We start from the raw sequence: 57671 nt of genomic DNA on the forward strand, positions 1-57671 counted from the left end.
CGTGGAGCAATTCAACGATTTGCTTGGCTCTCCCGCCGACTGGCAAGTGGAATGGAAGTGGGATGGCATCCGCGCGCAACTGGTGAAGCGTGACGGCCGCCTGTGGATCTGGTCCCGTGGCGAAGAATTGGTGACTGAGCGCTTCCCCGAACTGCATAGCCTGGTAAGCGGCTTGCCCGACGGCACGGTGATCGACGGCGAAATCGTGGTGTGGAAAGACGCGGTGCAACCGTTCGCGCTGCTCCAACAACGGATTGGGCGCAAGACCCTGAGCAAAAAAGTGCTGGAGGACGCCCCGGTTGCGGTGCTGGCCTACGACCTGCTGGAACATCAGGGCGACGATTGGCGCAACCACACCCAGGCTGAGCGTCGCACGCAACTTGAGCAGGTAATTGCCCAGTGCAACCGGCCGGTATTACTGGCATCTCCCCTGTTGACCGGTGCAACCTGGGAAGAACTGGCCGAACAACGCGAAGCCTCGCGCAGTCTCGGTGTGGAAGGCATGATGCTTAAAGCACGCGATGGCCTGTACGGCGTCGGCCGCACCAAGGACATGGGCGTGTGGTGGAAGTGGAAGGTCGACCCGTTCAGCGTCGATGCGGTGTTGATCTATGCCCAACGCGGTCACGGTCGACGCGCCAGCCTCTACAGCGACTACACGTTTGCCGTGTGGGACGGCCCGCCCGGCAGCGAACGCACGCTAGTGCCATTCGCCAAGGCCTACTCCGGCCTGACCGACGAAGAGATGCGCAAGGTCGATGCGATTGTGCGCAAGACCACGGTGGAAAAGTTCGGCCCGGTGAGCAGCGTCACGCCGAGCATGGTGTTCGAACTGGGGTTCGAAGGCATTGCCCTGTCCAAGCGGCACAAGAGTGGGATTGCGGTGCGGTTTCCACGGATGTTGCGGTGGCGGCAGGATAAAACCGTGGAAGACGCTGACAACCTTGCCGCCCTGCAAGACCTCCTGACCTGATTCCTGCTTAAAAATGGCACAAATCCTTGTGGGAGCTGGCTTGCCTGCGATGGCGGCGTGTCAGTGAAAAATGAATTCTCTGATCCACCGCCATCGCAGGCAAGCCAGCTCCCACATTATTGATCTGCGCCAGAACCAAATTGGTGCACTGTTTTTTGCGCGCCCATTTTCGGGCATCTCCTACACTCAGCTCTCCCTTGTCCCACCTTTTAAAACGACCATTCGGAACTACATTCGGAACTATGGTGCAGAAATTGCTACTTGTGATCCGTCTGACACCGTTCAGTAACAGTCCTAAATGCGCCACAAGCGCTTATCTTGGTTTCCAGGGATTACATAATGAAAAAAGCATTGCTGACCCTTTCTGCACTGGCCCTGTGCATGGCCGCCGGTTCCGCGCTGGCCAAGGAATACAAGGAACTGCGTTTTGGTGTCGATCCGTCCTACGCGCCGTTCGAATCCAAGGCCGCCGACGGCAGCCTGGTGGGCTTCGATATCGACCTGGGCAATGCGATCTGCGCCGAGCTGAAAGTGAAGTGCAAGTGGGTTGAAAGTGACTTCGACGGCATGATTCCAGGCCTCAAGGCCAACAAGTTCGACGGCGTGATTTCGTCCATGACCGTGACCCCGGTGCGTGAAAAGGCCATCGACTTCTCCAGTGAACTGTTCTCCGGCCCTACCTCGCTGGTATTCAAGAAAGGCGCAGGCTACTCCACACCTGAGTCCCTCAAGGGCAAGTCCGTGGGCTACGAGCAAGGCACCATCCAGGAAGCCTATGCCAAGACCGTATTGGATAAAGCCGGTGTGACCACCAAGGCCTACGCCAACCAGGACCAGGTGTATGCCGACCTGACCTCCGGGCGTCTCGACGCATCCGTGCAGGACATGCTGCAAGCCGAACTGGGCTTCCTGAAGTCGCCGGCAGGCGCCGGTTACGAAGTCAGCGCGGCCATCGACGACCCGTTGCTGCCGTCGAAAACCGCCATCGGTATCAAAAAAGGTAACACTGAGCTGAAGGCGCTTTTGGATAAAGGTATCAAAGCGTTACACGATGATGGCACCTACGCCACCATCCAGAAGAAACACTTTGGCGATCTGAACCTGTACAGCGGCAAATAATGCCTGGAGCGCCCTTCCCCGGAGGGGCGCTTTTTTATCGCCATAGGTCCTGATTTATGTTCGAAGAATTGTTGCAAACCCTCGGGTTGAGCACGCTCAGCTTGAAGGGTTTCGGCCCGCTGTTGCTGCAAGGCACCTGGATGACTATCAAGTTGTCGGTGCTGTCCCTGGCCGTCAGCGTGTTGCTGGGCCTGCTCGGCGCCAGCGCCAAACTCTCCAGCCTGCCCTTCCTGCGTATTCCCGCCCAGCTCTACACCACGTTGATTCGCGGCGTGCCCGACCTGGTGCTGATGCTGTTGATTTTCTACAGCCTGCAAACCTGGCTGACCGGCTTGACCGACTTCATGGAGTGGGAATACATCGAGATCGACCCCTTCAGCGCCGGGGTGATCACCCTCGGTTTTATCTACGGTGCGTACTTCACCGAGACCTTTCGCGGCGCGATCCTCGCGGTGCCCCGTGGCCAACTGGAAGCCGCCACGGCCTATGGCCTCAAGCGCGGCCAGCGGTTTCGCTACGTGACCTTCCCGCAGATGATGCGCTTTGCCCTGCCGGGAATCGGCAATAACTGGATGGTGATGCTCAAGGCCACGGCCCTTGTGTCGATCATCGGCCTGGCCGACCTGGTCAAGGCTGCCCAGGATGCCGGCAAGAGCACCTATCAGTTGTTCTACTTTTTGGTCCTCGCGGCGTTGATCTACCTGTTGATCACCAGCGCGTCCAACTTCGTCCTGCGCCGCCTTGAACGTCGCTACTCCGCGGGTGCCCGGGAGGCCGTGCGATGATCGAACTCTTGCAGGAATACTGGCGCCCCTTCCTTTATAGCGACGGAAAGCACATCACCGGCCTGGCCATGACGATGTGGCTGCTCACTGCCGCGCTGGTCATCGGCTTTCTGGTGTCGATCCCGTTGTCCATCGCCCGTGTGTCGCGCAAGCGCCTGGTGCGTTGGCCGGTGCAGTTCTACACGTACCTGTTCCGGGGCACGCCGCTCTATATCCAGTTGCTGATCTGCTACACCGGCATCTACAGCCTCGCCGCCGTGCGCGAACAACCGTTGCTGGATGCGTTCTTTCGCGACGCGATGAACTGCACCATCCTGGCCTTCGCCCTCAACACCTGCGCGTACACCACGGAGATTTTCGCCGGGGCGATCCGCAGCATGGCCCATGGCGAAGTCGAAGCGGCCAAGGCCTACGGCTTGAGCGGCTGGAAGTTGTACGCCTATGTGATCATGCCGTCGGCGTTGCGTCGTTCGCTGCCCTACTACAGCAATGAAGTGATCCTGATGCTGCACTCGACCACGGTGGCCTTCACCGCGACGATCCCGGACATCCTCAAAGTGGCGCGGGATGCCAACTCGGCCACTTTCATGACCTTTCAATCATTCGGTATCGCTGCGCTGATCTACCTGACCGTGACCTTTGCCCTGGTCGGTCTGTTCCGCTTGGCGGAGCGTCGTTGGCTGGCCTTCCTCGGGCCGAGTCATTAAGGAGTTTTTATGCGTCATCAGGTCCATGAACTGATCGCGCCGGTGCCAGGGACGGCACGGCAGATTCACAGTTTTCACTTCGGCCCGGAACAGGCCGAAGGCAAGATCTATATCCAGTCGTCGCTGCATGCCGATGAACTGCCAGGCATGCTGGTGGCTTGGCACCTCAAAGTACGCCTGGCTGAACTGGCGGCGGCCGGTCGCCTGCGCAGCGAGATTGTGCTGGTGCCCATCGCCAACCCGGTGGGCCTGGAACAGGTGCTGATGGATATCCCGCTGGGCCGCTACGAGCTGGAAAGCGGGCAGAACTTCAATCGCCTGTTTGTCGACCTCAGTGAGGCGGTGGGTAATCAAGTCGAGGAGCTGCTTGGGGAAGATCCCCAGCACAACGTCGAGTTGATCCGCGCCGCGCTGTCTACCGCCCTCGCTGCGCAAAGCGCCGAGACCCAACTGCAATCCCAGCGCCTGGTGCTGCAACGCCTGGCGTGCGATGCCGACATGGTGCTGGATCTGCATTGCGACTTTGAAGCCGTGGCGCACCTGTACACCACACCCGAGGCCTGGCCGCAGGTGGAACCATTGGCGCGTTACATCGGCTCGGAGGCCAATCTGCTGGCGACCGACTCCGGCGGGCAATCCTTCGATGAGTGTTTCACCCTGGTGTGGTGGCAGTTGCAGCAACGCTTCGGCGAGCGCTTCCCGATCCCCATGGGCAGCTTTTCGGTGACCCTCGAACTGCGTGGCCAGGGCGACGTCAATCACGGCTTGGCCGCCCTCGACTGCCAGGCGATCATCGATTACCTGATCCACTTCGGCGCCATTGCCGGGGAAGCCGCACCACTGCCCGACCTGCCCTACCCGGCCACACCGCTGGCAGGCGTTGAGCCGGTGGCGACGCCCATGGGCGGCCTGCTGGTATTCCGCGCCTTGCCCGGTGAATACCTGGACGCCGGACAACTGATCGCTGAAGTCATCGACCCCATTTTTGACCGCGTGACGCCCGTGCATTGTCGCAATGCCGGCCTGCTTTACGCCCGTTCGCTGCGCCGCATGGCCACTGCCGGGATGGTCATCGCCCATGTCGCCGGCACCGAGGCCTACCGCAGCGGCTATCTACTTTCGCCTTGAGGATGCACGCCCCATGTACAAATTGACCGTTGAAGGCCTGCATAAAAGCTATGGCGACAATGAGGTGCTCAAAGGTGTTTCGCTCAAGGCCAAGACCGGTGACGTGATCAGCTTGATCGGCGCCAGCGGCTCGGGCAAGAGCACCTTTTTGCGCTGCATCAACTTCCTGGAAACGCCCAACGACGGCGCCATGACCCTCGACGGCCAGCCGATCCGCATGGTCAGTGACCGCCACGGCATGCGCGTGGCCGATGACGCCGAATTACAGCGCCTGCGCACGCGCCTGGCGATGGTGTTCCAGCACTTCAACCTGTGGAGCCACATGAGCGTGCTGGAAAACATCACCATGGCCCCGCGTCGGGTGCTGGGTTGCAGCAAGAAGGACGCCGAGGACCGTGCCCGTCGTTATCTGGATAAAGTCGGCCTCCCTGCACGCGTGGCCGATCAGTACCCGGCGTTCCTCTCCGGCGGCCAGCAACAGCGCGTCGCCATCGCCCGCGCCTTGGCCATGGAGCCGGAGGTGATGCTGTTCGACGAACCCACCTCGGCCCTCGACCCGGAGCTGGTGGGCGAAGTGTTGAAGGTGATCCAGGGTTTGGCCGAGGAAGGCCGCACCATGATCATGGTGACCCACGAAATGAGCTTTGCACGCAAGGTGTCGAGCCAGGTGTTGTTCCTGCATCAGGGCCTGGTGGAAGAGCAAGGCGCGCCGGAAGACGTGCTGGGCAATCCGAAGAGCGAGCGTTTGCAGCAGTTTTTGAGTGGCAATTTGAAGTAAACCTTTGGCCGCTCTGGAGGGTCTGTGGAATAGGCCTTCCAGAGTGTCAGCCGCCCCATGGCAAAACCCACCGATTTCGCCAAACACTGGTTTGCCGCCAAAGGCTGGAAGCCGTTTGCCTTCCAGAAAGGGGTATGGGCGGCGGTCAAGAGCGGCCAATCGGGGCTGCTGCATGCCAGCACCGGTGCGGGTAAAACCTATGCGCTGTGGTTCGCCGCCCTCAACCGCTTCGCCATCACTCGCCCACCTGTAACCGCTAAACGCAAACCACCCGCTGAGCCGCTGACGGTGCTGTGGATCACGCCCATGCGCGCGCTGGCCGCCGACACCGCCCGCGCCCTTGAAGCCCCGCTTGAGGCGTTGCAAATTCCCTGGAGCGTCGGCCTGCGCACCGGCGACACCAGCAGCGGCGAGCGCGCACGCCAGACCCGCCGCCAGCCCACCGCACTGGTCACCACCCCGGAAAGCCTGACGCTGATGCTGGCGCGTGCCGACAGCGAAGTGAGCCTGGCGCACCTGCGCATGGTGGTGGTGGATGAATGGCATGAGCTGATCGGCAACAAGCGCGGTGTGCAGTTGCAACTGGCCTTGGCGCGCCTGCGGCGCTGGCATCCCGAATTGATGGTGTGGGGGATTTCGGCCACCTTGGGTAACCAATCCCACGCACTGGAGGTGTTGGTTCCACAAGGCGACGGGATCAATGTGCAGGGGCAGACGGCTAAACAGTTGGTCATCGACACCTTATTGCCCCCCGTGACCGAACGCTTTCCGTGGGCCGGGCATATTGGTTTGAAGATGCTGCCCCAGGTGGTGGCGCAAGTGGACGCCAGCAGCAGTTGCCTGGTGTTTACCAATACGCGGGCGCAGTCGGAGATTTGGTTCCAGGCATTGCTGGACGCCCGCCCCGATTGGGCTGGGGTGATTGCGCTGCACCATGGTTCGCTGTCCCGAGAGACCCGTGACTGGGTGGAACGGGCCTTGAAAGACGGCCAGCTCAAAGCGGTGGTGTGCACCTCAAGCCTGGACCTGGGGGTGGACTTCCTGCCGGTGGAGCGGGTGTTGCAGATCGGTTCGGCCAAAGGCATAGCGCGGCTGATGCAGCGCGCCGGGCGCTCGGGGCATGCACCGGGACGGCCGTCGAGGGTGACATTGGTGCCCACCCATAGCCTTGAGCTGGTTGAAGCCGCCGCCGCCCAGGATGCGATCGCGCAACGGCGTATCGAAGCGCGGGAATCGCCGTACAAGCCGTTGGATGTACTCGTACAGCACTTGGTCAGCATGGCATTGGGGGGTGGCTTCACGCCTGAGGCCTTGCTGACGGAAGTGCGCGGCGCCTGGGCCTATCACGACCTGACGGATGAAGACTGGGCCTGGGCCCTGGGTTTTGTGCGGCATGGTGGGCTGTCGTTGACCGCCTATCCGGATTATCGCCGGGTGGAACCGGACGAAGACGGTATCTGGCGTGTCCCGGATGCCCGGCTGGCGCGGCGCCATCGAATGAGCGTGGGCACCATCGTCAGTGATGCGAGCATCCACTTGAAATTCTGGAGCAAGGGCGGTGGCGGCAAGAACCTGGGCAGTGTCGAGGAGGGGTTTATTGCGCGGCTAAAGCCGGGAGATGGCTTTCTGTTCGCCGGCCGCCTGCTGGAGTTGGTGCGCGTGGAAAACATGACCGCCTATGTACGTCGCAGCACTGCCAAGAAAGCCGCCGTGCCGCGCTGGAATGGCGGACGCATGCCGCTTTCCAATGAGCTGGCGCAAGCGGTGGTGGAACGCTTTGATGCAGCGGCCCATGGCCGCTTCGAGGGACCGGAGATGCAAGCGGTGCAACCTTTGTTGCAAACGCAGTTACGCTGGTCCGGCTTGCCGACGCGCGAACATCTGCTGGCAGAGGCGCTGAAGTCACGGGAAGGCTGGCACCTGTTCCTCTATCCCTTTGCCGGGCGCCAAGTGCACCTGGGTTTGGCGAGCCTGCTGGCGTGGCGTGTGAGTCAACAGCAGGCGGTGACATTTTCGATCGCAGTCAATGATTACGGGCTGGAGTTATTGAGTGCCACTGCAGTGGATTGGCCGGCATTGCTGAATGATGCGCTACTGAGCCCTGAACATTTGCGGGAAGACGTGGCGGCCAGCCTGAATGCCGGGGAGCTGGCCCTGCGCCGCTTCCGTGAGATCGCTCGCATTGCCGGGCTGGTGTTTGCCGGCTATCCAGGCGCACCAAAAAGTACGCGGCAAGTGCAGGCCTCCAGCGGTTTGTTCTTTGAGGTGTTCAAGCAGTACGACCCGCAGAATCTGTTGCTGGCTCAGGCAGGCGAAGAAGTCTTACGCGATGAGCTGGATATTCGTCGGCTGGAAGAGACGTTGCGCCATCTTTGCGCGCTGAAACTGGACTTGCATCCGATCGAACGACCTACACCCCTGGCCTTTCCATTGTTGGTTGAACGGATGCGCGAAAGCCTGAGTTCGGAAAAACTCTCGGAACGCATCGCACGCATGGTCAAGGACCTGGAAAAAGTCGCGGATAACGGAAAGCGCTGATGGTGTGCACGGTGAGGCTGGAGGGTGAAGAACTATGGTTACTGGCGGACAAGGCGGTCTACTGGCCTGCACGCCAATGCCTGATGATCGCCGATGCGCATTTCGGCAAAGCCTCGGCGTATCGCAGCCTGGGGCAACCGGTGCCGCAAGGCACCACCACCGAGAACTTGCAGCGCCTGGACCGGCTGCTCTCAGCGCTACCCTGTGCTCAGGTGATTTTTCTCGGCGATTTCCTGCACGGCCCGGGATCGCACGCCAGTGGCACGTTGGGCGCTTTAAGAAGCTGGCGAGCGCTTAATCCTGACCTACCCATGACCTTAATTCGTGGCAATCACGACAAACGCGCGGGGGACCCGCCCGAGGACTTGAGGATAGAGGTGGTCACGGAGCCGCTGCTGATAGGCCCTTTTGCCTTGCAGCACGAACCTGACGCCCACCCCAGCCACCACGTGCTGGCGGGGCATGTGCATCCGGTGTATCGGTTACGTGGCAAGGGACGACAGAGCTTAAGGCTGCCGTGCTTTGTGGTCGGTGCCCGAGTGAGCCTGCTGCCGGCGTTCGGTGCATTTACCGGCGGGCATAGAGTGGAACAGGACAATGACCGCCGAATCTATGTGATTGGCGATCATGACGTCTGGCCAGTGGGTTAGGGATCAGGCAACCGGCGCGGGTGGCGGCTCGTCCGGCAGGGTCGGCTCGCCAGGCTCGGTCGGTTGTGGGTAATCCGGCTCGGGTTGACCGGGGATGCCGCCCGCATAAGCAGGGTCGGCCATCAGGGACCAGGCCAGAACGCCAATCTGATTGGGTTCAAGCCGGGCAAGTTCTGCGCTTATTCGCGGGTCGAGCTTCATAAAGTACTCCTCAAGCGTGGCCCGGCGCGTTTTACACGCACCGGGGCAGTACACCTAGATAGAGTCGCTTTTTGCAGACTAATTCCCTTTACGCGTAGGAGCTTTCGATCAAGCGCGTGGGAGAGTGACGCCGCGCTGGCCCTGATACTTGCCTGCACGGTCTTTGTAGGACACTTCACAGGCCTCGTCGGACTGCAGGAACAGCATCTGCGCCACGCCTTCGTTGGCGTAGATTTTCGCCGGTAGCGTGGTGGTGTTGGAGAACTCCAGGGTCACGTGGCCTTCCCACTCGGGTTCAAGCGGTGTCACGTTGACGATGATGCCGCAGCGCGCGTAGGTGCTTTTACCCAGGCAGATGGTCAGCACGTCACGGGGAATACGGAAGAATTCCACGGTGCGCGCCAGGGCGAAGGAGTTCGGCGGAATGATGCACACGTCGCTCTTGACGTCGACGAAGCTCTTTTCGTCAAAGTTCTTTGGATCGACGATCGCCGAATTGATGTTGGTGAACACCTTGAACTCATCGGCGCAGCGCACATCGTAGCCGTAGCTGGAAACGCCGTAGGAAATCACCGGTGCATCGCCCTGACCACGGATCTGGCGCTCGACGAACGGTTCGATCATGCCGTGTTCCTGCGCCATGCGGCGAATCCACTTGTCCGATTTGATGCTCATGGCGGGTGTCCTGAATAGCGAGGTGGAAAAATTCTGTGGGGCATCTTACCGGGGCTGGCGTTGGGGTTCAAAGGCCGCAGGGCTTTTCTTGACGAATGTGCCTGCTCCTATAAGCCGCGCCCAGTGGGGCCGGGACCTGTGCTGGCATGTCCGGTGAGCGGAAATACCACCGCCAGTCACGAATTTGGAGAAACCTTCGGAAATATCATTGGCACGTCCCGGAAAAAGGGTTAAGGTGGCGCCACTGTGCTGCTTGTGTCACTGAGAATCTCTACACGATATGTTGAATTTCGATCCAACCATCTCCAAGAATTTTTCCTGCTCTTTGCACTCAGTCTCGGCCAGGGCTTTTCCTGAGTCGCAGTTAACTTTGTCCAAGGAGATACACCATGTCTAATCGCCAAACTGGTACCGTTAAGTGGTTCAACGATGAAAAAGGCTTCGGCTTCATCACTCCACAATCCGGTGACGACCTGTTCGTTCACTTCAAAGCTATCCAATCCGACGGCTTCAAAAGCCTGAAAGAAGGCCAACAGGTTTCTTTCATCGCTACCCGCGGTCAGAAAGGCATGCAAGCTGAAGAAGTTCAAGTTATCTAACTTGTACTGACTTAGTCGAAAAGACCCCGCCCTTAAAAGCGGGGTTTTTTTATGCCTGGGATTCGGTGCTACACCCTCCCCTGTAGGAGCCCGGCTTGCCGGAGATGGCGGTCTTGAGGGCCTCATCACCGGCAAGCCGGGCTCCTACAGGGGCAGTGTTGGCAACGAATGATCAGCGCACAGCAAAACGCCCGGTGCATTCCCATGCACCGGGCGTTTTGTCATAGCGGTCTTATCAATCGTTACTGAAACAACGACTCACTCGACAAGCCATTCTTCTCCAGGATCTCACGCAAGCGCTTGAGCCCTTCTACCTGGATCTGCCGCACCCGCTCACGGGTCAGGCCGATCTCCAGGCCTACATCCTCCAGGGTGCTGCTCTCATGGCCGCGCAGGCCGAAGCGGCGAATCACCACCTCACGCTGCTTGTCCGTGAGTTCCGACAGCCACTGGTCAATGCTTTGGGAAAGATCATCGTCCTGCAACAGCTCGCAAGGATCTGTAGGGCGATCATCCGTCAGGGTGTCGAGCAGGGTTTTATCCGAATCAGGACCCAGCGAGACATCGACCGAAGACACGCGCTCATTCAAGCCGAGCATGCGTTTGACCTCCCCTACCGGTTTCTCCAGCAGGTTGGCGATCTCTTCGGGCGAAGGTTCATGATCGAGTTTCTGGGTAAGCTCACGCGCTGCCCGCAGGTAGACGTTGAGCTCCTTGACCACATGGATCGGCAACCGGATCGTGCGGGTCTGATTCATGATCGCCCGTTCGATGGTCTGGCGAATCCACCAGGTGGCATAGGTCGAAAAGCGGAAGCCACGCTCGGGGTCGAACTTCTCCACAGCCCGGATCAGGCCCAGGTTGCCTTCCTCGATCAGGTCCAACAGGGACAGCCCACGATTGACGTAGCGCCGGGCGATTTTCACCACCAGGCGCAGGTTGCTTTCAATCATGCGCTTGCGCCCAGCCGGGTCGCCCTTTTGCGACAATCGCGCAAAATGGACTTCTTCTTCGGGGGTCAGCAGAGGGGAAAAGCCGATTTCATTGAGGTACAGCTGAGTGGCATCGAGCGCCCGTGTGTAGTCAATGTACTTGTGTTGCTTTAACGCGGTGGAGTTCTTGGATTTGGTGCGAACTGAAGGTACAGCAGGTCCCTCATTCGACATCGATTCCGTAGCGATACCGGTCTCCATAAGGAGAACCTCATCGTCGATGTCAAACTCCGGCGCTTCTTTACTGAGAGCCATTGTTATAGTCCTTTGGTGAGTTCGACCTCAAGCTCAAGCGGCGCCTTTATCCTTGGCAACGCTGGAGCCTGTTCCTTCTACGTGAGGGAACAGGCTGTGCAACACATCAACGACGGGGTAGGAATTGCAGCGGATCTACAGGTTTCCCTTGGCGGCGAATCTCAAAGTGCAGTTTCACCCGGTCTGTACCAGTTGACCCCATTTCGGCAATTGTCTGTCCGACCTTGACCTGCTGCCCCTCCCGAACCAACAGCCTACGGTTATGGCCGTAAGCACTGACGTAGGTATCGCTGTGTTTGATGATGACCAGCTCGCCGTAGCCCCGTAAACCACTCCCGGCGTACACCACTGTCCCATCAGACGCAGCTAAAACAGGCTGTCCCAAATCTCCGGCGATATCAATGCCTTTATTCAAACTACCGTTTGAAGAGAATTTTCCAATTAACACTCCGTTTGAAGGCCATCCCCAACCGGTCGGTGCAGGCCCGGCAGGTGGCAACGGCGCGGGTGCCGGCTTGGCCGAAGGGGCCGGCGTGGCGGTGCCCGCAGGCCGGGTGATGATGGTAGTTTTGCTCGATGACGACGGCGAAGATCCGGTGTTTGTCACAACTGCCGTAGGCGTTGAACCGGTGCGCCCGTCGAAGCGAATCGTCTGACCCGGATGTATCGTGTAGGGCACAGGAATATTGTTACGAGCTGCAAGTGCCTTGTAATCCCAACCATAACGGAAGGCGATCGAGAACATCGTGTCGCCCTTGCGCACCACGTATTGCCCGGTGGTCACCGTCGGTTTCTGCGGGACCGCATTATTACGGTCAACCACCCGCGCGCCGCTGCTTGGCGAGCTGGAGCATCCTACCAACACGGAACTGAAGACGAGGCCAAGCACCAGTCGATGAAAGCTTGTTTTACTCATACGCTGCGCAAGACCTGTGAGACTCACCCGCCGCTCCCTTTGTGGTGGCTGAACATGAATGCCTGTATCAGGCTTGAAATATGACGCAAGTATAACTGGGCATTGGCTTTTTACCGGCACACGACTGAAACGAAAAGTTCATCGCGTTTAATGCCGACGCCCGATCATGTTGACTCGATGGACCCCGCCGTAAGACACATCCCCGCCAACAGAATTCAATGCCTGCAAACAAATGCTCAGGCCAGCGGCCCGTTGAGCAGCGGCACGAAGCGCACAGCGCCCAGTACATGCCGGGAAAAACCTTCTTCCTCACGGATAATGAGCATCAATTGTTGCACTTCTCCGGAGCCCACCGGGATGACCAGCCGTCCGCCTGGAGCAAGTTGATCGAGCAACGCTTGGGGCACATCGGTAGCCACGGCGGTGACGATAATGCCGTTGTAAGGCGCCAGCGCCGGCCAGCCTTCCCAGCCATCGCCCCAGCGAAACACCACGTTGCGCAGGTTCAACTCGACCAGGCGTTCCTTGGCACGGTCTTGCAGCACCTTGATGCGCTCGACCGAGAACACCCGCTCCACCAGTTGCGCCAGCACGGCGGTCTGGTAGCCGGAGCCGGTACCGATCTCCAGCACTTTGTCCAAAGGCCCCGCCGCCAACAGCAGCTCGCTCATGCGCGCCACCATATACGGCTGGGAGATGGTCTGGTTGTGGCCGATGGGCAGCGCGGTGTCTTCGTAGGCTCGGTGCGCCAGGGCCTCATCGACAAACAGATGCCGAGGCGTGCGCCGGATCACTTCCAGCACCTGAGCGTTGGACAACCCCTCTTCGTACAAGCGCTGGATCAAGCGTTCGCGGGTACGCTGGGACGTCATCCCGATCCCCCGGCGCAGCAAGTCGTCTTGTTCACGGCCCATCAGCGCAGCCCCTCCAGCCAGCCATCGAGACCACTGAAGGCATCACTGAAGGTGCGATCAAATTGCAACGGGGTAATCGACACATAGCCTTGCATCACGGCATGAAAGTCCGTGCCCTCACCGCCATCTTCCGCATCACCCGCTGCCGCAATCCAATAGCCTTCCTTGCCACGCGGGTCGACCACCTTCAACGGCGCCGCCGCGCGGGCACGATGCCCCAGGCGCGTCAGTTGGATGCCGCGAATATGGTCGAGGGGCAAGTTGGGAATATTGACGTTGAGCACCGTGCGCGGCGGCAGGCTCAGGGAACCATGGGCTTCGACCAGCTTGCGCGCGAAATACGCAGCAGTCGGCAAGTTATCCAGCTGGCGCGAAGCAAACGAAAAGGCGAACGCCGTACGCCCCAGGAAGCGACCTTCAAGCGCCGCCGCCACGGTGCCGGAATACAGCACGTCGTCGCCCAGGTTGGCGCCGAGGTTGATACCCGACACCACCAGGTCCGGCTCATGATCCAGCAGGCTGTTGATCGCCAGGTGGACGCAGTCGGTGGGGGTGCCGTTCACGCTGATAAAGCCATTGGCCAGGACTTGCGGGTGCAGCGGACGGTCGAGCGTCAGCGAACTGCTGGCGCCGCTCTTGTCCTGGTCGGGGGCAACCACCACGCACTCGGCGTAATCTTCCAGCGCAGCATAGAGCGCGGCAAGACCGGGTGCGGTGGCACCGTCATCGTTTGATATCAGAATACGCATGGGTTGTCCGTCTGCCCCACCGGCACCAGATCAACAAGCTCGCGCACCAAGACAGTGGCGAAGCATCCGGCCGGCAGGACGAATTCCAATTGCAGAATGTCCAGCGAGGGATAATGCCACGTCAAACCGCCAATGGGCAGTCGCAGAATGCGACGTTCCTGGCTCATGCCGGCATTCACCAGCCAATCACGCAAGTCGGCTTCACCGGCGGCGACCGCCTGTTCAAGCTCAAAAGTTGCCCCCGTGGCAGGAGAATCACCTTCGCCCCACTGTGGTCCGGTCGGGTGCAGGTCCAGGATCGCCAAGCGTGGGTCGCTGCATTCAGCCTCCCCCGCCGGGAAAAAACTGCGGCTGTCGGTAAAGGCCAGCAAGTCGCCGACCTGGGCGCGCTGCCATGAACCGTCGGCCACACGCGCCGCCAACACTTTGTTGAACAGGAAGCTGCGCGCCGTGGACAGCAACCGCGATCGCACGTTGCGCTGTTCCGGCAACGCCTTGCGCGCGGCCCACTCACGGGCGTCGACCACGTTGCCGCCGTTGTGGCCAAAACGCTGCGCGCCGAAGTAGTTGGGAATGCCGTGTTGTGCAATCAGTTGCAACCGCGCGTCGATGGCGGCGGTGTCACCGGCCAACTGGGTCAGGCGCAAGGTGAAACCATTGGCTGAGTGCGCACCGCGTTGCAGCTTGCGCTTGTGACGGGCGGTCTTGAGGACCTTGAGCGTGTCGTTCTCCGCCGCGCTCATGTCCGGATCGGCCTTGCCGGGCAGTTGCACGCTGAACCATTGGCGGGTCAACGCCTGGCGATCCTTGAGCCCGGCGTAGCTGACCGTGCGCAGTGGCACGCCCGCCGCCTTGGCGATGCGCCGCGCGGCTTCTTCTGTATTGAGGCCGCGCTTTTCAACCCACAACCACAAGTGCTCACCCTCGCCGGTCAGCGGTATATCCAGCACTTCATCAACCTGGAAGTCTTCGGCCGTCGCTTTCAGTACCGCGCTGCCCAGAGCTTCGCCATAGGCTCGTGGACCCAACAGTTGCACGTCATTCATGCGCGCAGCAACAAGGCGACGGAGTGCACGGCGATGCCCTCTTCACGACCGGTAAAGCCGAGCTTTTCGGTAGTAGTGGCTTTCACGTTCACTTGATCCAGTTCAATTTGCAGATCCGCGGCAATCAGCGCACGCATCGACTCGATATGAGGGGCCATCTTCGGCGCCTGGGCCACGATGGTGTTGTCAACGTTGCCAACCTTCCAGCCTTTGGCGTGGATCAGGCCAACCACATGGCGCAGCAGTACACGGCTGTCCGCGCCCTTGAAGGTCGGGTCGGTGTCCGGAAAGTGCTTGCCGATATCGCCCAACGCCGCCGCGCCGAGCAAGGCATCGCTCAAGGCATGCAACACAACGTCGCCGTCGGAATGAGCTAGCAACCCATGGTGGTGTGCAATGCGCACGCCGCCCAGGGTGATGAAATCGCCTTCGGCGAAACGGTGCACATCGTAGCCGTGGCCAATACGCATAAAAAAACGCCCCGATTTAATTCAGGGCGTGATTCTACCTACTTTTACCTCACATTAACCGAGCAAAGCACGGCCATGGTGTCGCAAATGGTCTTCGATGAAGCTGGCGATAAAGAAGTAGCTGTGGTCGTAGCCGGGTTGCAGGCGCAGTTCCAGCGGATGGTTGGCCGCCTTGGCCGCTTGCTGCAGGGCTTCAGGCTTGAGTTGCACAGCGAGGAAGTCGTCGCGATCGCCCTGGTCCACCAGCAGCGGCAGCTTTTCCGAGGCCTCGCTGATCAACACGCAGGCATCCCATTCGCGCCATTTCGAGCGCTCTTCACCCAAATAACGCGAGAAGGCTTTCTGGCCCCACGGGCAATCCATCGGGTTGTTGATCGGCGAAAACGCCGACACCGACAGGTATCGCCCGGGATTGCGCAAGGCACACACCAACGCCCCGTGGCCGCCCATGGAGTGGCCGCTGATGCCGCGTTTGTCCGAAGCCGGGAAATGCGCTTCAACCAATGCCGGCAATTCCTGCACCACGTAGTCATGCATCCGGTAGTGCTTGGCCCAGGGTTCCTGGGTGGCATTCAGGTAGAAGCCGGCGCCGAGGCCGAAATCCCAGGCGTTGTCTGGATCGCCCGGCACACCCGGCCCACGCGGGCTGGTGTCCGGCGCGACGATGATCAAGCCCAGCTCGGCAGCCATGCGCTGGGCGCCGGCCTTCTGCATGAAGTTCTCGTCGGTGCAGGTCAGGCCGGACAGCCAGTACAGCACCGGCAACTTGCCGCCCTCTTCCGCTTGCGGCGGCAGGTAGACGGCGAACGTCATGTCGCAACCGAGCACATCGGAATGATGCTTGTAGCGTTTATGCCAGCCGCCGAAGCTTTTCTGGCACGACAGGTTTTCCAGACTCATGGTCGACCTCAGAAGTGGATGACGGTACGAATGCTCTTGCCTTCATGCATCAGGTCAAACGCTTTGTTGATGTCTTCCAGGCCCATGGTGTGGGTGATGAAGGTGTCCAGCGGGATCTCCCCGGTCTGGGCCATTTCCACATAGCTTGGCAATTCGCTGCGGCCGCGCACGCCGCCGAAGGCCGAACCGCGCCAGACGCGACCGGTCACCAACTGGAACGGACGGGTGGCGATTTCCTGGCCGGCACCGGCAACGCCGATGATCACCGACTCGCCCCAACCTTTGTGGCAGCACTCAAGGGCGGCGCGCATCAGTTGCACGTTGCCGATGCATTCGAAGGAGAAGTCCACGCCGCCATCGGTGAGGTCGACGATCACGTCCTGGATCGGGCGATCGTAATCTTTCGGGTTGATGCAGTCGGTGGCGCCCAGTTGCTTGGCGATTTCGAACTTGGCCGGGTTGATATCGATGGCAATGATGCGGCCAGCCTTGGCCTTGACCGCGCCGATCACCGCCGACAGGCCAATGCCGCCTAGGCCGAAGATGGCCACGGTGTCGCCCGGCTTGACCTTGGCGGTATTGATCACCGCGCCGATGCCGGTGGTGACGCCACAGCCCAGCAGGCAGACTTTTTCCAGCGGGGCTTCTTTAGGAATCTTGGCCACGGAAATTTCCGGCAACACGGTGTACTCGGAAAAAGTCGAGGTGCCCATGTAGTGGAAAATCGGCTGGCCTTTATAGGAGAAACGCGTGGTGCCGTCCGGCATCAGGCCTTTGCCCTGGGTGGAACGGATGGCCTGGCACAGGTTGGTCTTGCCCGACAGGCAGAACTTGCACTTGCCGCATTCCGGGGTGTACAGCGGGATCACGTGATCACCCACCGCTACCGACGTCACGCCCTCGCCAATCGCCTCAACCACCGCACCACCTTCATGACCGAGGATCGACGGGAAGATGCCTTCCGGGTCGGCGCCCGACAGGGTGTAGGCGTCGGTATGGCAGACACCGGAGGCGACCACCCGCAACAGCACTTCGCCAGCCTTCGGCATGGCGACATCCACTTCGACGATCTCAAGGGGCTTTTTGGCTTCGAAAGCTACGGCAGCGCGGGACTTGATCATCCGGGTTTCTCCAGGCGGTTAAAAATTGAGACGGTGAGTGTAAAACATGGCTGACTGATGAATAATCCGGGCAAAAGCAAAACTTTATTGCTGTACAGGGATAATCATCATGTTGGAAAACCGCTGGGAAGGCATCGACGAGTTTGTCGCGGTCGCCGAATGCAGTCAGTTCACGGCAGCGGCGGAACGCCTGGGAGTGTCGTCGTCCCACATCAGTCGTCAAGTGGCGCGCCTGGAAGAACGCCTGCAAACGCGGCTGCTGTACCGCAGTACGCGCAAGGTGACCCTCACCGAAGCGGGCCAGACGTTCCTGCAACATTGCCAACGCCTGCAGGACGGTCGCGAAGAAGCCTTGCGCGCAGTGGGCGACCTCACCAGCGAACCCAAGGGCATGTTGCGCATGACCTGCGCAGTGGCGTACGGCGAGCGTTTTATCGTGCCGCTGGTCACCCGCTTCATGGCGCTCTATCCGCAGTTGCGCGTGGATATTGAGCTGAGCAACCGCCAGTTGGACCTAGTGCACGAAGGCCTCGACCTGGCGATCCGCCTGGGGCGATTGCAGGATTCGCGCATGGTCGCCAGCCGACTGGCACCGAGGCGCATGTACTTGTGCGCGTCACCGTCCTACCTGGCGCGGTATGGTCGGCCACATAGCTTGTCGGAGTTGAGTCGGCACAACTGCTTGATCGGCAGCTCTGATATCTGGCAATTGGCCCAGGAAGGGCGGGAATTTTCCCAGCGGGTGCAGGGGAACTGGCGCTGCAATAGTGGGCAAGCGGTGCTGGACGCAGCGTTGCAAGGTGTGGGGTTGTGCCAGTTGCCGGACTATTACGTGCTGGAGCACCTGCACAGTGGCGCGTTGGTGTCGTTGCTGGAGGCGCATCAGCCACCGAATACGGCGGTGTGGGCACTGTATCCGCAGCAGCGGCATTTGTCGCCGAAGGTCAGGAAGTTGGTGGATTTTTTGAAGGAGGGGTTGGCCGAGCGGCCAGAGTACAACGCACTGTAGGAGCGAGCTTGCTCGCGAAAAGCCTGAGAGCGCCGCGTTAACCCAGACGAACCGCGTTATCGTTGACGTTTTTCGCGAGCAAGCTCGCTCCTACAGAGATCGATTCGCCCACCGCAGGCGTAGCCACTCCAGATCTTCTGGCCGGGTCACCTTGATATTGTCCGAGCGCCCTTCGATCAGGCGTGGCGCCTGGCCGGACCATTCCATGGCCGAGGCTTCGTCGGTGATAACGGCATCCGCCACCAGGCTGTCGGCCAACGCGCGATGCAAGGCGCCGAGGCGGAACATCTGCGGCGTGTAGGCCTGCCAGATCAGGCTGCGGTCGACGGTCTCGACCACACGACCATGCTTGTCGACACGCTTGAGGGTGTCGCGGGCCGGTACGGCCAGCAAGCCGCCGACCGGGTCGTCCGCCAGTTCGGCGAGTAACCTGTCCAGATCATCACGGCTCAAGTTCGGCCGTGCCGCATCGTGGACCAGCACCCAATCGTCATCGCTGGCGCCTAGGGCATTAAGTTGCAGCAGCGCATTGAGCACAGACCCCGAACGCTCGTCGCCGCCGTCCGCACGCACAATGCGTGGATCGTTGGCGCAAGGCAAGGCTGGCCAGTAAGGATCGTCTACAGCAAGACTGACCACCAGCCCTTTCAGGTCTGGATGGTCAAGAAAACAGCCAAGGCTGTGTTCGAGAATAGTGCGCCCGCCCAGTTGCAAATATTGCTTGGGGCGGTCCGCGGCCATACGGGCACCGACGCCCGCGGCAGGAATCACGGCCCAGAAGGCCGGCAAGCGGTGGTTCATTGGGCCAACTGGTAGAGGGTTTCGCCCTCCTTGACCATGCCCAGTTCATGACGAGCCCGCTCTTCCACGGTCTCCGTACCTTTTTTCAGCTCAAGCACTTCGGCATCGAGGACGCGGTTACGCTCCAGCAGGATCTCGTTTTCGGCGTGCTGTGCAGCAATTTGCTCGGTCAGGTCTTTTACCTGCGCAAAGCTGCCATTACCCACCCATAGGCGGTACTGCAGGCCAGCCAGCAACAAGAGCAAGACGAGGAACAACCAATTGGGACTGCGCATCGAATATCGGGTATCCAGTGAATAAAGACAGCCATGCAAAACTTTTGAAGCAACTGATAGCACGAAGCCTGGAAGAACCAGGCTTGTGCTTGATAGCCATCAGATTAGCGTCGAAATCCACACTGTCGTGAGTTTTCCGACGCAATCCGCTGACTTTTTACCATGCCTTACCATCAAGTAGCGATCAGCCGCGAAACTCGCCGCGACCGTTGTACTTGGCCTTGCCCGCCAGTTGCTCTTCGATACGCAGCAATTGGTTGTACTTGGAAACGCGGTCGGAACGGCACAGGGAACCGGTCTTGATCTGGCCCGCCGAGGTGCCCACGGCCAGGTCGGCAATGGTCGAGTCTTCGGTTTCGCCGGAGCGGTGGGAGATCACGGCGGTGTAGCCCGCAGCCTTGGCCATCTGGATGGCTTCCAGGGTTTCGGTCAGGGTGCCGATCTGGTTGAACTTGATCAGGATCGAGTTGGCGATCTTTTTATCGATGCCTTCTTTCAGGATCTTAGTGTTGGTCACGAACAAGTCGTCGCCCACCAGTTGGATTTTCTCGCCGATCTTGTCGGTAAGGATTTTCCAGCCATCCCAGTCGGACTCGTCCAGGCCGTCTTCGATCGAGATGATCGGGTAGCGCTGGGTCAGGCCCTTCAGGTAGTCAGCAAAACCTTCGGAGTTGAACACCTGGCCTTCGCCGGACAGGTTGTATTTACCGTCTTCGTAGAACTCGCTGGCCGCGCAGTCCAGGGCCAGGGTCACGTCGGTGCCCAGCTTGTAGCCAGCGTTGGCGACGGCTTCGGAGATCACTTTCAGTGCATCTTCGTTGGACGCCAGGTTCGGTGCGAAACCACCTTCGTCACCCACCGCAGTGCTCAGGCCACGGGCCTTCAGTACCGCTTTGAGGTGATGGAAAATCTCGGTGCCCATGCGCAGGCCTTCGGAGAAGGACTTGGCGCCCACCGGCTGCACCATGAATTCCTGGATGTCGACGTTGTTATCGGCATGCTCGCCACCGTTGATGATGTTCATCATCGGCACCGGCATCGAGTACACGCCCGGCGTGCCGTTCAGGTTGGCAATGTGCGCGTACAGCGGCAGGTCCTGATCCTGGGCAGCAGCCTTGGCAGCGGCCAGGGACACGGCGAGGATGGCGTTGGCGCCCAGGCTGCCTTTGTTTTCGGTGCCGTCGAGCTTGATCATCGCGTGGTCCAGGGCTTTCTGGTCCAGCGGGTCCTTACCCAGCAACAGGTCACGGATCGGGCCGTTGATGTTGGCTACAGCCTTGAGTACACCCTTGCCCAGGTAACGGCTCTTGTCGCCATCACGCAGTTCCAGCGCTTCGCGCGAACCGGTGGAAGCACCGGACGGCGCGCAGGCGCTGCCGATGATGCCGTTATCGAGAAGCACGTCGGCTTCGACGGTGGGGTTGCCACGGGAGTCGAGAACTTCACGACCTTTGATGTCGACGATTTTTGCCATTGTTGTAAACACTCCAAAGTTGACGAAAACGACGCAGCTGAAGGAAATCTTTTGACCGACCGCAAGGGTGGAACAACGAGGCAGGCTTGCAGACGACAAGGCTCAGGCCCGCAGGCCTGAGCGTAAAGCGTGGGAAATTCTACCGGAGAAACGAAGCTTACGCGGTCTCTACCGTCGGAAAACTCTTGACCAGTTCGTCCAACTGCTTGAGCTGGGCCAGGAATGGCTCCAGCTTGTCCAGGCGCAGGGCGCATGGGCCATCGCACTTGGCGTTGTCCGGGTCCGGATGGGCTTCCAGGAACAGGCCCGCCAGGGACTGGCTGATGCCGGCCTTGGCCAGGTCCAGCACCTGGGCACGACGCCCACCAGCGGAATCGGCGCGACCACCGGGCATTTGCAGCGCGTGGGTCACGTCGAAGAACACCGGGTATTCGAACTGTTTCATGATGCCGAAACCAAGCATGTCCACCACGAGGTTGTTGTAGCCGAAGCTAGAACCGCGCTCGCAGAGGATCAACTGGTCGTTACCCGCTTCCACGCACTTGTTCAGGATGTGTTTCATCTCCTGGGGCGCGAGGAACTGGGCTTTCTTGATATTGATCACAGCACCGGTCTTGGCCATCGCGACGACCAGGTCGGTCTGGCGCGACAGGAAGGCCGGCAACTGGATGATGTCGCACACCTCGGCGACCACGGCGGCCTGTTCAGGCTCGTGGACGTCGGTAATGATCGGCACGCCGAAGGCTTGCTTGATGTCCTGGAAGATCCGCATGCCTTCTTCAAGGCCCGGGCCGCGATAGGAGGTCACGGACGAACGGTTGGCCTTGTCGAAGCTGGCCTTGAACACGTAAGGGATACCGAGTTTCTCGGTTACCTTCACATATTCTTCACAGACCTGCATCGCCATGTCGCGGCTTTCCAGCACGTTCATGCCGCCGAACAGCACCATGGGCTTGTCGTTGGCAATCTCGATGTCGCCGACGCGAATGATCTTCTGGGCCATCAGGGTTACGCCTTCTTCTGGTGTTGCGTCAGTGCGGCCTTGACGAAACCGCTGAACAACGGGTGACCGTCACGTGGTGTCGAGGTGAACTCAGGGTGGAACTGGCACGCCACGAACCACGGATGATCCGGCGCCTCGACCACTTCAACCAGCGCGCCATCACCGGAGCGACCGGAGATTTTCAGGCCAGCTTCTTTGATTTGCGGCAGCAGGTTGTTGTTCACTTCGTAGCGGTGACGGTGACGCTCGACGATCACGTCCTTGCCGTAGCAGTCGTGAACCAGCGAGCCCGGTTCCAGCAGGCAGTCCTGCGCGCCGAGGCGCATGGTGCCGCCCAGGTCGGACGCTTCGGTACGGGTTTCCACCGCGCCAGTGGCATCTTCCCACTCGGTGATCAGGCCCACGACCGGGTGACCGCTCTTGCTGTCGAACTCGGTGGAGTTGGCGTCTTTCCAGCCCAGCACGTTACGGGCGAACTCGATGACGGCCACTTGCATGCCCAGGCAGATACCCAGGTACGGCACCTTGTTCTCGCGAGCATATTGAACTGCAGTGATCTTGCCTTCCACGCCACGCAGGCCGAAACCGCCGGGAACGAGGATCGCGTCCACACCTTCGAGCAAGGCAGTGCCTTGGTTCTCGATGTCTTCGGAATCGATGTAGCGCAGGTTGACCTTGGTGCGGTTGCTGATACCGGCGTGGCTCATCGCTTCGATCAGCGACTTGTACGCGTCCAGCAGTTCCATGTACTTGCCGACCATGGCGATGGTGACTTCGTGCTCAGGGTTGAGCTTGGCATCGACCACGGCTTCCCACTCGGACAGGTCCGCGCCGTTGCATTGCAGGCCGAAACGCTCGACCACAAAATCGTCCAGGCCTTGCGAGTGCAGGATGCCCGGGATCTTGTAGATGGTGTCGGCGTCTTCCAGCGCGATCACCGCACGTTCTTCAACGTTGGTGAATTGCGCAATCTTGCGACGCGAGGAAATGTCGATCGGGTGATCGGAGCGGCAAACCAGCACGTCCGGCTGCAGGCCAATGGAGCGCAGTTCCTTGACCGAGTGCTGGGTAGGCTTGGTTTTGGTTTCGCCGGCGGTGGCGATGTACGGCACCAAGGTCAGGTGCATCAGCATCGCGCGCTTGGCGCCGACTTCGAAACGCAACTGGCGGATGGCTTCGAGGAACGGTTGGGACTCAATGTCACCGACGGTGCCGCCGATCTCGACCATTGCCACGTCGGCATCGCCTGCACCCTTGATGATGCGGCGCTTGATTTCGTCGGTGATGTGCGGGATCACCTGGATGGTTGCACCCAGGTAGTCACCACGGCGCTCCTTGCGCAGCACGTGCTCGTAGACACGGCCGGTGGTGAAGTTGTTGTTCTGGGTCATCGTCGTGCGGATGAACCGCTCGTAGTGGCCCAGGTCCAGGTCGGTCTCGGCGCCGTCGTGGGTGACGAACACTTCACCGTGCTGGAACGGGCTCATGGTGCCCGGGTCAACGTTGATGTACGGGTCCAGCTTGAGCATGGTGACCTTAAGTCCCCGCGCCTCCAGGATGGCCGCCAATGAAGCCGATGCGATGCCTTTCCCCAATGAAGAAACAACACCGCCCGTGACGAATATGTAGCGCGTCATGAAAAACCCTAGAAGTCTGCGTTAAAGCGGTCCGAGCCGCCGGGGAAAGCGAAGGAAGGCCGAAGCCCCCGATCACCTGCATTAATCACAGTGCACCTTTCAAAAAAACCGCCGCGTGGTGACAGACCAGCAATGAAACACCGGTACGTTGATCGCTACACATTTTTTGGAATCGCCCAGCAAAGACTGCTTGGTAATCGGCAACTGCTGCAATTCAAGAGAATCCACAGAAGTTGTATCAAGAAGGGAGCGTAGTCTACCGGAAAGGCGCTATCAGCTCAAACCTTGATCGCAGGTCTGTGGCATCCAATGTAATTGCCACTCATCGCTCGGCGCCGGCCAGAGTCCCGCAAGGCTGGGCGCGCCCAGCAATTGCTCGCCTTGGTACAGCAGCGGCAATCTGCCACGGACGCAGCCCGGCAGCCCGCTTTCGTTAAGCAAACGCTTCAAGTCGCGCCGACCGCGGCCTGGCACTGCGAGGATTTCGCCGCCCTGGCGGTAGCGGATCGTCAATGGACCTCCAGGCACCCTGCCCGTCAGCTGCACCTGACCATTGCCGGGTAACTCTAGTGGGTTTTGCGAATCGGGCCAGCTCACCGACGCGTCAGAAAAATCCGACCAAGTGGAGGGCAGCCACCAGATACGCTCGCCGCAGCGCTGCAGATCACCGTCCGCCAGGCGCCACAGGGGCTGCGCGTCACCCTTGGCGTCACGTAGCGAATGCCAGCTGGCCCAGTGGTCGCTGTCGGGTAGACGGGTCAGAGGGGTTAGCCAGTGGCGTAGGGCGTTGCGCTGGCGGGCGTCGGTAAGCTCGCGCAAAGGTGCAAGGGCCAAGGACGGTAAATGCAGCCATGAAAACGGCGAAAATTGATTGGCGGCTCGCAAGTCCATCTGCGCCAGCTCATCCAGCAAGTCTTGGGCTTCACTCAGGTGCTCGGCGGTGCGCGCCAGGCTTGCGGTAGCCTGCGGCCAACGTTCCGTCAGGACAGGAAGCACGCGATGGCGCAGGTAATTGCGGGAGAATCGCGAGTCCGCATTGGAAGGATCTTCGATCCATTTGAGCTGATGCGCCTCGGCATAGGCTTCCAGCTCTGCACGCGAGACATCCAACAAGGGCCGCACAAGGCAGCCAGCCGCCAGCGGGCGCTGTAGTGGCATCGCCGCCAGCCCGCGCACACCAGCCCCGCGCAAGAGTCGGAATAACAAGGTTTCAGCCTGATCATCGCGATGCTGGCCTGTCAGCAGCACCTCCCCTGTCCCGGTCACCTCGGTAAACACCTGGTAACGCGCGTCACGCGCGGCACGCTCAAGACTGGCGCCGGGTTGCACCTGCACATGCATCACGCGCAACGGCACGCCCAGGCTGTCGCATGTCGACTGGCAGTGAGCAGGCCACGCATCAGCGGCAGCTTGCAAGCCATGATGAACATGAACAGCACGGAGGGGCGGGAGCGATTCGGTATTTGCCAGACTGGCGAGGAGATGCAGCAGGACGGTGGAATCAAGTCCACCCGAGAATGCGATGTGCCAGGCTGGGGCGTTGCGCCAGGGTGACAGAACTTGCAAGAGTTTGGCGGCTAAGGAAGGCTTCATGAAAAATACCGCCATCTATCTGGAATGCAATGACTCAGCATACACAAAGCAAATGTGGGAGCGGGCTTGCTCGCGAATGCAGAGTGTCAGTCACTGAAAGATCGACTGATCCACCGCATTCGCGAGCAAGCCCGCTCCCACACTTGGTCCTGCGTAGTCTTACAGACCGTAGCTCATCAGGCGCTCATAACGACGCGCCAGCAACGCTTCGTTGTCCAGCTTCTTGAGCATCGCCAGTTGCGAACCCAGTTCAGCGCGGATAGTCGCGGCAGCAGCAGCCGGGTCGCGGTGGGCGCCGCCCAGCGGCTCGGCGATGACTTTGTCCACGATACCCAGGCCTTTGAGGCGATCGGCGGTAATGCCCATGGCTTCGGCAGCGTCCGGCGCCTTTTCGGCGGTTTTCCACAGGATCGAGGCGCAACCTTCCGGCGAAATCACCGCGTAGGTCGAATACTGCAGCATGTTCAACTGGTCGCAGACACCAATAGCCAGTGCGCCGCCGGAACCACCTTCACCAATCACGGTGGCGATGATCGGGGTTTTCAGGCGGGCCATGACGCGCAGGTTCCAGGCGATAGCCTCGCTCTGGTTGCGCTCTTCAGCGTCGATACCTGGGTAGGCGCCCGGGGTGTCGATGAAGGTCAGGATCGGCATCTTGAAGCGCTCGGCCATTTCCATCAGGCGGCACGCCTTACGGTAGCCTTCCGGACGCGGCATGCCGAAGTTGCGGCGAACCTTCTCACGCACTTCACGGCCTTTCTGGTGACCGATCACCATCACCGGCTGGTCGTCCAGGCGCGCGATACCGCCCACGATCGCCGCGTCGTCGGAGAAGTGGCGGTCGCCGTGCAGCTCGTCGAACTCGGTGAAAATATGCTGAATGTAGTCCAGGGTGTACGGACGGCGCGGGTGGCGGGCCAGGCGCGCGATCTGCCAACTGGTCAGCTTGCCGAAGATGTCTTCGGTGAGCGTGCTGCTCTTGTCTTGCAGGCGAGCGATCTCATCGCCGATATTCAGCGAATTGTCATTGCCGACCAGGCGCAGTTCTTCGATCTTGGCTTGCAGGTCAGCGATCGGCTGTTCGAAATCAAGAAAATTCGGGTTCATAAGCGTCCGTCTTGGGTCGACGGCCAGGGAGTGCCTGGCCAGCCGGTTGTCTATTCGCGCCCTACCTTAAGGGAGAGGCGCGTTTAGGTCGAGATTAAATGTTCAGTCGAGATCAGGTGCCCTGACCGTCAACGGTATTGGAGGAAGACGTTGTCTCGCCCGAACTGGTCACGCAAAGCTTGAATCAAGCCATCAGCCGGATCAATCCGCCAAGTCTCGCCAAACTGCAACATGGCCTTGGCGTCACTGCCGGTGTACTCCATGGTCACCGGGCATGCGCCGCGGTGGCGTTTGAGCAGGTCGCCCAACCAGCGTAGCTGATCGCCCTTGAGCGCTTCGGTTTTTACCTTCAAGCGCAGGCTTTCGGCCAGATTGGTCCGCGCGTCTTCCATGCTCATCACCCGCTTGATCCGCAGGCGCAGGCCACCGGAGAAGTCATCGTTGCTGACCTCCCCCTCCACCACTACCATGGCATCGGTCTGCAACAGCGACTGTGCGGAGTGGAAGGCGTCGGCAAACAGTGAGGCTTCGATGCGCCCTGAACGGTCGTCAAGGGTGATGAAGCCCATCTTGTCGCCCTTTTTATTCTTCATTACCCGCAAGGCGATGATCATGCCGGCGACGGTCTGGGTATCCCGCGCAGGCTTCAGGTCGATGATGCGCTGACGGGCGAAACGGCGGATTTCACCTTCGTATTCGTCAATCGGGTGACCGGTAAGGTACAGGCCCAAGGTGTCTTTCTCACCCTTGAGACGTTCCTTGAGGGTCAGCTCCTTGGCCTTGCGGTGGTTGGCGTACACATCCGCATCTTCTTCGACGAACAACCCGCCAAACAGGTCGGCATGGCCGCTGTCATGGGTGCGGGCGGTCTGTTCGGCGGCCTTGATCGCTTCTTCCATGGCGGTGAGCAGCACCGCACGGTTGCGGTCGATATTCGCCTGGTAAGCCTTGGGCTCATCATGGAAATACGGGCCGAGACGGTCGAGTGCGCCGCTGCGGATCAGGCCATCGAGGGTACGCTTGTTAATGCGTTTGAGGTCAACCCGCGCACAGAAGTCGAACAGGTCGGCGAACGGCCCACTCTGACGCGCTTCGACGATAGCTTCCACCGGGCTTTCGCCTACGCCTTTGATCGCGCCCAGGCCATAAATGATGCGGCCTTCGTCGTTCACCGTGAACTTGAACTCCGAGGCGTTCACGTCCGGCGCGTCAAGGCGCAGCTTCATGGTGCGCACTTCCTCGATCAAGGTCACGACCTTGTCGGTGTTGTGCATATCCGCCGAGAGTACCGCGGCCATGAACGGCGCCGGGTAGTGGGCTTTCAGCCAGGCAGTCTGGTACGACACCAGGCCGTAGGCGGCCGAGTGGGATTTGTTGAAACCATAACCGGCGAACTTTTCCACCAGGTCGAAGATGTTACCGGCCAGGTCCGCGTCGATATTGTTGGTGGCGCAACCTTCAATGAAACCGCCACGCTGCTTGGCCATTTCTTCAGGCTTTTTCTTACCCATGGCTCGACGCAGCATGTCCGCGCCGCCAAGGGTATAGCCGGCCATCACCTGGGCAATCTGCATCACCTGTTCCTGATACAGGATGATGCCGTAGGTCGGCGCCAGTACTGGTTTGAGGCCTTCGTACTGGTAGTCGGAGTGCGGGTACGCCAGCTCGGCGCGGCCGTGCTTACGGTTGATGAAGTCGTCCACCATGCCGGACTGCAACGGGCCCGGACGGAACAGGGCCACCAGTGCGATCAAGTCTTCCAGGCAGTCGGGCTTGAGCTTTTTGATCAGCTCTTTCATGCCGCGCGACTCAAGCTGGAACACCGCCGTGGTTTCGGCTTTTTGCAGCAAGGTGTAAGTCGGTTTGTCGTCCAGCGGGATAAACGCGATATCCAGCGGCGCTTCGTTGACCTTGGCGCGGTCGCGGTTGATGGTCTTGAGCGCCCAGTCGATGATCGTCAGGGTTCGCAGTCCGAGGAAGTCGAACTTCACCAGGCCGGCAGCCTCCACGTCGTCCTTGTCGAACTGGGTTACCAGGCCGTCGCCTTCTTCGTCGCAGTAGATCGGCGAAAAGTCGGTGAGTTTTGTAGGAGCAATAACCACACCACCGGCGTGCTTACCGACGTTACGCACCACGCCTTCGAGCTTGCGGGCCATGTCCCAGATTTCGGCGGCTTCTTCGTCGACCTTGATGAAATCGCGCAGGATTTCTTCCTGCTCGTAGGCTTTTTCCAGGGTCATGCCGACTTCGAACGGGATCATCTTCGACAGACGGTCCGCCAGGCCGTAGGACTTGCCCTGCACCCGGGCCACGTCACGGATTACAGCCTTCGCCGCCATGGAACCGAAGGTGATGATCTGGCTCACCGCGTTACGGCCATATTTCTCGGCCACGTATTCGATCACGCGGTCACGGCCATCCATGCAGAAGTCGACGTCGAAGTCGGGCATGGAAACCCGTTCCGGGTTCAGGAACCGTTCGAACAGCAGGTCATATTCCAGCGGGTCGAGGTCGGTGATCTTCTGCACGTACGCAACCAACGAGCCAGCACCTGACCCCCGGCCCGGACCTACCGGTACGCCGTTGTTCTTGGCCCACTGGATAAAGTCCATCACGATCAGGAAGTAACCGGGGAAGCCCATCTGGATGATGATATCCAGCTCGAAATTCAGCCGATCGACGTAGACCTGGCGTTTGGCATCGTAATCTTCGGTGGTGTCCTTGGGCAGCAGAACGCTGAGGCGCTCTTCCAGCCCGTCGAAGGACACCTTGCGGAAATATTCATCGATGGTCATGCCATCGGGAATCGGGAAGTTGGGCAGGAAGTGCTTGCCCAGCTTCACTTCGATATTGCAGCGCTTGGCGATTTCGACGGAGTTTTCCAGGGCCTCGGGCAGGTCGCTGAACAGCTCGGCCATTTCGTCGGCGCTTTTGAGGTACTGCTCTTCGCTGTAGTTCTTCGAGCGACGCGGGTCATCCAGGGCACGGCCTTCGCCGATGCACACGCGGGTTTCGTGGGCTTCGAAGTCTTCCTTCTTGATGAAGCGCACATCGTTGGTCGCCACCAACGGCGCCCCCAGCTTATCGGCCAGGGCCACGGCGGCGTGCAGGTGTTCTTCATCGTTGGGGCGGTTGGTACGCTGGACTTCCAGGTAGAAACGATCCGGGAAGACCTGCATCCACTCCTTGGCCAGTACTTCGGCTTCTTGAGGGTTGCCACCCAGCAGCGCGATACCGATCTCGCCCTCTTTGGCGGCCGACAGCATGATCAGGCCTTCGCTGGCCTCGGCGACCCATTCGCGCTCGATGATGATCGAGCCATTGCGCTGGCCGTCGATAAAGCCACGGGAAATCAATTCGGTGAGGTTGCGATAACCCACGCCGTTCATCGCCAGCAGGCTGATGCGGCTCAGGGGGTTATCCGGGTCTTTGTTGGACAGCCACAGGTCGGCACCGCAGATCGGCTTGATGCCGGCGCCCATGGCGTTCTTGTAGAACTTGACCAGGGAACACATGTTGTTCTGATCGGTCACCGCGACCGCAGGCATGTTCATGCCCACCAGGGTTTTGACCAGCGGTTTGATCCGTACCAGGCCGTCGACCAGGGAGTATTCAGTGTGCAGGCGTAGGTGAACGAATGAAGCCGGCATAGTGATCTCTTATACGTGGAAAACAACAAGGCCCGGATTGTACCGGGCCTTGAGCAAAACATCAGCCTTGCGACTACGCCTCGTTGAGGCTCTGGCGCAACTCGTAAGCCTGGCGAACCGGGGCGAAGGAGCGGCGGTGGATCGGCGTCGGGCCAAGCCGAGCCAGGGCTTCCAGATGAACGGGCGTCGGATAACCTTTATGCCCGCCAATGCCATAGCCGGGATAGATCAATTCGAACGCGGCCATTTCACGATCACGACTGACTTTGGCGAGGATCGAGGCGGCTGCGATGGCAGGCACCTTGCTATCACCCTTCACCACCGCCTCAGAAGGCATGGCCAGCTTGGGGCAACGGTTACCGTCGATCATCGCCATTTTGGGGGTGATGTGCAGGCCTTCAACCGCACGCTGCATCGCGAGCATGGTGGCGTGGAGAATGTTCAGTTTGTCGATTTCTTCGACTTCAGCCCGGGCGATAGACCAGCTCAGGGCTTTTTCGATGATCTCGTCGTAGAGCTTTTCGCGGCGCGCCTCGGTGAGTTTCTTCGAGTCATTGAGGCCGAGGATCGGGCGGTTCGGATCGAGGATCACCGCCGCCGTGACCACGGCACCGCACAAAGGTCCACGCCCGACTTCGTCGACACCGGCGACCAGTTCGTGGGCTTCGGCAACCAGGCTGAAATCCAGGCCCATTTGCGTCGTCATAAAGCTTCCTGTTTCTGGCCGATCAAGGTCAACACGGCGTCTGCCGCCTGGTTCGAGGCATCACGACGCAATATGCGATGGATGTCGTCGAAACCGCGGGTCTGTTCTTCGCCGCCGTCGATCAAGGGTAGTAGAGTTTGCGCAAGGGCCTCAGGCGTCGCATCGTCCTGCAACAACTCCGGTACCAGCAGGCGTTGAGCCAGCAGATTGGGCAGGGAGATGTAAGGGCTTTTGACCATGCGCTTGAGAATCCAGAAGGTCAACGGCGCCAAACGGTAGGCCACCACCATCGGGCGCTTGTACAGCAAGGCCTCCAGGGTCGCGGTGCCCGAGGCGATCAGCACCGCATCACAGGCCGCCAGGGCCAGGTGCGACTGGCCGTCGAGCAAGGTCAACGGCAGGTTGCGGCCTTCCAGCAGTGTTTCGATTTGTGCCCGACGTTGCGGACTGGCACAAGGCAGTACGAAACGTAAGCCTGGCTTCAAGGCTTGCAGACGCTCGGCAGCGTCAAAGAATACAGAGGCCAGGCGACCGACTTCGCCGCCACGACTACCGGGCATCAGCGCGACCAACGGGCCGTCAGGCAAGCCCAATTCGGCACGCGCGGCCGCGCGGTCAGCCTGCAACGGAATCGCGTCGGCCAGGGTATGCCCGACAAACCGCACCGGCACGCCCTTCTCTTCGTAGAACCTGGCCTCGAACGGCAGCAGTGTCAGCATCAGATCGCAGCCTTCACGGATCTTCAGCACGCGCTTCTGCCGCCACGCCCACACAGAAGGGCTGACGTAATGCACGGTCTTGATGCCGGCCTGACGCAACTTGAGTTCGATATTGAGGGTGAAGTCCGGCGCGTCGATACCAATAAATACGTCGGGCTTTTCTTCGATCAGAGTCTGGATCAGCAGCTTGCGGCGGGCCAACAGCTCGCGCAGGCGACCCAGCACCTCGACCAACCCCATGACCGACAAACGCTCCATAGGGAAGTAGGACGTGAGCCCTTCAGCCTGCATCAACGGACCGCCGACACCGATGAACTCAACCGCTGGATGCTGGACCTTGAGGGCTCGCATGAGACCTGCGCCCAAAATGTCGCCGGAAGCTTCCCCGGCCACCAGCGCGATACGCAGATTAGCCATGATTAGCGGGTGATGCCGCGAGTCGACGCCTGGATCGAGTCACGGAACACCGCGACTTCCGGGAACAGCGCTGCCGGCTCGGCCAGTTGGGTCAATGCCTGATCAACCGTGAGCCCTTGGCGGTAAACCACCTTGTAGGCACGGCGCAGGGCATGGATGGCGTCTTCGCTGAAACCGCGACGGCGCATGCCTTCGAAGTTCATGCTGCGCGCTTCCGCCGGGTTGCCGAATACCGTGACGAACGCTGGAACATCTTTGCCAATGGCAGTGCCCATGCCGGAAAAGCTGTGGGCACCGATATGGCAGTACTGATGCACCAGCGTGAAGCCGGACAGGATCGCCCAATCATCAACGTGCACATGTCCGGCCAATGCAGTGTTGTTGACCAGGATGCAGTGGTTGCCGATGACACTGTCGTGGCCGATGTGCGCGTAAGCCATGACCAGGTTGTGATCACCCAGGGTGGTCTCGGCACGATCCTGCACGGTGCCACGGTGAATGGTCACGCCTTCTCGGATGATGTTGTGATCACCGATTACCAGACGAGTCTCTTCACCCTTGTACTTCATGTCCGGGGTGTCTTCACCTACCGAGGAAAACTGGTAGATGCGATTGTGTTTGCCAATGCGGGTCGGACCTTTGAGGATCACGTGCGGCCCGATGACAGTCCCCTCGCCGATTTCCACACCTGCGCCGATGATCGACCAGGGGCCGACCTCAACGTCGGCGGCCAGAACGGCCGACGGATCGATGATTGCGCGAGGGTCAATCAAACTCATAGTTTGCGTTCCGCACAGATGATCTCGGCGGAGCACACCGGCTTGCCGTCCACCGAGGCCTGGCATTCGAACTTCCAGATCTGGCGCTTGCAGCTGATGAACTTGGCTTCCAGGATCAACTGGTCACCCGGGGTAACCGGGTTGCGGAAACGCAACTTGTCGGAGCCCACGAAATAGTAAAGCGTACCGTCGGCAGGCTTGAGGTCGAGCATTTTGAAACCAAGGATACCGGCAGCCTGGGCCATCGCTTCGATGATCAACACGCCCGGCATGATTGGATGCGCAGGAAAGTGACCGTTGAAGAACGGTTCGTTAATGCTGACATTCTTGTAGGCACGAATGCGCTTTTCCTCGATATTGAGGTCCACTACGCGGTCCACCAACAGGAACGGGTAACGGTGAGGCAGGTATTCGCGAATCTCGTTGATGTCCATCATTTCGGGGGGAAGCCTGTAATAAAGATTGGGGGCGGGCGAACTAAAAGCACGCCCCGCTAGCAAATCAAGGAGGCAGTCTAGCGGCTGTGCACACTTGATATGGAAATGGTATCAGCCTTCTGATGAAGCATTACCGCCAGGGGTCACGTCCCCAACACGCTTTTCCAGCTGTTTGAGACGTCGAGCCATGTCGTCGAGCTGCCTAAGCCGTGCTGCACTCTTGCGCCATTCAGCCGCAGGCTGCATGGCGGTACCGGAAGAATAGGCGCCTGGCTCGGTGATCGAGTGGGTGACCATGGTCATGCCGGTAATGAAGACGTTGTCGCAAACATCGATATGCCCCACCAGCCCTACGCCACCGGCGAGCATGCAATGCTTGCCGATCTTGGTGCTGCCGGAGATACCCACGCAGGCCGCCATGGCGGTGTGATCACCAATCTGCACGTTGTGGGCGATCTGGATCTGGTTGTCGAGCTTCACGCCGTTGCCGATCACCGTATCGGCCAGGGCCCCGCGATCAACAGCCGTGTTCACGCCAATTTCCACGTCGTCGCCGATCAGTACGCCGCCAACCTGGGCGATCTTGTTCCAGATGCCCTTGGCGTTGGCAAAGCCGAAGCCTTCACCGCCAATCACGGCACCCGACTGGATGACCACACGCTCACCGATACGCACATCGTGGTAAAGGGTCACGCGAGGTGCCAGCCAACCGCCGGCGCCGATTTTACAGCGTGCGCCGATAAAGCAGTGTGCACCGACTGTGACACCTGCCGCGATGCGTGCACCGCTCTCGATCACCGCAAAGGCGCCGATACTGGCCGCAGGATCAACCTGGGCATCATCGGCAATGACTGCAGACGGATGAATACCGGCAGCGGCCTTGGGTTTCGGATCAAACAGATGCGACACCCGCGCATAAGCGAGGTACGGGTCAGGCACCACCAGCGCATCCCCGGCAAACCCTTCGGCGTCAGCGGCTTTCAGCAACACGGCTGCAGCTTGGCTGTCGACCAGGTATTTACGGTATTGGGGGTTTGCGAGGAAGCTCAACTGAGCTGGGCCAGCCTCCTGCAAGGTGGCTAGCCCAGTGATTTCTTTCTCCGGGGAGCCACGCAAGGTGGCCCCCAGGAACTCGGCCAACTCGCCGAGTTTGATAGTCGCGGTCATGGCTTACTTCAGCTGGTTCATGCGCTCGATCACCTGACGGGTGATGTCGTATTGAGGCTTGACGTCGATCACAGCGCCACGCTCGAACACCAGGTCAAAGGCACCTTTCTTGATGACTTCTTCCACAGCGCTGTCGAGTTTCGGCTTCAGCTGTTTCAGCATTTCACGGTCAGCAACAGCCTTGGCTTCGTTCAGCTCCTTGGACTGGAACTGGTAGTCACGGGCCTTTTGCTTGAATTCAAGCTCCAGGCGCTCGCGCTCGCCTTGCTGCATCTTGTCGCCACCGGCAACCAGGCGGTCCTGGATGCCCTTTGCGCTGCTTTCCAGGGTCTTGAGCTTGGTCAGTTGCGGACCGAACTTCTTCTCGGCATCCACGGCGTACTTCTTGGCCGCATCGGATTCCAACAGGGCCATCTGATAGTTCAGGACGGCGATTTTCATCTCGGCGAAGGCCGGGGTGGTTACCAGCACGGTGGCCAGCAGAACCAATTGAGTCAACTTACGCACGATGTACTCCTACAGAATCCGTTGTCGTTATCTTGGGTCAGACGCTTAGAACGTCTGGCCGAGGGAGAATTGGAAAATCTGGGTTTCAGCGTTATCCGGTTTCTTGATCGGCATGGCCAGAGCAAAGCTCAATGGGCCAAGCGCAGTCACCCAGGTCACACCCACACCCACGGAGCTTGCCAGGTTGCTCAGGCTCACATCGTTGCACTGGGTGTTGGACTTCACACCGCTCGGGTTACGGATCTGCTCGCACTTGGAGTCGAACACGTTACCCACGTCCCAGAAGACCGAAGTCCGCAGGGAACGCTGATCTTTCACGAACGGCAGTGGGAACAGGATCTCCGCACCACCTTGGATCAACACGTTACCACCGAACGGCAGCGGGTCGTTGTCCGAATCCGCCACGGTGCCCTGGTTACCGGTGATGCCAACACCACGGCTTGGCGTACCACGCGGGCCCAAGGTGCTGTCTTTGAAACCACGTACGGAGTTGAAGCCACCCGCGTAGTAGTTCTCGTAGAACGGTAGACCATTGGTGGAACCATAACCATCGCCATAACCCAGTTCAGTGTGCAGGCGCATGGTGTAGTTGTCGCTCAACGGCGTGAACAACTGGCCACGGTAGTCGAGCTTGAAGAACGACAGGTCGCTGCCCGGCGTGGTGGTTTCCAGGGTCAGGCTCTGGGAATGACCACGGGTTGCCAGTACACCTTTGTTCAGGGTCGACTCGGACCAGCCGGCAGACGCCTTGAAGTTCAGGAACTTGTCACCTTCGCGACGGGTAAAGTCGAAGATCTCATCCACGGTGTACACACCAGTCTTGATCTCATCCTGTTGTGCAGTAAGGCCGAACGTCAGACGCGAAGTCTCGCTGATCGGGTAACCGATGTTCACACCGGCGCCGAGGCTGTCGATCGCATAGCTTGCAACGTCAACGTCGAGGTCTTTGTAGTCGGTGGTGCGGTAGAAGGCGTTATAGCCCAGGCTCACACCATCAGCAGTCCAGTAGGGGTCGGTGTAACCGAAGTTGTATCGGCTCTGGTATTCGCTTCGGGTCAGGCCAATAGATACACGGTTACCGGTACCCAGGAAGTTGTTCTGGGTAATCGAACCACCGAGGATCAGACCGGCACTCTGTGCGAAGCCGACGCTGGCAGTGATCGAGCCCGACGCTTGTTCTTCCACGGCGTAGTTCACGTCAACCTGGTCATCCACACCCGGTACGGCCGGGGTTTCGACGTTGACTTCCTTGAAGAAGCCCAGGCGCTCAAGACGGGTCTTGGACTGGTCGATCAGGTAAGTCGACGCCCAGCCACCTTCCATCTGACGCATTTCGCGACGCAGCACTTCGTCCGCAGACTTGGTGTTGCCGCGGAAGTTGATACGGTTTACGTAAGCACGCTTGCCTGGATCGACCACGAAGGTGATGTCCACGGTGTGGTCATCATCATGGGGCGTCGGCACGCCGTTGACGTTGGCGAAGGTGTAGCCTTCGTTACCCAGTCGACGGGTGATCAGTTCGGAAGTAGTGGTCATCAGCTTGCGCGAGAACACTTGGTCCTTCTGCACCAGCAGCAGCGCCTTGACCTGATCTTCAGGCACTTTCAGGTCGCCACTCAGTTTTACGTCACGAACCTTGTACTTCTCGCCTTCGTTGACGTTGACGGTGATATAGACGTGCTTCTTGTCCGGGGTGATGGACACCTGGGTCGAGGCGATATCCATGTTGATATAGCCACGGTCCAGGTAGTAGGAACGCAGGCGCTCCAGGTCACCAGACAGCTTTTCACGGGCATACTTGTCATCGTTCTTGAAGAACGACAACCAGTTGGTGGTCTTGAGTTCGAACAGGTCGATCAGGTCTTCATCAGCGAACTTGGTGTTGCCCACCACGTTGATGTGCTGGATCGCCGCCACGGTGCCTTCGTTGATGTTGACCTTGAGGCCGACACGGTTACGTGGTTGCGGCACCACTTCCGTTTCCACGGTGGCGGAGTAGCGACCCTGGGCAACGTACTGGCGTTGCAGTTCGTTACGCACACCTTCAAGGGTGGCGCGCTGGAAGATCTCGCCTTCGGCCAGACCGGATTGTTTCAGACCTTTCATCAGGTCTTCAGTAGAGATCGCCTTGTTGCCTTCGATCTCGATACTGGCGACGGAAGGTCGCTCGACCACGGTGATGACCAGGACGTTGCCTTCGCGACCCAGTTGGATGTCTTGAAAGAAACCGGTTTTGAACAGCGCACGAGTGGATTCCACCAGGCGACGGTCATCAGCCTGTTCACCGACGTTCAACGGTAAGGCACCAAAGACGCTACCCGCGGAAACCCGCTGGAGGCCATTGACGCGAATATCGGAGATGGTGAAGGACTCGGCGTGAACTTCGGCGATCATCAATACGGTGAGAACCGCAGTTAGCAGCAGACGTTTCATGAAGTCCTTTCTTATTCCAACTGGCAATAAACAAACTGCCGCAAAATGCGGCAGATTCGCAATTCAGCGAAGCGTTACAGTCGACCCAGATCGTTGACCAGGGCTAATAACATCACCCCGACCACCAAACTGATACCGATCTGTATCCCCCAACCCTGCACCCGATCCGACAAGGGGCGACCACGCACCCACTCGACCAGATAAAACAACAGATGCCCCCCATCCAATACAGGAATGGGCAGCAAATTCAGAACACCCAGGCTAATACTCAGATAAGCCAGGAAATTCAGGAAATCCGCGACACCCGACTGGGCAGAAGCGCCCGCCACTTTAGCAATGGTTATCGGTCCACTCAAGTTTTTTACCGAGAGCTCGCCGAACAACATTTTCTTGAGGGATTCGAGGGTCAGCACACTCATGGTCCAAGTGCGTTTTGCACCTTCGCCAATCGCAGCCAACGGCCCGTAGCTCACCTCGCGCACCATCGATGGTGGCCAGTCGACAGCCTTGACCCCGGCACCGAGGTACCCCCCAGCGGCCTTGGCTTCCCCACGGACCGACAAGGTCACCGGGACGTCGATTTGAGCACCGTCGCGCTCAACTTTCAGCACAATCTTAGTATCAGGACGTACACGAACCAGATCGACCACCTGCTGCCAGTCGCCCAGCGCCTGCCCATCAAGGGCCAACAGGCGATCACCGGTTTTCAGGCCAGCAGCCTGGGCCGGACCTTTCGGGTCGAGCTCAGCGAGTACCGGCGGCAAGGCCGGGCGCCACGGGCGTATACCCAGGGACTTGATCGGATCGGGCTCATCAGCGCCCTTGAGCCAGTGGTCAAGGGCCAGCTCACGCGAAGTTTCGCTGGTGGAATCCTGCTCGCGCACCACCACATTGACGATGCCGCTTTCACCGAGGCGACGCACCAACTGCAAATTGACCGCACCCCATCCCGTGGTGGGTTCGCCATCAATAGATACAATTTCCTGCCCGGCAACCAATCCAGCCTTGGCGGCAATACTGTCCGACTCGACCGCACCGATCACCGGACGCACCTGCTGGCTGCCCAACATTGCCAAGACCCAGAAGAACACCATCGCCAACAGGAAGTTGGCGATCGGGCCGGCGGCGACGATGGCAATGCGCTGACGAACGGTCTTGCGGTTGAACGATTGGTCCAACTGATCTGCAGGCACTTCACCTTCGCGCTCGTCGAGCATCTTGACGTAGCCACCCAGCGGGATGGCCGCAATCACGAACTCGGTGCCACGACGGTCGTGCCAGCGCACCAGCGGCATGCCGAAACCGACAGAAAAACGCAGTACCTTGACGCCGCAACGACGCGCCACCCAGAAGTGGCCGAATTCGTGGAAGGTAACCAGCACACCCAGAGCAACCAGGGTGCCGACAATCATGTAAAGCGCACTCATCTAATTTCTCCGCATTCCAATCCAGTGCCTGAAGATCAGGCTAACGCGCGTTGCGGTTCAACCATTGTTGTGCCAAGGCTCGGGCCTTGGTATCCGCCTCGAACACTGCCGCCAGATCATTCACCGCCACGATAGGCTCAAGCGCCAGGACGTCCTCGATAATACTCGCGATCTGCGGAAAGCGGATGCGCCGTTCGAGAAACGCTGCCACAGCCACTTCGTTGGCCGCATTCAGCATTGCCGGTGCACTGTTACCCGCTTCAGCCGCTTGCCGCGCCAGTCGCAGGCAGGGGAAGCGCTGCTCGTCCGGCGCCTCGAAGTCCAGACGGGCCACGGCAAACAGGTCCAAAGGCGCTACGCCCGAGTCGATCCGCTCTGGCCAGGCCAGGGCATTGGCAATCGGCGTGCGCATATCTGGGTTGCCCAACTGCGCCAGGACCGAGCCATCCACGTAATCAACGAGAGAATGAATCACACTTTGTGGGTGAATCACCACCTCGACCTGATCCGGGCGCGCATCGAACAACCAGCACGCCTCGATCAGCTCCAAGCCTTTGTTCATCATGCTCGCCGAATCCACGGAGATCTTGCGCCCCATGGACCAGTTCGGATGAGCGCACGCCTGGTCGGGCGATACGTGCTCCAACTCAGCCAGCGGTGTCTGTCGGAACGGACCACCAGAGGCGGTCAGCAGGATCCGGCGTACGCCCACCTGGCTCAAGCCGCGAGCATAGTCGCCAGGCATGCACTGGAAGATTGCGTTGTGCTCGCTATCGAGTGGCAGCAGCACGGCCCCGCTTTTGCGTACCGCCTGCATGAAGAGCGCACCAGACATGACCAATGCTTCTTTATTGGCCAGCAGGATCTTCTTGCCAGCATCCACGGCAGCCAAAGTTGGACGCAGGCCCGCAGCGCCGACAATAGCGGCGACCACGGTATCCACTTCAGCATCGGCCGAGACCTGGCACAGCCCCTCCTCCCCCACCAGCACTTGAGTGGCAAGCCCGGCAGCCCGCAGATCATCCTGCAGGCTCCGGGCCGCAGCGGCCTCAGGCACCACGGCAAAGCGCGGCGCGTGACGCACGCACAACGCCAGCAGTTCGCTCAGGCGGGTAAAACCGGTCAGGGCAAAGACTTGGTAGCGATCTGGATGACGAGCTATCACGTCCAGGGTGCTCAACCCCACCGAGCCGGTTGCACCGAGCACGGTGACTTGCTGCAGGCGGCTCACGAAGCGGTCATCCACAACAGTACGGCAAAGATCGGGATGGCCGCGGTCAGGCTGTCGATACGGTCCAGCACACCGCCATGACCCGGCAGCAGGTTGCTGCTGTCCTTGATCCCGGCCTGACGCTTGAACATGCTTTCAGTGAGATCACCTACGACCGAGATGAACACGACAATGGCAGTGGCCAGCAGTGCCAGGAAAATTTCCTTCACCGACCAGTCACGCACCACACCGACGACCAGCGTGATCACCAGGGTCAACGCCAGGCCGCCATACACGCCCTCCCAGCTCTTGCCTGGACTGACCGCCGGCGCCAACTTGCGCTTGCCGAAGGCCCGACCGGAAAAGTACGCGCCGATATCTGCGCCCCAGACCAGCACCATAACCGCCAGGATCAGCCAGTTACCCATTGGATAACGCTTGATCTCCACCAGCCCTTGCCAGGCCGGTAGCAGGATCAACAAACCGATCACCAGTTTGCAGGCCACACTGGACCACTTGCTGCTGGTGCCCGGATAGGTCAACACCAGGAATGTCGCCAGCGCCCACCACAGCACCGCCGCCCCCAACACCCAGGGCGCTATGTCCGGCAGGATGTACAGGAGGAACGCCAAGGCAGCGACGACAGCGGCATACACAACGCGCGGCAATTGCGCGCTGAAACCCGCCAGGCGCGCCCATTCCCAGGCACCCAGGGTGACCACCAGGCCGATAAACAGCGCAAAGGCGGAACCGTCGAGCAGGAAAAACCCACACAAGGCGATCGGCAACAGGATCAGTGCTGTGATGATTCGTTGTTTAAGCATTTAAACCCGGGCTCCAGCTTCGATCTGCTCGCTCGTTTTACCGAAGCGACGCTGACGGGAAGCGAAATCGGCCAACGCGTTACGCATGGCATCGTGTTTGAAGTCCGGCCAGAACAGGTCGGAGAAGTACAGCTCGGTGTACGCCAGCTGCCACAGCAAGAAATTGCTGATGCGGTGCTCACCACCGGTACGGATGCACAGGTCTGGCAGCGGCAGGTCGCCGGTCACCAGGCAGGTTTGCAACAGTTCGGGGGTGATGTCGTCGGGCCGAAGATGACCGGCCTGCACCTCACGCGCCAGACGCTGTGCAGCCTGGGCGATATCCCACTGGCCACCGTAGTTGGCAGCGATCTGCAGCACAAATCGATTGGCCCCGGCCGTAATGGCCTCGGCTTCGCGCATGGCGGCTTGCAGTTCGGGATGAAAGCGCGAGCGATCGCCGATGATGCGCAGGCTGATGTTGTTGTCGTTGAGGCGCTTGGCTTCACGACGCAAGGCCTTGAAGAACAGGTCCATCAAGGCGCTGACTTCTTCAGCGGGCCGCTGCCAGTTCTCACTGGAGAAGGCGAACAAGGTCAACACCTCGACCTTGGCCTCGGCGCACACCTCGATCACAGCCCGAACCGCATCGACACCCGCTTTATGCCCGGCAACACCCGGCATAAAGCGCTTCTTCGCCCAGCGATTATTCCCATCCATGATGATCGCGACATGGCGCGGCACCACAGAGGGTACAGTCTGCTTGGTCTTTTCCATGAAGGCGTCCTGACCCCTTATACGGCCATCAGGTCCTTTTCTTTTTCTTCGGTGGCCTTGGTGATTTGGGCCTCGGCATCCTTGGTCAGCTTGTCGATATCGGCGGTGGCACGACGCTCTTCGTCTTCACTGATCTCCTTGTCCTTGACCAGTTTCTTCAAGTCACCCAAGGCATCACGACGGATGTTGCGCACAGCAACACGGGCGTCTTCGGCTGCGCTGCGCGCCTGCTTGGTGAAGCCCTTGCGGGTTTCTTCGGTCAGGGCCGGCATGGAAATCAGCAACAACTCACCCAGATTGGTCGGGTTGAGGTTCAAACCGGCGCTCTGGATGGCCTTGTCGACAGCACCCAGCATGTTGCGCTCGAACGCGACGACTTGCAGGGTGCGCGAGTCTTTAACAGTGATATTGGCGACGCTGCTGATCGGGGTATCGGAACCGTAGTAAGGCACCATCACACTGCCCAGGATGCTTGGGTGCGCCTTGCCGGTACGGATCTGGCCGAATGCGTGGCTCAGAGATTCCAGGGATTTCTGCATACGCGCCTGGGCGTCTTTCTTGATTTCGTTGATCATTGTTGGCCTTCCTCGATCAGAGTCCCTTCTGCGCCGCCGTGTACGATATTCAGCAGGGCGCCGGGCTTGTTCATGTTAAATACGCGCAGCGGCATCTTGTGGTCGCGGCACAGGCAAATAGCCGTCAGGTCCATCACGCCCAGCTTGCGATCCAGTACTTCATCGTAGGTCAGATGATCGAACTTCTCGGCATGCGGGTCTTTGAATGGATCGGCAGTGTATACACCATCCACCTTGGTTGCCTTCAGCACAACGTCAGCATCGATTTCGATGGCGCGCAGGCAGGCTGCGGAGTCGGTGGTGAAGAACGGGTTGCCCGTACCGGCGGCGAAGATCACCACTTCCTTGGCGTTCAGGTGGCGCATGGCTTTGCGGCGGTCATAGTGATCGGTCACGCCAACCATGGAAATAGCCGACATCACGATAGCCGAGATGTTGGCACGCTCCAGGGCGTCACGCATGGCCAGAGCATTCATCACAGTGGCCAGCATGCCCATGTGGTCGCCGGTAACACGGTCCATACCAGCAGCACTCAGCGCCGCACCGCGGAACAGGTTGCCGCCACCGATTACCAGGCCGACCTGTACGCCGATGCCGACCAGTTGGCCGACTTCCAGCGCCATGCGGTCGAGTACTTTGGGATCGATCCCGAACTCTTCCGAGCCCATCAGGGCCTCGCCGCTAAGCTTGAGTAGAATGCGTTTATAGCGAGCCTGATAACCACTGCCCTGCTGAGCCATTGCGAATCTCTCCTGCGGCGTATTTTTTAAAAAATCTTGGCGAGCCGTTTTACGGCTTGCGTTCACTCTAGCTGGACGCTGCTACAGCGCCATCGGAACACGGCTTTGTAAGCCAGTTCCGAAGGGAAGCCAATTAAAATCGGCCTTCCCATTTGAAAAGAGGCTGCGCGCGTGAGCGGGCAGCCTCTTTTGGGCGACAGTTGAAAACTGTCTTATTGCTTGGCGGCAGCCAGCTGGGCAGCAACTTCTTCAGCGAAGTTGTCGACCGGCTTCTCGATGCCTTCGCCTACTTTGTAGTAAGTGAAGGAAACGATTTCAGCACCGGCTTTCTTGGCCAGTTCGCCAACCTTGACTTCAGGGTTCTTGACGAACGCCTGCTCAACCAGGCTCGCTTCAGCCAGGAACTTGCTGATACGGCCTCTGATCATGTTTTCAACGATGTTTTCTGGCTTGCCGGCGATCTTGTCGGCGTTCAGGCTCAGGAACACAGCTTTTTCGCGCTCGATGGCTTCTTCGGAAACTTCCGAAGGCAGCAGGAATTCAGGGTTGCTTGCAGCAACGTGCATAGCGATGTCTTTGGCCAGCTCAACGTCGCCGCCTTTCAGAACAACCGCTACACCGATCTTGTTGCCGTGCAGGTAACCACCAACCACATCACCTTCAACGCGAGTCAGGCGACGGATGTTGACGTTTTCGCCAACCTTGCCGACCAATACCAGGCGATCAGCTTCTTGCGCTTCGATCAGAGGCTCAACGGTGGTCAGCTTCTCGTCGAATGCTTTCTTGACGCTGGCAGCAACGAATGCCTTGAAGTCGTCTTGCAGGGCCAGGAAGTCGGTCTGCGAGTTCACTTCCAGCAGAACGGCAGCTTTACCGTCTTCAACCAGAGCGATAGCGCCTTCAGCAGCGACGTTGCCAGCTTTCTTGGCGGCCTTGATGGCGCCCGAGGCACGCATGTCGTCGATGGCTTTTTCGATGTCGCCGCCGGCCTTGGTCAAGGCCTTTTTGCAATCCATCATGCCTTCGCCAGTACGCTCACGCAGTTCTTTAACCAACGCTGCAGTAATCTCTGCCATTTCAAAATCCTCTTGGATAGGTTTTCAACCATTCCACCCGATCAAACGGGCGATCAATTCTTCCCGAATCTCCGTTGTAGGCCGCTGCACGTTACAGTCGCTAGGTTGCGCTGCCACAAGTGGGCGCCGACAAACGGTTTTCGAGGTGGCAAAAAGGGGGCCAAGCCCCCTTTTTGCTTACTGAGTCAACGCCAGGGCGTCAATTACTCAGCGGCAGCTACCGGAGCTTCTTCAACGAACTGCTCGGTACCACCAGCAACGTGGTTGCGACCACGGATTACAGCGTCAGCCATCGAACCCATGTACAGCTGGATAGCGCGGATTGCGTCATCGTTGCCTGGGATGATGTAGTCAACGCCTTCCGGGCTGCTGTTGGTATCGACTACGCCGATAACCGGGATGCCCAGCTTGTTGGCTTCGGTGATCGCGATGCGCTCGTGATCAACGTCGATAACGAACAGTGCGTCAGGCAGACCGCCCATGTCCTTGATACCACCCAGGGAACGATCGAGCTTTTCCAGGTCACGGGAGCGCATCAGCGCTTCTTTCTTGGTCAGCTTGGCGAAAGTACCGTCTTCGGCTTGTACTTCAAGGTCACGCAGACGCTTGATGGAAGCACGGATGGTTTTGAAGTTGGTCAGCATGCCGCCCAACCAGCGATGATCGACGTACGGCGAACCGCAACGTGCTGCTTCTTCAGCAACGATCTTGCCAGCGGAACGCTTGGTGCCGACGAACAGAATCTTGTTTTTGCCCTGGGCCAGACGCTCTACGAAAGTCAGAGCTTCGTTGAACATTGGCAGGGTTTTTTCAAGGTTGATGATGTGGATCTTGTTACGCGCGCCGAAAATGTATTTACCCATTTTCGGGTTCCAGTAACGGGTCTGGTGACCGAAGTGCACACCGGCCTTCAGCATATCGCGCATATTGACTTGGGACATGATAGTTCCTTAATAAGTCGGGTTTGGCCTCCACGTATCCCAATGACCAACCAGCGGCATCAAGGCCTCCGGCACCCAGGTCATCGTGTCGACACGTGTGTGGATTTAAGCTCTGCGGGGCATCCCCGGAAAGCGGCGCATTTTATACCACAGCATCGGCAAAAACGGAATACGCAATCACACTTGCCGCAGCGCGCTTTCGTGTAACCCCTTGAATAGACCTGATATAGCCCTACCTTATAGAGAGAAGCGATCATCAGAGGCTCATGATTTGAGGCCATCGTCTGTTAGAATCGCGTTTTCTGTGGCTTGTGCGAATTTTGCAACCTTTTGTCGCACGCCCGTAAACCGTATTGATTTCAGCGCATCGCGCTAGAGAGAGCCTGTATGACCGTTAGCTTGAAAACCGCCGAAGACATCGCTGGCATGCGCATCGCCGGCAAACTGGCTGCCGACGTGCTGGAAATGATTGCCGAACACGTCAAGCCCGGCGTCACCACCGAAACCCTGAACCAGATCTGCCACGACTATATAGTCAATGTACAGGGTGCCATCCCTGCCCCGCTGAACTACAAGGGCTTCCCCAAGTCGATCTGCACTTCGGTCAACCACGTAGTCTGCCACGGGATTCCAGGTGACAAACCGTTGAAGGACGGCGACACCCTGAACATCGACGTTACCGTGATCAAGGACCGCTACTTCGGCGACACCAGCCGCATGTTCCACGTCGGCAATGTGCCGGTCTGGGCCGAGCGCCTGTCCCAAGTCACCCAGGAATGCATGTACAAGGCCATCGAGATCGTGAAACCCGGCTGCCGCCTGGGGGACATCGGCGAAGTGATCCAGAAGCACGCTGAAAAGAATGGTTTCTCGGTGGTGCGCGAATTCTGCGGCCACGGTATCGGTACCGTATTCCACGAAGAGCCGCAGATCCTGCACTATGGCCGCGCAGGCACCGGCATGGAACTCAAAGCAGGCATGACCTTCACCATCGAGCCGATGATCAATCAGGGCAAGGCCGACACCAAGGTGCTGGGCGACGGCTGGACCGCTATCACCAAGGATCGCAAGCTCTCGGCCCAGTGGGAACACACCCTGCTGGTCACCGAAACCGGCTACGAGATCTTCACGCTGCGTGCGGACGACACGATCCCCCGCGTTTCCGCGTAAGGATCACCCAGGTTTTCCCCCACTGTGTTGTGACTGACTGTTAGATAGAAAGGAAAGCCGATCGATGCCCCAGGTGGATCCCGAACTCTTCGACCGTGGCCAGTTCCAGGCCGAACTGGCCCTGAAAGCGAGCCCAATTGCCGCGTTCAAGAAGGCTATCCGCCAGGCCCGTGAAGTGCTCGACGAGCGCTTTCGCAGTGGCCGGGACATCCGCCGGCTGATCGAGGACCGCGCCTGGTTCGTCGATAACATCCTGCAAAAGGCCTGGGAACAGTTCAGTTGGAGCGAAGACGCCGACATTGCCCTGGTGGCGGTCGGCGGCTACGGGCGTGGCGAGTTGCACCCCTATTCCGACATCGACCTGCTGATCCTGCTGGACAGTGCAGATCATGAGATCTTTCGCGATTCCATCGAGCGTTTTCTGACGCTGCTGTGGGACATCGGCCTAGAAGTCGGCCAAAGCGTTCGCTCGGTCGACGAATGCGCCGAAGAGGCCCGCGCCGACCTCACCGTCATCACCAACCTGATGGAAAGCCGCACCATCGCTGGCCCCGAGCGCCTGCGCCAGCGCATGCTCGAAGTCACCAGCACCGCACACATGTGGCCGAGCAAGGACTTCTTCCTGGCCAAGCGTGCCGAGCAAAAGGCCCGGCACCACAAGTACAACGACACCGAATACAACCTGGAACCCAACGTCAAAGGCTCGCCCGGCGGGCTGCGCGACATCCAGACGATTTTGTGGGTTGCCCGTCGCCAGTACGGCACCCTGAACCTGCGCGCCCTGGCCGGCGAGGGTTTCTTGGTGGAGAGCGAAAACGCCTTGCTGGCCTCGTCCCAGGAATTCCTGTGGAAAGTGCGCTACGCCCTGCACATGCTCGCCGGGCGCTCCGAAGACCGCCTGCTGTTCGACCACCAGCGTTCCATCGCCACCCTGCTGGGTTTTGAAGGCGAGGACGCGAAGACCAGCATCGAAAGCTTCATGCAGCAGTACTACCGGGTGGTCATGAGCATTGCCCAGCTCAGCGACCTGATCATCCAGCACTTCGAAGAGGTGATCCTGGCCCCCGAAGACGAAGCGCCGCCGCAGCCGATCAATGCGCGCTTCCAGTTGCATGACGGCTATATCGAGGCGCGCAACGACAACGTGTTCCGCCGCACGCCGTTCGCCATGCTGGAAATCTTCGTGCTGATGGCCCAGCAGCCGGAAATCAAAGGCGTGCGCGCCGACACCATCCGCTTGCTGCGGGAGAACCGTCACCTGATCGACGACGATTTCCGCAACGATATCCGCAACACCAGCCTGTTCATCGAGCTGTTCAAGTGCAAGATCGGCATCCACCGCAACCTGCGGCGCATGAACCGTTACGGCATCCTCGGGCGTTATCTGCCGGAGTTCGGTTTTATCGTCGGTCAGATGCAGCACGACCTGTTCCACATCTATACCGTGGACGCCCACACCCTGAACCTGATCAAGCACCTGCGTAAGCTTCAGTACACGCAAGTGTCAGAGAAATTCCCGCTAGCCAGCAAACTCATGGCCAAACTGCCCAAGCCCGAGCTGATCTACCTGGCCGGCCTGTACCACGACATCGGCAAGGGCCGGCATGGCGACCACTCCGAGGTCGGTGCGGTTGACGCCGAAGCCTTCTGCCAGCGTCATCAGTTGCCCGTTTGGGACAGCCGCCTGATCGTCTGGCTGGTGCAGAACCATCTGGTGATGTCGACCACCGCCCAGCGCAAGGACTTGTCCGACCCGCAGGTGATCCACGACTTTGCGCAGATCGTCAGCGATGAAACCCGCCTCGACTATCTGTACGTGCTGACCGTCTCCGACATCAACGCTACCAACCCGACACTGTGGAACTCCTGGCGCGCCAGCCTGTTGCGCCAGCTCTACACCGAGACCAAGCGCGCCTTGCGCCGCGGCCTGGAGAACCCGGTGGACCGCGAAGAGCAGATCCGCCGCACCCAAAGCGCGGCCTTGGATATTCTGGTGCGCGGCGGCAACGATCCGGACGACGTGGAACAGTTGTGGTCGCAACTGGGTGACGATTACTTCCTGCGCCACACCGCCGGCGATGTCGCCTGGCACACTGACGCAATCCTGCAACAGCCCGCCGATGGCGGCCCGCTGGTGCTGATCAAGGAAACCACCCAGCGCGAATTCGAAGGCGGCACGCAGATCTTCATCTATGCGCCGGACCAGCACGACTTCTTCGCCGTGACCGTGGCGGCCATGGACCAGCTCAACCTGAACATCCATGACGCCCGCGTCATCACCTCCAGCAGCCAGTTCACCCTCGACACCTATATCGTGCTCGACACCGATGGCGACTCGATTGGCGACAACCCGGCACGGGTGAAAAAGATCCGCGAAGGCCTGACCGAGGCCCTGCGCAACCCTGACGACTACCCGACCATCATCCAGCGTCGGGTACCGCGCCAACTCAAGCACTTTGCGTTTGCGCCACAGGTGACCATTTCCAATGACGCCCAGCGCCCGGTGACGGTGCTGGAACTCAGCGCTCCGGATCGTCCGGGCCTACTGGCACGCATCGGCGGGATTTTCCTGGAGTTCGACCTGTCATTGCAGAACGCCAAGATTGCGACCCTCGGCGAGCGCGTGGAAGACGTGTTCTTCATTACCGATGCCGACAACCAGCCGTTGTCCGACCCGGAACTGTGCCTGCGCCTGCAGGAAGCCATCGTCCAGCAGCTAAGCGTCACCCAGGAACCCGGCGTCGAGCTGACACGCCTGACCATATGAATTTTTAACTTTGTAAACACGCCCTTTGTAGGAGCTGGCTTGCCGGCGATGCGAACACCTTGGTGTATCAGGTACACCGACGCGATGCCATCGCTGGCAAGCCAACTCCTACACGGTCTGTGTACACCGTCATAGAGGCTTACATGAACAACGCCCTGAACCAGCTCCAGCCCTACCCGTTCGAGAAACTGCGCGCCCTGCTGGGCAGCGTCACGCCGAACCCCGACAAGCGCCCGATCGCGCTGTCCATCGGCGAACCGAAACATAAATCGCCCACCTTCGTGGCTGAAGCATTGAGCAACAACCTCGACCAGATGGCCGTGTACCCGACCACCCTGGGCATTCCGGCCCTGCGCGAAGCCATCGGTGCCTGGTGCGAGCGTCGCTTCAACGTGCCCAAGGGCTGGCTCGACCCGGCGCGCAACATCTTGCCGGTCAATGGCACCCGCGAAGCGCTGTTCGCCTTCACCCAGACCGTGGTCAACCGTGGCGACGACGCACTGGTGGTCAGCCCGAACCCGTTCTACCAGATCTACGAAGGCGCCGCGTTCCTGGCCGGAGCCAAGCCGCACTACCTGCCATGCCTGGACGCCAATGGCTTCAACCCGGACTTCGACGCCGTGACGCCGGACATCTGGAAGCGCTGCCAGATCCTGTTCCTGTGCTCGCCCGGCAACCCTACCGGTGCGCTGATCCCGGTCGACACCCTGAAAAAACTCATCGCCCTGGCCGACGAATACGACTTCGTCATCGCCGCCGACGAGTGCTACAGCGAACTGTACTTCGACGAACAAACCCCGCCGCCTGGGCTGTTGAGCGCGTGCGTCGAACTGGGCCGCCAGGACTTCAAGCGCTGCGTCGTGTTCCACAGCCTGTCCAAGCGCTCCAACCTACCGGGCCTGCGTTCTGGTTTTGTGGCCGGCGACGCGGGCATCCTCAAGGCCTTCCTGCTGTACCGCACCTACCATGGCTGTGCGATGCCGGTACAAACGCAACTGGCCAGCATTGCGGCCTGGCAGGACGAAGCCCACGTGCTGGCCAATCGTGACTTGTATCGCGAGAAATTCGACGCAGTACTGGCGATTCTCAAGCCGGTACTGGACGTAGAGCGCCCAGATGGCGGCTTCTATTTGTGGCCGAATGTGAATGGCGACGACGCTGCCTTCTGCCGCGACCTGTTCGTGGAAGAACATGTGACCGTCGTGCCGGGTTCGTACCTGTCGCGGGAGGTGGATGGCTTCAACCCTGGCGCCGGTCGTGTGCGCATGGCGTTGGTTGCGCCGTTGGCGGAGTGTGTGGAAGCGGCTGAGCGGATTCGCGAGTTTATTCAACGTCGCCTCTAAGGCGCGATCAGGGTCACTTCACCTGCCCCAGATTCGCCTCACTCATATCCAACTCCGCCAGCACCTCACGCAGCACGTCATCACCAATCTGGTGGTGACGGCTCAGGCTGTACAACTCCAAGCGCTGCGCCCGCAGGGCCTTGAGCCGCAGTTTGCGCTCCAGCAGGTCCATCTGCCGTGCAAGCGCCTGGGCTTCGGCGGAGTCGTTGAACACGTCCAATTGATGGCGATATTCCGACATCAGCCGTGCCTTGAGCTCTGTGGCAAGCGCGGCCTGCGCGGCGTCCGGGGTTTCGGCTTCTGCGGGCTCATCCGCTTCAAGCGCATGGATGGCCGCGACGGCAGTCTTCTTCCAGGCTTCGCGCACCTCGTTGTGGCGCTTTTCGTCGGGACTCTTTTCGATACCGCGCAACAACAGCGGCAAGGCGATACAGGCGGCAATCAGCGACAACAGAATCACGCCCGCCGCGATGAAGATCAGCAAGTCACGTTCGGGAAAATCCTGCCCTGGCGCCAGCAGCAACGGCACCGACATCACACCCGCCAGCGTCACCGCACCGCGCACCCCACCGACCGTCAACAGCCAGCAGGACCGGGCGGTCGGTACCAGCGTCAGTTCGCTTTTCCCACGTAGCCTGCGCAGCAAACCCGACAGCCGCCAGATGCTCTGCACCCAGATAAAGCGCAGCACCACCAGCACCAGGAAGATCGCGACCACATCCAGGCAGCGATAAAACAGTGTCGGCCACAGTGTCGGCTCATGGCTGACCACCGCCTTGATGATGTCCGGCAGTTGCAGGCCCAGCAGCAGGAAGATCAACCCATTGAAGGCGAACTCCAGCAACGACCACACGCTGCGATTGAGCAGCCGCGTGCTGGTCTGGCGCGGCAGCAGGTCGAGCCAGCTCTGCATCATGCCCGCCGCCACCGCCGACAAAATGCCCGAAGCCCCCAGCCGTTCGGCCAGCACATAGGCCGCAAACGGCAGCAGCAACATGAACACCACGTGAGTTGCCGGGTCGTCCCAGCCCCGGGCGATCATCCACGCGCGCAACCGGCCGACCAGCCAACTCAGGGCCACGCCGACCGCCAGACCACCGACAGCCACCAAGACGAATGTGAGGCTGGCATCCGCCAGGGAAAACACCCCAGTCAACGCCGCCGCCAGGGCGAACTTGAAGGTCACCAGGCCCGAGGCATCATTCATCAAGGCCTCGCCCTGGAGCATGTGCATCAGCGGCGTGGGCAAGCGATTCTGGGAAATGGCCGACACCGCCACGGCATCCGTCGGCGACAACACGGCCGCCAGGGCGAAGGCCACCGGCAGCGGGATCGTCGGCAAAATCCAATGGATGAAGTAACCGGCGCCCACCACGGTAAACAGCACCAAGCCCACGGCCAGTGTCAGGATCGGCCCGCGCAGGCGCCACAACTCTCGCTTGGGCATACGCCAGCCATCGGAGAACAGCAACGGCGGCAAGAACAGAAACAGGAACAACTCCGGGTCCAGCGCCACATGCAGCCCCAGCGTCGGCCAGGCCAGCAAGGCACCGGCGGCAATCTGTACCAAGGGCAACGGCAGAGGAATGACACGCCCGACCAGACGCGAAACGCTGACCAGCATCAGCAGGATAAGAACGGTGTAGGCGGTTTGCATAACGCGGTTTTCCCGGACAATCGACTTGCAACGACACACATCAGGCAACAACTGGCCGTTGAAGTGCCATATTACCCGGCTATGTTACTCGCTGGCTTTTGCACAAAAGTCGCACAGCGCTGACGAGCGGCACCCAAACGCGCTGGTCATGGCATAATCCGTGACCTTTCGTTTCTACTTGGTCCAAAGGGGGGCAATTCCTTGACCGCTTCAAGCAAAACGTTGCACCTTTTCGGCATCAAAGCCTGCGACACCATGAAAAAGGCGCGCACCTGGCTCGATGAGCACGGCGTCAACTATGAGTTTCACGACTACAAAACGGCCGGTATCGACCGCGAACACTTGACCCAATGGTGCGACGAGCACGGTTGGCAGGTGGTTTTGAACCGTGCGGGCACCACCTTTCGCAAACTCGAAGACGAACGCAAAGCCGATCTCGATCAGTCGAAAGCCATTGAATTGATGCTCGCACAACCTTCGATGATCAAGCGCCCGGTGCTGGATCTCGGTGACAGAACCCTGATTGGCTTCAAGCCAGATAGTTATTCGGCGGCCCTCAAGTAGGCCAGCCCTTTCCATTTTTGTAGAGGTAACAGCATGTCCAATTCCCTGTTCAGCCTGGGCTTCGGCGTCGGCACTCAGAACCGCCAAGGTGCTTGGCTGGAAGTGTTTTACGCACAACCGCTGCTCAACCCGTCGGCAGAAATCATCAACGCCATCGCGCCGATCCTCGGCTACAGCGAAGGCAACCAGGCGATCACCTTCACCATCAGCCAAGCGCTCCAACTGGCTGATGCGCTCAAGAATGTCGACGCCACCCAAGCCGCGCTGCTCAACCGCCTGGCCGAAAGCCACACACCGCTGGTCGCCACCCTGCTGGCCGAAGACGCCGCACTGACCTCCACGCCTGAGGCCTACCTCAAGCTGCACCTGCTGTCCCACCGCCTGGTCAAGCCCCACGGCCTGAGCCTGGCCGGTGTGTTCCCGCAGTTGCCAAACGTGGCCTGGACCAGCCAGGGCGCGATCGACATCAACGAACTGGCCGAGCGCCAACTGGAAGCCCGCCTGCGTGGCGAGCTGCTGGAAGTGTTCTCGGTGGACAAGTTCCCGAAAATGACCGACTACGTGGTGCCGAGCGGCGTGCGTATCGCTGACGCAGCACGCATCCGCCTGGGCGCCTACGTGGGCGAAGGCACCACCGTGATGCACGAAGGCTTCGTCAACTTCAACGCCGGCACCGAAGGCCCGGGCATGATCGAAGGCCGTGTATCGGCGGGCGTATTCGTCGGCAAGGGCTCGGACCTGGGCGGCGGTTGCTCCACCATGGGCACCCTGTCGGGCGGCGGCAACATCGTGATCAAGGTCGGCGAAGGCTGCCTGATCGGCGCCAACGCCGGTATCGGTATCCCGTTGGGCGACCGCAACACGGTGGAGTCGGGACTGTACGTCACCGCCGGCACCAAGGTTGCGTTGCTGGACGAGCAGAACCAGTTGGTCAAGGTGGTCAAGGCGCGTGAGCTGGCCGGCCAGCCGGACCTGCTGTTCCGCCGTAACTCCGAGACCGGTGCCGTGGAGTGCAAAACCCACAAATCGGCCATCGAACTGAACGAAGCGCTGCACGCTCACAACTAAGCAGCCACTCGATGCCACTAGCGGGCCCCGACCCTGGGGCTCGCTTATACGAGTCTTGAACACGATGCTAGTGCCCTCCCCCTGGCGCGCCGACTTTCCGGCCATCGCCACCCTGCAACGGCAAGACCAGACCTACCTGGACAACGCCGCCACCACGCAAAAACCCCAGGCTTTGTTGGATGCCATCAGCCATTACTACGCCAACGGCGCAGCCAATGTGCACCGGGCCCAGCATTTGCCAGGCGCCCATGCGACCCAGGCGTTTGAAGACAGCCGCAGCAAGGTCGCGCAGTGGTTGAATGCAGGCGACAGCGGGCAGATCGTATTCACCCACGGCGCAACTTCAGCGCTGAACCTCCTGGCCTATGGCCTTGAGCACTTATTCAATGCGGGCGATGAGATTGTCATCAGCGCCCTGGAACACCACGCCAACCTGCTGCCCTGGCAGCAATTGGCCAAGCGCCGCGCACTGAACCTGGTGGTACTGCCGCTGGGCGATGACGGCGTGATCGACCTGGCTGCCGCTGCCGAGCTGATCGGTCCGCGTACACGGTTATTGGCAGTGAGCCAGCTGTCCAACGTGCTCGGCGCCTGGCAGCCGCTGGAAGCCTTGCTGGCACTCGCTCAGCCACACGGCGCGTTGACCGTGATCGACGGCGCCCAAGGTATCGTCCATGGTCGTCACGACGTGCAGGCCCTGGGTTGCGACTTCTATGTGTTTTCCAGCCACAAGCTGTATGGCCCGGATGGCGTTGGCGTGCTGTTTGGTCGCAACGAAGCCCTGCACCACATGCGCCACTGGCAGTTTGGCGGCGAGATGGTGCAGCAGGCCGACTACCACAGCGCCAGCTTTCGCCCTGCGCCGCTGGGTTTTGAGGCCGGTACACCGCCGATTGCCAGCGTGATTGGCCTGGGCGCCAGCCTGGATTACCTGAGTTCGCTGGACCAGCAGGCCGTCGTTGCCCACGAAGCGGCGCTGCATGACTACTTGTTGCGCGGACTCAACGCGCGCAATGGCGTGCGCGTACTCGGATCACCGCAGGTCGCTCTGGTGAGTTTTGTCGTGGAGGGCGTGCATAACGCCGACCTCGCTCATCTGCTGACCGAGCAAGGCATTGCCGTGCGCGCCGGGCATCACTGCGCCATGCCGTTGCTCAAGGCGATGCATCTGTCGGGGGCGATTCGTGTGTCCCTGGCGCTGTATAACGATTCCGATGACCTGGAACGCTTCTTCGAAGCGCTGGACCAGTCCCTGGACATGCTGCGATGAGCTTGCCGGTAGAGGCCGTTGCCGCGCTTGAAGCCTTCCAGGCCGTCGGCAGTTGGGAGCAGCGCGCGCGGATGCTGATGCAATGGGGCGAGCGTCTACCTGCCCTGCCCGATGAGGATAAAGTCGACGCCAATCTCGTACAGGGCTGCGAAAGCCTGGTGTGGCTGGTCGGGCAGTTGCACGATGGCCACTGGCAGTTCGCCGCCAGCAGTGATGCACGGATGATTCGTGGGTTGGTGGCGTTGCTGCTGGCGCGGGTCAATGGGTTGTCGGCGGCGGAGTTGCAGGCGGTTGACTTGCCGGATTGGTTCGCGCAACTGGGGCTTTCCCGCCAACTATCACCGTCGCGCAGCAATGGCCTGAACGCTGTGCTGCAGCGTATGCGGGCATTAAGCCTTACACAAAACTAAGTGTGGGAGCGGGCTTGCTCGCGAAAGCGCAGTGTCAGTAGATACATCATTGACTGAATCACCGCATTCGCGAGCAAGCCCGCTCCCACATTTGGATCGATGTTCAGCAGTGAGATCTAGGCGGGTCTGATCCGCTCCGACGGCCTGCGCACCCCGGCCACAATCTTGTCCACCGCCTTGGTCGCCGCCACCATGCCAAAGGTGGCCGTCACCATCATCACCGCACCAAAGCCGCCCGCGCAGTCCAGCTTCACGCCATCCCCGACAAAACTCTTCTGCAAACAAATGCTGCCGTCCGGCTTGGGATAGCGCAGCTGTTCGGTGGAAAACACACACGGCACGCTGTAATGACGGGTCACGGTGCGGGAGAAGTTGTAATCGCGGCGCAGGGTCGAGCGCACTTTCGACGCCAACGGGTCATTGAAGGTGCGGTTCAAGTCGCAGACCTGGATCAACGTCGGGTCGATCTGCCCGCCGGCACCGCCGGTGGTGATGATCTGAATCTTGCGGCGCTTGCACCAGGCAATCAGCGCGGCCTTGGCATTCACCGCGTCGATGCAGTCAATCACGCAGTCGATGTCCGGCGTGATGTATTCGGCCATGGTGTCACGGGTCACGAAGTCCGCCACCGCATGAACGGTGCAATCCGGGTTGATGCCGCGCAGGCGCTCAGCCATCACCTCGACCTTGGGCTTGCCCACGGTGCTGTCCAGCGCGTGCAACTGGCGGTTGCTGTTGCTGACGCAGACATCATCCAGGTCAAACAGCGAAATCTCGCCCACTCCGCAACGGGCCACGGCTTCCGCCGCCCAGGAGCCCACGCCGCCGACGCCGACGATCGCCACATGGGCCGCCTTCAAGCGTTCCAGGCCTTCAATGCCATACAAGCGGGCGACGCCTGCAAACCGCGGATCTTCTGTACTCATGACCATTACCCCAAAAACCGGCGCGCATTATGGACTACGCAGCGACAAGTTCGAAGCGACAAGCTACAAGTAAAGAACTTAGATGGTCTTTCGCGGACTAATGTCCGGTTTTTCTCTGCTTGCTGTACGGTCAGGGAAGGGCCGGTGTAGGATGCGCGCCTTTCGGCGTAGGCCGACACCTCTTTTCGTTCCACACCCTTTGGAACCCGAGATAGCCATGGCATCGCGTAAATTTGGACTCAACCTGGTGATCGTGCTGGCAATCGCCGCGCTGTTCACCGGTTTCTGGGCGCTGATCAACCGCCCCGTCACCACCCCCAACTGGCCTGAACAGATCTCCGGTTTTTCCTACTCGCCGTTCCAGCAAGGCCAGTATCCGCAGAAGGACCAGTACCCGACCGACGACCAGATGCGTCGCGACCTCGAGATCATGAGCAAGCTGACGGACAACATCCGTACCTACTCGGTCGACGGCACCCTGGGAGATATTCCCAAGCTGGCCGAAGAGTTCGGCCTGCGTGTGACCCTGGGGATCTGGATCAGCCCGGACCTTGAGCGCAACGAGCGAGAAATCCAGCGCGCCATCGAAATCGCCAACAGCTCGCGCAGTGTCGTGCGGGTTGTGGTCGGTAACGAAGCGCTGTTCCGTGAGGAAATCACCCCTGAAGCGCTGATCGTGCTACTGGACCGCGTGCGCGCCGCCGTGAAAGTACCGGTGACCACGTCCGAGCAGTGGCATATCTGGGAAAAGAACCCGCAATTGGCCAAGCACGTCGACCTGATCGCCGCGCACATCCTGCCGTTCTGGGAATACATCCCGATGGACAAGGCCGGCCAGTACGTACTCGACCGCGCCCGCGACCTGAAGAAACTGTTCCCGAAAAAACCGCTGTTGCTGTCGGAAGTGGGCTGGCCGAGCAACGGCCGCATGCGCGGGGGCAATGAAACCTCCCCGGCCGACCAGGCGATCTACCTGCGGACGCTGGTGAACAAGCTGAATCGCCAGGGCTTCAACTACTTCGTGATCGAGGCCTTCGATCAGCCGTGGAAAGTCAGCGACGAAGGCTCGGCGGGCGCTTACTGGGGCGTGTACAACGCCGCACGCCAGCAGAAATTCAACTTTGAAGGGCCGGTGGTCGCGATCCCGCAATGGCGCGTGCTGGCCATCGGCTCGGTGGTGCTCGCGCTGCTGTCCCTGACCCTGCTGATGATCGACGGCTCGGCCCTGCGCCAGCGTGGTCGTACCTTCCTGACCTTTATCGCGTTCCTCTGCGGCTCGGTGCTGGTGTGGATCGGCTACGACTACAGCCAGCAATACAGCACCTGGTTCAGTGTCACCGTGGGCATCCTGCTCGCCCTCGGCGCCTTGGGTGTGTTTATCGTGTTGCTGACCGAAGCCCACGAACTGGCGGAAGCGGTGTGGACCCACAAGCGTCGGCGTGAATTCCTGCCGGTCGAGGGGGATTCGGACTACCGCCCGAAAGTGTCGATCCACGTGCCGTGCTACAACGAGCCGCCGGAGATGGTCAAACAGACCCTCGACGCCCTGGCCGCCCTGGATTACCCGGACTACGAAGTCCTGATCATCGACAACAACACCAAGGACCCAGCGGTGTGGGAGCCGGTCCGCGACTATTGCGAAACCCTCGGTCCGCGCTTCAAGTTCTTCCACGTCGCGCCCCTGGCCGGTTTCAAGGGTGGTGCGCTGAACTACCTG

The 57671-nt window shown here is 60.0% G+C and carries 53 protein-coding genes (2 of these 53 running past the window's edge); 18 read left to right on the forward strand and 35 right to left on the reverse strand.

Translation table 11 applies throughout. The annotated features are described in order from the left end of the window. The 8 genes from ACP7C6_RS15335 to pdeM all read left to right on the forward strand — a co-directional run. Window positions 1-973, forward strand: the 3' portion of a protein-coding gene (locus ACP7C6_RS15335) for an ATP-dependent DNA ligase (RefSeq protein ID WP_308908437.1). Its footprint begins 662 nt before the window's first position; the window shows 973 of its 1635 coding nt (coding positions 663-1635); the start codon falls outside the window, past its left edge; the stop codon is at window positions 971-973. A 339-nt stretch (window positions 974-1312) separates the two neighbouring features. After that, window positions 1313-2092: a transporter substrate-binding domain-containing protein gene (locus ACP7C6_RS15340; RefSeq protein ID WP_426108953.1), complete on the forward strand. Its 780-nt coding sequence runs from the start codon at window positions 1313-1315 to the stop codon at window positions 2090-2092. 56 nt (window positions 2093-2148) lie between these two features. Then, window positions 2149-2877, forward strand: coding sequence for an ABC transporter permease (locus ACP7C6_RS15345; protein WP_028619223.1), 729 nt, complete (start codon window positions 2149-2151; stop codon window positions 2875-2877). After that, on the forward strand, window positions 2874-3584 hold the full coding sequence (locus ACP7C6_RS15350) for an ABC transporter permease (protein ID WP_426108954.1): 711 nt from the start codon (window positions 2874-2876) through the stop codon (window positions 3582-3584). The genes ACP7C6_RS15345 and ACP7C6_RS15350 overlap by 4 nt, the downstream gene beginning before the upstream one ends. Before the next feature lie 9 nt (window positions 3585-3593). Further along, a complete protein-coding gene (locus tag ACP7C6_RS15355) occupies window positions 3594-4712 on the forward strand; it encodes a succinylglutamate desuccinylase/aspartoacylase family protein (protein WP_028619221.1) in 1119 nt (372 codons plus the stop codon). Window positions 4713-4725: 13 nt separating this feature from the next. Then, complete coding sequence (locus tag ACP7C6_RS15360) at window positions 4726-5490, forward strand: ABC transporter ATP-binding protein (protein ID WP_016976886.1); 765 nt, start codon at window positions 4726-4728, stop codon at window positions 5488-5490. A 57-nt stretch (window positions 5491-5547) separates the two neighbouring features. Then, entirely contained in the window at window positions 5548-8028 is a 2481-nt protein-coding gene (locus tag ACP7C6_RS15365; protein ID WP_426108955.1) for a ligase-associated DNA damage response DEXH box helicase, read from the forward strand. Further along, window positions 8028-8678: a ligase-associated DNA damage response endonuclease PdeM gene (pdeM, locus tag ACP7C6_RS15370; protein ID WP_126569961.1), complete on the forward strand. Its 651-nt coding sequence runs from the start codon at window positions 8028-8030 to the stop codon at window positions 8676-8678. The genes ACP7C6_RS15365 and pdeM overlap by 1 nt, the downstream gene beginning before the upstream one ends. 3 nt (window positions 8679-8681) lie before the next feature. Here the strand turns inward: pdeM and ACP7C6_RS15375 are convergent, their stop codons facing one another. After that, complete coding sequence (locus ACP7C6_RS15375; RefSeq protein ID WP_016976883.1) at window positions 8682-8879, reverse strand: hypothetical protein; 198 nt, start codon at window positions 8877-8879, stop codon at window positions 8682-8684. 108 nt (window positions 8880-8987) lie between these two features. Further along, window positions 8988-9554 carry a dCTP deaminase gene (gene dcd, locus ACP7C6_RS15380; RefSeq protein WP_010212421.1) on the reverse strand — a complete coding sequence of 189 codons (567 nt, stop codon included), beginning with the start codon at window positions 9552-9554 and terminating at the stop codon, window positions 8988-8990. Window positions 9555-9943: 389 nt separating this feature from the next. Here dcd and ACP7C6_RS15385 point away from each other — a divergent pair, with 389 nt between their 5' ends. Further along, on the forward strand, window positions 9944-10153 hold the full coding sequence (locus tag ACP7C6_RS15385; RefSeq protein WP_002554837.1) for a cold-shock protein: 210 nt from the start codon (window positions 9944-9946) through the stop codon (window positions 10151-10153). A gap of 242 nt (window positions 10154-10395) precedes the next feature. Here ACP7C6_RS15385 and rpoS read toward each other — a convergent pair whose 3' ends face one another. From rpoS to ACP7C6_RS15425, 8 genes are all read right to left on the reverse strand, one after another. Next, window positions 10396-11400 carry an RNA polymerase sigma factor RpoS gene (rpoS, locus tag ACP7C6_RS15390; protein ID WP_025855149.1) on the reverse strand — a complete coding sequence of 335 codons (1005 nt, stop codon included), beginning with the start codon at window positions 11398-11400 and terminating at the stop codon, window positions 10396-10398. Between the two features lie 106 nt (window positions 11401-11506). Beyond that, entirely contained in the window at window positions 11507-12343 is an 837-nt protein-coding gene (locus ACP7C6_RS15395) for a peptidoglycan DD-metalloendopeptidase family protein (RefSeq protein ID WP_426108956.1), read from the reverse strand. 209 nt (window positions 12344-12552) lie between these two features. Continuing rightward, window positions 12553-13188 (reverse strand): protein-L-isoaspartate(D-aspartate) O-methyltransferase, encoded by a 636-nt coding sequence (locus ACP7C6_RS15400; RefSeq protein WP_010212427.1) that lies wholly within the window; start codon window positions 13186-13188, stop codon window positions 12553-12555. 41 nt (window positions 13189-13229) lie between these two features. Next, the gene (surE, locus tag ACP7C6_RS15405) at window positions 13230-13979 is read right to left on the reverse strand and encodes a 5'/3'-nucleotidase SurE (protein WP_068931518.1); all 750 of its coding nucleotides are present in this window, start codon (window positions 13977-13979) and stop codon (window positions 13230-13232) included. Beyond that, window positions 13967-15025, reverse strand: a complete 1059-nt coding sequence (gene truD, locus ACP7C6_RS15410) for a tRNA pseudouridine(13) synthase TruD (protein WP_028619216.1) — start codon at window positions 15023-15025, stop codon at window positions 13967-13969. Before truD ends, surE begins: the two co-directional genes overlap by 13 nt. Then, on the reverse strand, window positions 15022-15495 hold the full coding sequence (ispF, locus tag ACP7C6_RS15415; protein WP_012722614.1) for a 2-C-methyl-D-erythritol 2,4-cyclodiphosphate synthase: 474 nt from the start codon (window positions 15493-15495) through the stop codon (window positions 15022-15024). The genes truD and ispF overlap by 4 nt, the downstream gene beginning before the upstream one ends. A gap of 54 nt (window positions 15496-15549) precedes the next feature. Next, window positions 15550-16395 carry an S-formylglutathione hydrolase gene (gene fghA / locus ACP7C6_RS15420; RefSeq protein WP_028619215.1) on the reverse strand — a complete coding sequence of 282 codons (846 nt, stop codon included), beginning with the start codon at window positions 16393-16395 and terminating at the stop codon, window positions 15550-15552. Window positions 16396-16403: 8 nt separating this feature from the next. Then, a complete protein-coding gene (locus ACP7C6_RS15425; RefSeq protein ID WP_010212435.1) occupies window positions 16404-17516 on the reverse strand; it encodes an S-(hydroxymethyl)glutathione dehydrogenase/class III alcohol dehydrogenase in 1113 nt (370 codons plus the stop codon). Between the two features lie 109 nt (window positions 17517-17625). Here ACP7C6_RS15425 and ACP7C6_RS15430 point away from each other — a divergent pair, with 109 nt between their 5' ends. Continuing rightward, on the forward strand, window positions 17626-18525 hold the full coding sequence (locus ACP7C6_RS15430) for a LysR substrate-binding domain-containing protein (RefSeq protein WP_028619214.1): 900 nt from the start codon (window positions 17626-17628) through the stop codon (window positions 18523-18525). 90 nt (window positions 18526-18615) lie between these two features. On the opposite strand, the gene ispD is transcribed toward ACP7C6_RS15430, so the two are convergent. The 23 genes from ispD to rpsB all read right to left on the reverse strand — a co-directional run bounded on the left by ispD (window position 18616) and on the right by rpsB (window position 44779). Beyond that, on the reverse strand, window positions 18616-19326 hold the full coding sequence (gene ispD / locus ACP7C6_RS15435) for a 2-C-methyl-D-erythritol 4-phosphate cytidylyltransferase (RefSeq protein WP_028619213.1): 711 nt from the start codon (window positions 19324-19326) through the stop codon (window positions 18616-18618). Then, window positions 19323-19601, reverse strand: a complete 279-nt coding sequence (ftsB, locus tag ACP7C6_RS15440) for a cell division protein FtsB (protein WP_003231201.1) — start codon at window positions 19599-19601, stop codon at window positions 19323-19325. The genes ispD and ftsB overlap by 4 nt, the downstream gene beginning before the upstream one ends. A gap of 184 nt (window positions 19602-19785) precedes the next feature. Next, on the reverse strand, window positions 19786-21075 hold the full coding sequence (gene eno, locus ACP7C6_RS15445; protein ID WP_028619212.1) for a phosphopyruvate hydratase: 1290 nt from the start codon (window positions 21073-21075) through the stop codon (window positions 19786-19788). 157 nt (window positions 21076-21232) lie between these two features. Continuing rightward, entirely contained in the window at window positions 21233-22078 is an 846-nt protein-coding gene (gene kdsA, locus ACP7C6_RS15450; protein ID WP_010212442.1) for a 3-deoxy-8-phosphooctulonate synthase, read from the reverse strand. Window positions 22079-22083: 5 nt separating this feature from the next. Continuing rightward, entirely contained in the window at window positions 22084-23715 is a 1632-nt protein-coding gene (locus tag ACP7C6_RS15455) for a CTP synthase (protein ID WP_010212443.1), read from the reverse strand. A gap of 273 nt (window positions 23716-23988) precedes the next feature. After that, complete coding sequence (gene tilS / locus ACP7C6_RS15460) at window positions 23989-25308, reverse strand: tRNA lysidine(34) synthetase TilS (protein ID WP_426108957.1); 1320 nt, start codon at window positions 25306-25308, stop codon at window positions 23989-23991. Window positions 25309-25467: 159 nt separating this feature from the next. Further along, window positions 25468-26415 (reverse strand): acetyl-CoA carboxylase carboxyltransferase subunit alpha, encoded by a 948-nt coding sequence (locus ACP7C6_RS15465; RefSeq protein ID WP_016976871.1) that lies wholly within the window; start codon window positions 26413-26415, stop codon window positions 25468-25470. A 128-nt stretch (window positions 26416-26543) separates the two neighbouring features. Continuing rightward, window positions 26544-30065, reverse strand: coding sequence for a DNA polymerase III subunit alpha (gene dnaE / locus ACP7C6_RS15470; protein ID WP_028619210.1), 3522 nt, complete (start codon window positions 30063-30065; stop codon window positions 26544-26546). A 73-nt stretch (window positions 30066-30138) separates the two neighbouring features. Further along, entirely contained in the window at window positions 30139-30771 is a 633-nt protein-coding gene (rnhB, locus tag ACP7C6_RS15475; RefSeq protein ID WP_028619209.1) for a ribonuclease HII, read from the reverse strand. Then, entirely contained in the window at window positions 30768-31907 is a 1140-nt protein-coding gene (lpxB, locus tag ACP7C6_RS15480; RefSeq protein ID WP_028619208.1) for a lipid-A-disaccharide synthase, read from the reverse strand. Before lpxB ends, rnhB begins: the two co-directional genes overlap by 4 nt. Window positions 31908-31909: 2 nt before the next feature. Beyond that, window positions 31910-32686, reverse strand: coding sequence for an acyl-ACP--UDP-N-acetylglucosamine O-acyltransferase (gene lpxA, locus ACP7C6_RS15485; RefSeq protein WP_016976867.1), 777 nt, complete (start codon window positions 32684-32686; stop codon window positions 31910-31912). After that, entirely contained in the window at window positions 32683-33123 is a 441-nt protein-coding gene (fabZ, locus tag ACP7C6_RS15490; RefSeq protein ID WP_016976866.1) for a 3-hydroxyacyl-ACP dehydratase FabZ, read from the reverse strand. The genes lpxA and fabZ overlap by 4 nt, the downstream gene beginning before the upstream one ends. 111 nt (window positions 33124-33234) lie before the next feature. After that, on the reverse strand, window positions 33235-34290 hold the full coding sequence (gene lpxD / locus ACP7C6_RS15495; protein ID WP_311894890.1) for a UDP-3-O-(3-hydroxymyristoyl)glucosamine N-acyltransferase: 1056 nt from the start codon (window positions 34288-34290) through the stop codon (window positions 33235-33237). Between the two features lie 3 nt (window positions 34291-34293). Continuing rightward, on the reverse strand, window positions 34294-34797 hold the full coding sequence (locus ACP7C6_RS15500) for an OmpH family outer membrane protein (protein WP_003172279.1): 504 nt from the start codon (window positions 34795-34797) through the stop codon (window positions 34294-34296). 45 nt (window positions 34798-34842) lie between these two features. Next, complete coding sequence (gene bamA / locus ACP7C6_RS15505; RefSeq protein ID WP_028619206.1) at window positions 34843-37230, reverse strand: outer membrane protein assembly factor BamA; 2388 nt, start codon at window positions 37228-37230, stop codon at window positions 34843-34845. 74 nt (window positions 37231-37304) lie between these two features. Then, a complete protein-coding gene (rseP, locus tag ACP7C6_RS15510) occupies window positions 37305-38657 on the reverse strand; it encodes a sigma E protease regulator RseP (protein ID WP_311894887.1) in 1353 nt (450 codons plus the stop codon). A gap of 40 nt (window positions 38658-38697) precedes the next feature. Beyond that, window positions 38698-39888: a 1-deoxy-D-xylulose-5-phosphate reductoisomerase gene (gene ispC, locus ACP7C6_RS15515; RefSeq protein ID WP_311894885.1), complete on the reverse strand. Its 1191-nt coding sequence runs from the start codon at window positions 39886-39888 to the stop codon at window positions 38698-38700. Then, complete coding sequence (locus ACP7C6_RS15520; protein ID WP_028619203.1) at window positions 39885-40691, reverse strand: phosphatidate cytidylyltransferase; 807 nt, start codon at window positions 40689-40691, stop codon at window positions 39885-39887. The genes ispC and ACP7C6_RS15520 overlap by 4 nt, the downstream gene beginning before the upstream one ends. Next, window positions 40692-41447: a polyprenyl diphosphate synthase gene (gene uppS, locus ACP7C6_RS15525; RefSeq protein WP_016974405.1), complete on the reverse strand. Its 756-nt coding sequence runs from the start codon at window positions 41445-41447 to the stop codon at window positions 40692-40694. It lies immediately after the preceding gene. Between the two features lie 17 nt (window positions 41448-41464). Beyond that, window positions 41465-42022: a ribosome recycling factor gene (gene frr, locus ACP7C6_RS15530; protein ID WP_012722596.1), complete on the reverse strand. Its 558-nt coding sequence runs from the start codon at window positions 42020-42022 to the stop codon at window positions 41465-41467. Beyond that, on the reverse strand, window positions 42019-42762 hold the full coding sequence (gene pyrH, locus ACP7C6_RS15535) for a UMP kinase (protein WP_003172271.1): 744 nt from the start codon (window positions 42760-42762) through the stop codon (window positions 42019-42021). The genes frr and pyrH overlap by 4 nt, the downstream gene beginning before the upstream one ends. A 212-nt stretch (window positions 42763-42974) precedes the next feature. Next, complete coding sequence (gene tsf, locus ACP7C6_RS15540; protein WP_426108958.1) at window positions 42975-43838, reverse strand: translation elongation factor Ts; 864 nt, start codon at window positions 43836-43838, stop codon at window positions 42975-42977. Window positions 43839-44041: 203 nt separating this feature from the next. Next, entirely contained in the window at window positions 44042-44779 is a 738-nt protein-coding gene (gene rpsB, locus ACP7C6_RS15545) for a 30S ribosomal protein S2 (protein ID WP_003189158.1), read from the reverse strand. Window positions 44780-45166: 387 nt separating this feature from the next. On the opposite strand from rpsB, the gene map reads away from it, so the two are divergent. From map to dapC, 3 genes are all read left to right on the forward strand, one after another. Further along, window positions 45167-45949, forward strand: a complete 783-nt coding sequence (gene map, locus ACP7C6_RS15550; protein ID WP_016975842.1) for a type I methionyl aminopeptidase — start codon at window positions 45167-45169, stop codon at window positions 45947-45949. A gap of 64 nt (window positions 45950-46013) precedes the next feature. Continuing rightward, a complete protein-coding gene (locus ACP7C6_RS15555; RefSeq protein WP_028619200.1) occupies window positions 46014-48716 on the forward strand; it encodes a [protein-PII] uridylyltransferase in 2703 nt (900 codons plus the stop codon). A gap of 143 nt (window positions 48717-48859) precedes the next feature. Next, complete coding sequence (gene dapC, locus ACP7C6_RS15560) at window positions 48860-50059, forward strand: succinyldiaminopimelate transaminase (protein ID WP_426108959.1); 1200 nt, start codon at window positions 48860-48862, stop codon at window positions 50057-50059. Between the two features lie 13 nt (window positions 50060-50072). On the opposite strand, the gene ACP7C6_RS15565 is transcribed toward dapC, so the two are convergent. Next, window positions 50073-51716, reverse strand: a complete 1644-nt coding sequence (locus ACP7C6_RS15565; protein WP_028619198.1) for a Na+/H+ antiporter — start codon at window positions 51714-51716, stop codon at window positions 50073-50075. A gap of 255 nt (window positions 51717-51971) precedes the next feature. Between ACP7C6_RS15565 and ACP7C6_RS15570 the strand changes: the two genes are divergently transcribed. The 4 genes from ACP7C6_RS15570 (at window position 51972) to ACP7C6_RS15585 (ending at window position 55028) form a co-directional block, all read left to right on the forward strand. After that, window positions 51972-52280, forward strand: a complete 309-nt coding sequence (locus ACP7C6_RS15570; RefSeq protein ID WP_236318523.1) for an arsenate reductase — start codon at window positions 51972-51974, stop codon at window positions 52278-52280. Window positions 52281-52313: 33 nt separating this feature from the next. Further along, window positions 52314-53348, forward strand: coding sequence for a 2,3,4,5-tetrahydropyridine-2,6-dicarboxylate N-succinyltransferase (gene dapD, locus ACP7C6_RS15575; RefSeq protein ID WP_122686320.1), 1035 nt, complete (start codon window positions 52314-52316; stop codon window positions 53346-53348). 64 nt (window positions 53349-53412) lie between these two features. Beyond that, window positions 53413-54618, forward strand: coding sequence for an aminotransferase class V-fold PLP-dependent enzyme (locus tag ACP7C6_RS15580; protein WP_068937591.1), 1206 nt, complete (start codon window positions 53413-53415; stop codon window positions 54616-54618). Continuing rightward, entirely contained in the window at window positions 54615-55028 is a 414-nt protein-coding gene (locus ACP7C6_RS15585; protein ID WP_028619144.1) for a SufE family protein, read from the forward strand. Before ACP7C6_RS15580 ends, ACP7C6_RS15585 begins: the two co-directional genes overlap by 4 nt. Window positions 55029-55144: 116 nt before the next feature. Here the strand turns inward: ACP7C6_RS15585 and tcdA are convergent, their stop codons facing one another. Next, window positions 55145-55954 (reverse strand): tRNA cyclic N6-threonylcarbamoyladenosine(37) synthase TcdA, encoded by an 810-nt coding sequence (gene tcdA / locus ACP7C6_RS15590; protein WP_028619143.1) that lies wholly within the window; start codon window positions 55952-55954, stop codon window positions 55145-55147. A 217-nt stretch (window positions 55955-56171) separates the two neighbouring features. On the opposite strand from tcdA, the gene ACP7C6_RS15595 reads away from it, so the two are divergent. After that, a protein-coding gene (locus tag ACP7C6_RS15595) for a glycosyltransferase (protein WP_426108960.1) crosses the window boundary here: on the forward strand, window positions 56172-57671 show its 5' portion. Its footprint extends 1092 nt past the window's final position; the window shows 1500 of its 2592 coding nt (coding positions 1-1500); it begins with the start codon at window positions 56172-56174; its stop codon lies beyond the right edge, outside the window.

This window comes from Pseudomonas sp. TWR1-1-4 (assembly GCF_049897165.1).
In the GTDB taxonomy this organism is placed as follows: Bacteria; Pseudomonadota; Gammaproteobacteria; order Pseudomonadales; family Pseudomonadaceae; genus Aquipseudomonas; species Aquipseudomonas canadensis.

What these genes read in the sequence shown, in the direction of transcription:
- truD (WP_028619216.1), bottom strand. Translation starts at nt 15,025, where the DNA reads ATGAATGACGTGCAACTGTTGGGTCCACGAGCCTATGGCGAAGCTCTG.
- uppS (WP_016974405.1), bottom strand. Translation starts at nt 41,447, where the DNA reads ATGGAAAAGACCAAGCAGACTGTACCCTCTGTGGTGCCGCGCCATGTC.
- ACP7C6_RS15360 (WP_016976886.1), top strand. Translation starts at nt 4,726, where the DNA reads ATGTACAAATTGACCGTTGAAGGCCTGCATAAAAGCTATGGCGACAAT.
- eno (WP_028619212.1), bottom strand. Translation starts at nt 21,075, where the DNA reads ATGGCAAAAATCGTCGACATCAAAGGTCGTGAAGTTCTCGACTCCCGT.
- ACP7C6_RS15375 (WP_016976883.1), bottom strand. Translation starts at nt 8,879, where the DNA reads ATGAAGCTCGACCCGCGAATAAGCGCAGAACTTGCCCGGCTTGAACCC.
- ACP7C6_RS15345 (WP_028619223.1), top strand. Translation starts at nt 2,149, where the DNA reads ATGTTCGAAGAATTGTTGCAAACCCTCGGGTTGAGCACGCTCAGCTTG.
- ACP7C6_RS15465 (WP_016976871.1), bottom strand. Translation starts at nt 26,415, where the DNA reads ATGAACCCGAATTTTCTTGATTTCGAACAGCCGATCGCTGACCTGCAA.
- dnaE (WP_028619210.1), bottom strand. Translation starts at nt 30,065, where the DNA reads ATGCCGGCTTCATTCGTTCACCTACGCCTGCACACTGAATACTCCCTG.
- map (WP_016975842.1), top strand. Translation starts at nt 45,167, where the DNA reads ATGACCGTTAGCTTGAAAACCGCCGAAGACATCGCTGGCATGCGCATC.
- ACP7C6_RS15350 (WP_426108954.1), top strand. Translation starts at nt 2,874, where the DNA reads ATGATCGAACTCTTGCAGGAATACTGGCGCCCCTTCCTTTATAGCGAC.
- dapD (WP_122686320.1), top strand. Translation starts at nt 52,314, where the DNA reads ATGTCCAATTCCCTGTTCAGCCTGGGCTTCGGCGTCGGCACTCAGAAC.
- ACP7C6_RS15400 (WP_010212427.1), bottom strand. Translation starts at nt 13,188, where the DNA reads ATGACGTCCCAGCGTACCCGCGAACGCTTGATCCAGCGCTTGTACGAA.
- rnhB (WP_028619209.1), bottom strand. Translation starts at nt 30,771, where the DNA reads ATGACGACGCAAATGGGCCTGGATTTCAGCCTGGTTGCCGAAGCCCAC.
- ACP7C6_RS15520 (WP_028619203.1), bottom strand. Translation starts at nt 40,691, where the DNA reads ATGCTTAAACAACGAATCATCACAGCACTGATCCTGTTGCCGATCGCC.
- lpxD (WP_311894890.1), bottom strand. Translation starts at nt 34,290, where the DNA reads ATGACCGCGACTATCAAACTCGGCGAGTTGGCCGAGTTCCTGGGGGCC.
- ACP7C6_RS15425 (WP_010212435.1), bottom strand. Translation starts at nt 17,516, where the DNA reads ATGATCAAGTCCCGCGCTGCCGTAGCTTTCGAAGCCAAAAAGCCCCTT.
- tilS (WP_426108957.1), bottom strand. Translation starts at nt 25,308, where the DNA reads ATGAAGCCTTCCTTAGCCGCCAAACTCTTGCAAGTTCTGTCACCCTGG.
- surE (WP_068931518.1), bottom strand. Translation starts at nt 13,979, where the DNA reads ATGCGTATTCTGATATCAAACGATGACGGTGCCACCGCACCCGGTCTT.
- rseP (WP_311894887.1), bottom strand. Translation starts at nt 38,657, where the DNA reads ATGAGTGCGCTTTACATGATTGTCGGCACCCTGGTTGCTCTGGGTGTG.
- ACP7C6_RS15385 (WP_002554837.1), top strand. Translation starts at nt 9,944, where the DNA reads ATGTCTAATCGCCAAACTGGTACCGTTAAGTGGTTCAACGATGAAAAA.
- ACP7C6_RS15430 (WP_028619214.1), top strand. Translation starts at nt 17,626, where the DNA reads ATGTTGGAAAACCGCTGGGAAGGCATCGACGAGTTTGTCGCGGTCGCC.
- rpoS (WP_025855149.1), bottom strand. Translation starts at nt 11,400, where the DNA reads ATGGCTCTCAGTAAAGAAGCGCCGGAGTTTGACATCGACGATGAGGTT.
- dcd (WP_010212421.1), bottom strand. Translation starts at nt 9,554, where the DNA reads ATGAGCATCAAATCGGACAAGTGGATTCGCCGCATGGCGCAGGAACAC.
- ACP7C6_RS15365 (WP_426108955.1), top strand. Translation starts at nt 5,548, where the DNA reads ATGGCAAAACCCACCGATTTCGCCAAACACTGGTTTGCCGCCAAAGGC.
- kdsA (WP_010212442.1), bottom strand. Translation starts at nt 22,078, where the DNA reads ATGGCCCAGAAGATCATTCGCGTCGGCGACATCGAGATTGCCAACGAC.
- pyrH (WP_003172271.1), bottom strand. Translation starts at nt 42,762, where the DNA reads ATGGCTCAGCAGGGCAGTGGTTATCAGGCTCGCTATAAACGCATTCTA.
- frr (WP_012722596.1), bottom strand. Translation starts at nt 42,022, where the DNA reads ATGATCAACGAAATCAAGAAAGACGCCCAGGCGCGTATGCAGAAATCC.
- ACP7C6_RS15555 (WP_028619200.1), top strand. Translation starts at nt 46,014, where the DNA reads ATGCCCCAGGTGGATCCCGAACTCTTCGACCGTGGCCAGTTCCAGGCC.
- ACP7C6_RS15340 (WP_426108953.1), top strand. Translation starts at nt 1,313, where the DNA reads ATGAAAAAAGCATTGCTGACCCTTTCTGCACTGGCCCTGTGCATGGCC.
- dapC (WP_426108959.1), top strand. Translation starts at nt 48,860, where the DNA reads ATGAACAACGCCCTGAACCAGCTCCAGCCCTACCCGTTCGAGAAACTG.
- fabZ (WP_016976866.1), bottom strand. Translation starts at nt 33,123, where the DNA reads ATGATGGACATCAACGAGATTCGCGAATACCTGCCTCACCGTTACCCG.
- ACP7C6_RS15570 (WP_236318523.1), top strand. Translation starts at nt 51,972, where the DNA reads ATGAAAAAGGCGCGCACCTGGCTCGATGAGCACGGCGTCAACTATGAG.
- ftsB (WP_003231201.1), bottom strand. Translation starts at nt 19,601, where the DNA reads ATGCGCAGTCCCAATTGGTTGTTCCTCGTCTTGCTCTTGTTGCTGGCT.
- ACP7C6_RS15585 (WP_028619144.1), top strand. Translation starts at nt 54,615, where the DNA reads ATGAGCTTGCCGGTAGAGGCCGTTGCCGCGCTTGAAGCCTTCCAGGCC.
- ACP7C6_RS15455 (WP_010212443.1), bottom strand. Translation starts at nt 23,715, where the DNA reads ATGACGCGCTACATATTCGTCACGGGCGGTGTTGTTTCTTCATTGGGG.
- rpsB (WP_003189158.1), bottom strand. Translation starts at nt 44,779, where the DNA reads ATGTCCCAAGTCAATATGCGCGATATGCTGAAGGCCGGTGTGCACTTC.
- fghA (WP_028619215.1), bottom strand. Translation starts at nt 16,395, where the DNA reads ATGAGTCTGGAAAACCTGTCGTGCCAGAAAAGCTTCGGCGGCTGGCAT.
- bamA (WP_028619206.1), bottom strand. Translation starts at nt 37,230, where the DNA reads ATGAAACGTCTGCTGCTAACTGCGGTTCTCACCGTATTGATGATCGCC.
- tsf (WP_426108958.1), bottom strand. Translation starts at nt 43,838, where the DNA reads ATGGCAGAGATTACTGCAGCGTTGGTTAAAGAACTGCGTGAGCGTACT.
- ACP7C6_RS15565 (WP_028619198.1), bottom strand. Translation starts at nt 51,716, where the DNA reads ATGCAAACCGCCTACACCGTTCTTATCCTGCTGATGCTGGTCAGCGTT.
- pdeM (WP_126569961.1), top strand. Translation starts at nt 8,028, where the DNA reads ATGGTGTGCACGGTGAGGCTGGAGGGTGAAGAACTATGGTTACTGGCG.
- ACP7C6_RS15355 (WP_028619221.1), top strand. Translation starts at nt 3,594, where the DNA reads ATGCGTCATCAGGTCCATGAACTGATCGCGCCGGTGCCAGGGACGGCA.
- ACP7C6_RS15580 (WP_068937591.1), top strand. Translation starts at nt 53,413, where the DNA reads ATGCTAGTGCCCTCCCCCTGGCGCGCCGACTTTCCGGCCATCGCCACC.
- ispF (WP_012722614.1), bottom strand. Translation starts at nt 15,495, where the DNA reads ATGCGTATTGGCCACGGCTACGATGTGCACCGTTTCGCCGAAGGCGAT.
- lpxA (WP_016976867.1), bottom strand. Translation starts at nt 32,686, where the DNA reads ATGAGTTTGATTGACCCTCGCGCAATCATCGATCCGTCGGCCGTTCTG.
- tcdA (WP_028619143.1), bottom strand. Translation starts at nt 55,954, where the DNA reads ATGAGTACAGAAGATCCGCGGTTTGCAGGCGTCGCCCGCTTGTATGGC.
- lpxB (WP_028619208.1), bottom strand. Translation starts at nt 31,907, where the DNA reads ATGGCTAATCTGCGTATCGCGCTGGTGGCCGGGGAAGCTTCCGGCGAC.
- ispD (WP_028619213.1), bottom strand. Translation starts at nt 19,326, where the DNA reads ATGAACCACCGCTTGCCGGCCTTCTGGGCCGTGATTCCTGCCGCGGGC.